This is a genomic window from Vreelandella andesensis (genome assembly GCF_003989795.1).
In the GTDB taxonomy this organism is placed as follows: domain Bacteria; phylum Pseudomonadota; class Gammaproteobacteria; order Pseudomonadales; family Halomonadaceae; genus Vreelandella; species Vreelandella andesensis.
Genome location: NZ_RZHG01000033.1, coordinates 1 through 42,463 on the forward strand (window position 1 = coordinate 1; position 42,463 = coordinate 42,463).

General features: G+C 52.2%; 39 protein-coding genes. 8 read left to right on the forward strand and 31 right to left on the reverse strand.

Features of this window, described 5'->3' with window-relative positions; genetic code table 11:
* Window positions 1-241: 241 nt before the first annotated feature.
* Together pssA and ilvC are read right to left on the reverse strand one after the other, a co-directional pair.
* Window positions 242-1,198, reverse strand: a complete 957-nt coding sequence (pssA, locus tag ELY33_RS17530) for a CDP-diacylglycerol--serine O-phosphatidyltransferase (RefSeq protein WP_126949195.1) — start codon at window positions 1,196-1,198, stop codon at window positions 242-244.
* A 152-nt stretch (window positions 1,199-1,350) separates the two neighbouring features.
* The gene (ilvC, locus tag ELY33_RS17535; protein ID WP_126949196.1) at window positions 1,351-2,367 is read right to left on the reverse strand and encodes a ketol-acid reductoisomerase; all 1,017 of its coding nucleotides are present in this window, start codon (window positions 2,365-2,367) and stop codon (window positions 1,351-1,353) included.
* Window positions 2,368-2,605: 238 nt separating this feature from the next.
* Between ilvC and ilvY the strand changes: the two genes are divergently transcribed.
* On the forward strand, window positions 2,606-3,493 hold the full coding sequence (ilvY, locus tag ELY33_RS17540; protein WP_126949197.1) for an HTH-type transcriptional activator IlvY: 888 nt from the start codon (window positions 2,606-2,608) through the stop codon (window positions 3,491-3,493).
* A 142-nt stretch (window positions 3,494-3,635) separates the two neighbouring features.
* Here ilvY and ilvN read toward each other — a convergent pair whose 3' ends face one another.
* From ilvN to rluD, 5 genes are all read right to left on the reverse strand, one after another.
* Entirely contained in the window at window positions 3,636-4,127 is a 492-nt protein-coding gene (gene ilvN, locus ELY33_RS17545; RefSeq protein ID WP_126949198.1) for an acetolactate synthase small subunit, read from the reverse strand.
* Entirely contained in the window at window positions 4,127-5,851 is a 1,725-nt protein-coding gene (locus ELY33_RS17550) for an acetolactate synthase 3 large subunit (RefSeq protein ID WP_126949229.1), read from the reverse strand. The genes ilvN and ELY33_RS17550 overlap by 1 nt, the downstream gene beginning before the upstream one ends.
* Before the next feature lie 499 nt (window positions 5,852-6,350).
* A complete protein-coding gene (gene clpB, locus ELY33_RS17555; RefSeq protein WP_126949199.1) occupies window positions 6,351-8,945 on the reverse strand; it encodes an ATP-dependent chaperone ClpB in 2,595 nt (864 codons plus the stop codon).
* A gap of 155 nt (window positions 8,946-9,100) precedes the next feature.
* Window positions 9,101-9,856: a peptidoglycan editing factor PgeF gene (gene pgeF, locus ELY33_RS17560; protein WP_126949200.1), complete on the reverse strand. Its 756-nt coding sequence runs from the start codon at window positions 9,854-9,856 to the stop codon at window positions 9,101-9,103.
* A complete protein-coding gene (gene rluD, locus ELY33_RS17565; RefSeq protein ID WP_126949201.1) occupies window positions 9,853-10,812 on the reverse strand; it encodes a 23S rRNA pseudouridine(1911/1915/1917) synthase RluD in 960 nt (319 codons plus the stop codon). Before rluD ends, pgeF begins: the two co-directional genes overlap by 4 nt.
* A gap of 198 nt (window positions 10,813-11,010) precedes the next feature.
* Between rluD and ELY33_RS17570 the strand changes: the two genes are divergently transcribed.
* Together ELY33_RS17570 and ELY33_RS17575 are read left to right on the forward strand one after the other, a co-directional pair.
* Window positions 11,011-11,826, forward strand: a complete 816-nt coding sequence (locus ELY33_RS17570) for an outer membrane protein assembly factor BamD (protein WP_126949202.1) — start codon at window positions 11,011-11,013, stop codon at window positions 11,824-11,826.
* A 217-nt stretch (window positions 11,827-12,043) separates the two neighbouring features.
* Window positions 12,044-13,753 carry a methyl-accepting chemotaxis protein gene (locus tag ELY33_RS17575; protein ID WP_126949203.1) on the forward strand — a complete coding sequence of 570 codons (1,710 nt, stop codon included), beginning with the start codon at window positions 12,044-12,046 and terminating at the stop codon, window positions 13,751-13,753.
* A 20-nt stretch (window positions 13,754-13,773) separates the two neighbouring features.
* Here the strand turns inward: ELY33_RS17575 and ELY33_RS17580 are convergent, their stop codons facing one another.
* Window positions 13,774-15,408: an NAD+ synthase gene (locus tag ELY33_RS17580; protein ID WP_126949204.1), complete on the reverse strand. Its 1,635-nt coding sequence runs from the start codon at window positions 15,406-15,408 to the stop codon at window positions 13,774-13,776.
* A 145-nt stretch (window positions 15,409-15,553) separates the two neighbouring features.
* On the opposite strand from ELY33_RS17580, the gene ELY33_RS17585 reads away from it, so the two are divergent.
* Window positions 15,554-15,820 carry a PP0621 family protein gene (locus ELY33_RS17585; protein ID WP_126949205.1) on the forward strand — a complete coding sequence of 89 codons (267 nt, stop codon included), beginning with the start codon at window positions 15,554-15,556 and terminating at the stop codon, window positions 15,818-15,820.
* A gap of 5 nt (window positions 15,821-15,825) precedes the next feature.
* Here ELY33_RS17585 and thiO read toward each other — a convergent pair whose 3' ends face one another.
* Window positions 15,826-16,941, reverse strand: a complete 1,116-nt coding sequence (gene thiO / locus ELY33_RS17590) for a glycine oxidase ThiO (protein ID WP_126949206.1) — start codon at window positions 16,939-16,941, stop codon at window positions 15,826-15,828.
* Window positions 16,942-17,020: 79 nt separating this feature from the next.
* On the opposite strand from thiO, the gene ELY33_RS17595 reads away from it, so the two are divergent.
* On the forward strand, window positions 17,021-17,545 hold the full coding sequence (locus tag ELY33_RS17595; protein WP_126949207.1) for a GspH/FimT family pseudopilin: 525 nt from the start codon (window positions 17,021-17,023) through the stop codon (window positions 17,543-17,545).
* Between the two features lie 28 nt (window positions 17,546-17,573).
* Here ELY33_RS17595 and trxB read toward each other — a convergent pair whose 3' ends face one another.
* On the reverse strand, window positions 17,574-18,524 hold the full coding sequence (trxB, locus tag ELY33_RS17600; RefSeq protein WP_126949208.1) for a thioredoxin-disulfide reductase: 951 nt from the start codon (window positions 18,522-18,524) through the stop codon (window positions 17,574-17,576).
* 273 nt (window positions 18,525-18,797) lie between these two features.
* On the opposite strand from trxB, the gene acnA reads away from it, so the two are divergent.
* Window positions 18,798-21,530: an aconitate hydratase AcnA gene (gene acnA / locus ELY33_RS17605; protein ID WP_126949209.1), complete on the forward strand. Its 2,733-nt coding sequence runs from the start codon at window positions 18,798-18,800 to the stop codon at window positions 21,528-21,530.
* A 152-nt stretch (window positions 21,531-21,682) separates the two neighbouring features.
* Here acnA and ELY33_RS17610 read toward each other — a convergent pair whose 3' ends face one another.
* The 17 genes from ELY33_RS17610 to ELY33_RS17695 form a co-directional block, all read right to left on the reverse strand.
* Window positions 21,683-23,362 (reverse strand): NAD-dependent malic enzyme, encoded by a 1,680-nt coding sequence (locus ELY33_RS17610; RefSeq protein WP_126949210.1) that lies wholly within the window; start codon window positions 23,360-23,362, stop codon window positions 21,683-21,685.
* A 179-nt stretch (window positions 23,363-23,541) separates the two neighbouring features.
* Complete coding sequence (locus ELY33_RS17615) at window positions 23,542-24,753, reverse strand: YeeE/YedE family protein (RefSeq protein WP_126949211.1); 1,212 nt, start codon at window positions 24,751-24,753, stop codon at window positions 23,542-23,544.
* Window positions 24,754-24,889: 136 nt separating this feature from the next.
* A complete protein-coding gene (locus ELY33_RS17620) occupies window positions 24,890-25,912 on the reverse strand; it encodes a tryptophan--tRNA ligase (protein ID WP_126949212.1) in 1,023 nt (340 codons plus the stop codon).
* Window positions 25,913-25,961: 49 nt separating this feature from the next.
* Entirely contained in the window at window positions 25,962-26,456 is a 495-nt protein-coding gene (locus ELY33_RS17625) for a pilus assembly PilX family protein (protein WP_244208640.1), read from the reverse strand.
* A gap of 42 nt (window positions 26,457-26,498) precedes the next feature.
* Window positions 26,499-26,960 (reverse strand): PilW family protein, encoded by a 462-nt coding sequence (locus ELY33_RS17630; RefSeq protein WP_126949214.1) that lies wholly within the window; start codon window positions 26,958-26,960, stop codon window positions 26,499-26,501.
* 13 nt (window positions 26,961-26,973) lie between these two features.
* On the reverse strand, window positions 26,974-27,381 hold the full coding sequence (locus ELY33_RS17635; protein ID WP_126949215.1) for a type IV pilus modification PilV family protein: 408 nt from the start codon (window positions 27,379-27,381) through the stop codon (window positions 26,974-26,976).
* On the reverse strand, window positions 27,382-27,783 hold the full coding sequence (locus tag ELY33_RS17640; RefSeq protein WP_126949216.1) for a type IV pilin protein: 402 nt from the start codon (window positions 27,781-27,783) through the stop codon (window positions 27,382-27,384).
* A gap of 63 nt (window positions 27,784-27,846) precedes the next feature.
* Entirely contained in the window at window positions 27,847-28,842 is a 996-nt protein-coding gene (gene ispH / locus ELY33_RS17645) for a 4-hydroxy-3-methylbut-2-enyl diphosphate reductase (RefSeq protein WP_422822300.1), read from the reverse strand.
* 55 nt (window positions 28,843-28,897) lie between these two features.
* Window positions 28,898-29,341 carry an FKBP-type peptidyl-prolyl cis-trans isomerase gene (gene fkpB / locus ELY33_RS17650; RefSeq protein WP_126949217.1) on the reverse strand — a complete coding sequence of 148 codons (444 nt, stop codon included), beginning with the start codon at window positions 29,339-29,341 and terminating at the stop codon, window positions 28,898-28,900.
* 77 nt (window positions 29,342-29,418) lie between these two features.
* Window positions 29,419-29,967 (reverse strand): signal peptidase II, encoded by a 549-nt coding sequence (lspA, locus tag ELY33_RS17655; RefSeq protein ID WP_126949218.1) that lies wholly within the window; start codon window positions 29,965-29,967, stop codon window positions 29,419-29,421.
* Window positions 29,960-32,791, reverse strand: coding sequence for an isoleucine--tRNA ligase (gene ileS / locus ELY33_RS17660; protein WP_208644269.1), 2,832 nt, complete (start codon window positions 32,789-32,791; stop codon window positions 29,960-29,962). The genes lspA and ileS overlap by 8 nt, the downstream gene beginning before the upstream one ends.
* 7 nt (window positions 32,792-32,798) lie before the next feature.
* Window positions 32,799-33,836 (reverse strand): bifunctional riboflavin kinase/FAD synthetase, encoded by a 1,038-nt coding sequence (gene ribF, locus ELY33_RS17665; RefSeq protein ID WP_126949220.1) that lies wholly within the window; start codon window positions 33,834-33,836, stop codon window positions 32,799-32,801.
* A 146-nt stretch (window positions 33,837-33,982) separates the two neighbouring features.
* A complete protein-coding gene (murJ, locus tag ELY33_RS17670; RefSeq protein ID WP_126949221.1) occupies window positions 33,983-35,560 on the reverse strand; it encodes a murein biosynthesis integral membrane protein MurJ in 1,578 nt (525 codons plus the stop codon).
* A 116-nt stretch (window positions 35,561-35,676) separates the two neighbouring features.
* Window positions 35,677-35,943: a 30S ribosomal protein S20 gene (rpsT, locus tag ELY33_RS17675; protein WP_009722795.1), complete on the reverse strand. Its 267-nt coding sequence runs from the start codon at window positions 35,941-35,943 to the stop codon at window positions 35,677-35,679.
* Between the two features lie 621 nt (window positions 35,944-36,564).
* Complete coding sequence (locus ELY33_RS17685; protein WP_126949222.1) at window positions 36,565-36,759, reverse strand: hypothetical protein; 195 nt, start codon at window positions 36,757-36,759, stop codon at window positions 36,565-36,567.
* A 96-nt stretch (window positions 36,760-36,855) separates the two neighbouring features.
* Window positions 36,856-37,923, reverse strand: a complete 1,068-nt coding sequence (locus ELY33_RS17690) for a flagellin (RefSeq protein WP_126949223.1) — start codon at window positions 37,921-37,923, stop codon at window positions 36,856-36,858.
* A 219-nt stretch (window positions 37,924-38,142) separates the two neighbouring features.
* Window positions 38,143-38,550, reverse strand: coding sequence for a helix-turn-helix transcriptional regulator (locus tag ELY33_RS17695; protein ID WP_126949224.1), 408 nt, complete (start codon window positions 38,548-38,550; stop codon window positions 38,143-38,145).
* An 82-nt stretch (window positions 38,551-38,632) separates the two neighbouring features.
* On the opposite strand from ELY33_RS17695, the gene ELY33_RS17700 reads away from it, so the two are divergent.
* On the forward strand, window positions 38,633-39,850 hold the full coding sequence (locus ELY33_RS17700) for a tyrosine-type recombinase/integrase (RefSeq protein WP_167470117.1): 1,218 nt from the start codon (window positions 38,633-38,635) through the stop codon (window positions 39,848-39,850).
* On the opposite strand, the gene ELY33_RS17705 is transcribed toward ELY33_RS17700, so the two are convergent.
* Complete coding sequence (locus ELY33_RS17705) at window positions 39,847-40,416, reverse strand: rolling circle replication-associated protein (protein ID WP_126949226.1); 570 nt, start codon at window positions 40,414-40,416, stop codon at window positions 39,847-39,849. The genes ELY33_RS17700 and ELY33_RS17705 overlap by 4 nt on opposite strands.
* Window positions 40,417-40,687: 271 nt before the next feature.
* On the opposite strand from ELY33_RS17705, the gene ELY33_RS17710 reads away from it, so the two are divergent.
* Window positions 40,688-41,263: a hypothetical protein gene (locus tag ELY33_RS17710; RefSeq protein ID WP_126949227.1), complete on the forward strand. Its 576-nt coding sequence runs from the start codon at window positions 40,688-40,690 to the stop codon at window positions 41,261-41,263.
* A gap of 434 nt (window positions 41,264-41,697) precedes the next feature.
* On the opposite strand, the gene ELY33_RS17945 is transcribed toward ELY33_RS17710, so the two are convergent.
* From ELY33_RS17945 to ELY33_RS17720, 3 genes are all read right to left on the reverse strand, one after another.
* Window positions 41,698-41,859, reverse strand: a complete 162-nt coding sequence (locus ELY33_RS17945) for a hypothetical protein (protein ID WP_167470118.1) — start codon at window positions 41,857-41,859, stop codon at window positions 41,698-41,700.
* On the reverse strand, window positions 41,856-42,203 hold the full coding sequence (locus ELY33_RS17715; RefSeq protein ID WP_244208641.1) for a hypothetical protein: 348 nt from the start codon (window positions 42,201-42,203) through the stop codon (window positions 41,856-41,858). Before ELY33_RS17715 ends, ELY33_RS17945 begins: the two co-directional genes overlap by 4 nt.
* A gap of 104 nt (window positions 42,204-42,307) precedes the next feature.
* Window positions 42,308-42,463 (reverse strand): flagellin (locus tag ELY33_RS17720; protein WP_279629889.1); only part of this gene is annotated, 156 nt, incomplete at its 5' end.

A 42,463-nucleotide genomic window follows, 5' to 3' on the forward strand; every position in this document is an offset into this window, starting at 1 on the left:
TACGCATTTCCTGGTGTTTGTCAATCACTGTTTTAGTGAAGGGAGCGAGAAAATTAACGAAGCGAGCGAAGCTTGTAGCCCACAACCGTATTTCTAACCCTCTGACAAACCAAAGGTTTCCACCTTTGAACTGACAAATAAACGCCGCTGGTAACGCTGTGCGTCCCCGGCAGCGGATGCGTACTCTACGGATTCGCTGCCGCGTTGGCAAGTGGTTTTAGAAGAAAGTCGTGAATATATCTTAACTTTTAGGTTTGGCTTTACGCATAACGGCTAATACAGGACCTGAACACACATAAGCACCAAAAAGCAGTAGCAACATCACAGAAGGTTCAACAGAGATCATTACGAAGCCTAGCACTACCGCCAGAAGTACAACAAAGGGCACAGGCTTTTTGAAATCGAGATCTTTAAAGCTGTAATAACGAATGTTGCTAACCATGAGCACACCCGCAGCACCCACCACAAACAGCATAAGCAGCTTAAAACCTAACGCATCTGCATCAAAGCTATGGAAGGTCCATACACTCGCAGCCACTAAAGCAGCAGCGGATGGGCTTGGCAAGCCGATAAACCATTTCTTATCCGTACTGCCAATCTGCACATTGAAGCGCGCAAGGCGCAGTGCAGCACAAGCGACATAAAGAAATGCAACGACCCAGCCTGTTTTGCCAATGTCTTGCAAAATCCAGGTAAAGGCAACCAATGCAGGCGCCATACCGAACGAAATCATGTCAGCAAGGCTATCGTACTCTGCACCAAACTCGCTTTGCGTATTGGTCATACGGGCAACGCGACCATCAAGCCCGTCGAGCACCATAGCGATAAAAATTGCCACTGCTGCTGAGGTAAATTCGCCGTTGATACCCGCCACCACCGCGAAGAACCCCGAAAACAATGCAGACGTAGTAAACAAATTGGGCAGTAGATAAATGCCTTTGCGACGAACTTTCTTACCGTCCTCCACTGCTTCTTCAACTACTTCTGTTTCGCGCAAGAAAACGGTAGCAAGATCTTCATTACTTACATTGCCATTACTCACACTGCCACTACTTGCGTTGTCATAGTTTGCATTTTCGTGACTGGTGTCACCTTGGCCACCTTGCTCTCCTGCACCACTATCTTCCGGCTTCAGGCCGTCTTGAGACCCTGCCTGAGGGGCCTGTTTACGCTCTTGATCGCGAGCATCCTGAGTCATAAATATCTTCCGTTTAAAGTAAAGTCACAAGAACAGTGATCTCGTTCCATTCTACACGGTGAGGCTAACTCAGCCAGCAAACAACGCAAACGCCTCGGGGCGCGACAATGCGCGCCCCGAGGCTCTAACTAATGCACCAGCATGTTAACCGCTTAGTTTTTTGATTTATCAACCAACTGGTTTGCGGCAATCCACGGCATCATGCCACGTAGTTTAGCGCCTACTAGCTCGATTTCGTGCTCAGCATTCAGGCGACGGCGTGCTGTCATAGACGGGTAGTTAGTGTTGCCTTCCTGGATGAACATTTTGGCATACTCACCCGTTTGAATGCGCTTGAGTGCGTTGCGCATTGCTGCACGAGACTCATCGTTAATCACCTCGGGGCCAGTAACGTACTCGCCATACTCCGCATTATTGGAGATGGAGTAATTCATGTTGGCAATGCCGCCTTCATACATCAGGTCAACAATCAATTTAAGCTCATGCAGACACTCAAAATAAGCCATCTCTGGGGCATAGCCTGCTTCCGTCAGCGTTTCAAAGCCAGCTTTGACCAACTCAACCGCGCCACCACACAGAACCGCTTGCTCGCCAAACAGATCTGTTTCGGTCTCATCTTTGAAAGTAGTTTCGATGATGCCGCTGCGGCCACCGCCAACACCTGCCGCGTAGGAAAGCGCTAGTTCTTTAGCATTACCAGACGCATCCTGATGGATAGCGATCAAGTCTGGAATACCGCCGCCTTTAACAAACTCTGAGCGCACCGTGTGACCCGGCGCTTTCGGAGCGATCATGATGACATCAAGATCTTTGCGCGGCTCGATTTGGTTGTAGTGGATATTGAAGCCGTGAGCGAAGGCTAAGGTCGCGCCTTCTTTCAAGTTCGGCTCTATTTCCTGCTCATAAATCGCTTTTTGGTTCTCATCCGGCGCCAGAATCATGACAACGTCAGCGGTTTTGCATGCTTCCGGAACGCTTGCCACTTTCAGGCCTGCGGCTTCTGCTTTGGCGGCAGAAGAGGAACCTTTGCGCAGCGCAACGGTGACGTCGACGCCAGATTCTTTCAAGTTATTCGCATGGGCATGGCCTTGCGAACCATAGCCAACGATAGTGACTTTTTTGGCTTGAATAAGGGACAGATCGCAATCTTTATCGTAGTAAACGTGCATAGTGAAACTCCAAAATCGAATTTGATCAAAAAATGATCGTTATATAGAAATAATTTATATAGCTATCAGCGTTGATGGCCACCCGTGCCGTCTTTTGCAGCACTGGGCTATGGCATTGATGCCACTGTACGCCACTGCCACCATTGCGTAAAACGCTATATTTGCAACACACTATTTCTGATTGTGAAACAATAGCCTTAACACTGGGTTTACTGTTGGTCTTGATACTGGGATTACTATGGATTTTCGCTTGTTAAAACATGTGGTGACACTGGCTGAGACACTGCACTTTGGTCGCGCAAGCGAGCTTTGTCATATTAGTCCGTCCACATTAAGTCGATCAATTCAACAAGTTGAGGCCGAGCTAGGCACGCGGTTATTTGAGCGCGACAATCGCCATGTCACGTTAACCCTCCAAGGATTAGCGTTTCAGCACTATGCAAAGGAGACTTTAGAGCAGTGGGAAATGCAGAAGCGAACACTAGCCGCCACGGTGGCGCAGCTACGCGGTGAAATAAGCATTTACTGCTCAGTCACCGCGAGCTATAGCTTTCTCTATGAACTATTAAGCGATGTGCGTACCCGACACCCAGGTATCGAACTAAAGCTACATACCGGTGACCCCGCCGATGCCATGTCGCGGGTACTGGAAGGCGCAGACGATATGGCCATTACCCCACGCCCGCGGATTCCACCCAACGCACTCGCATTTAAATCGCTTACCCGCTCGCCGCTACTGTTTATTGCCCCTAGAGAAGCCCACGATTGGCTACCCAATCAGCCGGAAAGTTCTACCGCCGAGCAATGGCGTCATGTCCCGATGATTCTTTCAGAGGCAGGGCTTTCAAGGGAGTATGCCAACACTTGGTTTAAAGCGATGGGCATCACGCCACGCATTTATGCCCAAGTGGCTGGACACGAAGCGATTGTGAGCATGGTAGGGCTGGGATTTGGCGTGGGTGTCGTCCCAAAAATCGTGTTAGATAACAGCCCACTGGCCGAGCGCGTGCAAGTGCTCAACGTAAAACCCGAGCTACCCCACTACGATGTCGGGCTTTGCGTACTTAATCGACGACTTAAAAACCCGATGATTGATGCGTTTTGGGCAACCGTGACGCCGCGTTAACGCGCATTAAAAAACGCCATAAAAAAAGCCGCCTAATGTAAAGGCGGCTTTCTTAACGGCTTTTTTAAGCACCTTCTTAAGTACTCTCTTAAGTACTTTCTTAAGCACTTTCTTAAGCTCTTACTCGTCTAGCAGGCTGCGTTTACAGCGACAGTACTTTATCGCCGCGAGCGATGCCGGATACTCCGGTACGCGCCACTTCGAGAATGCCTACCGGCGCCATGGCCTGTAGAAATGCATCTAGCTTAGTGGCGTCACCGGTAATCTGAACGGTATAAAGACTAGGTGTCACGTCGACGATCTGCGCGCGGAAGATATCTACCGTGCGCTTCACTTCATCACGGGCGGCGCCTAGCGCTTTTACTTTCACCAGCATCAGTTCACGCTCAATGTGGTTACCTTCCGTCAAGTCAACCAGTTTGACCACATCAATCAGCTTATTGAGATGCTTGGTGATTTGCTCAATCACCCGGTCATCACCCACGGTGGTCACGGTTAGACGTGAAAGCGACGGATCTTCAGTCGGTGCAACGTTAAGCGTTTCAATGTTGAAGTTACGCTGGGAGAACAGCCCGACCACACGTGACAGCGCACCCGGTTCGTTTTCCATCAGAATCGAGATGATATGACGCATCAGGTACGCTCCGTTTTAGACAGCAGCATGTCACGCATGGCACCCAGCGGCACCTGCATCGGATAGACGTGCTCGAAAGGATCGACCTTCACATCCAGGAACACCAGCTCATGTTTATTGGCAAAGGCACGCTCTAGCGCCGGCTCCAACTCATCAAGGGTATTCACGGTGATCGCAGTAAATCCGTAAGCCTCAATAAGCATGTGGAAGTCCGGCAGTGACTCCATGTAAGACTGCGCGTGGCGGGATTTATAGTTCAAATCCTGCCACTGCCTCACCATGCCAAGCGACGCGTTGTTGAGGTTTACAATCTTGACGCCCACGCCGTACTGCTTACAGGTGGAAAGTTCCTGCATCATCATCTGAAAGCTACCTTCCCCCGTCACGCACACGACATCTTCATCCGGGAAGTTCTGCTTGATACCCATCGCGGCCGGGAAGCCAAAGCCCATGGTGCCCAACCCACCCGACGTGATCAGACGGTTAGGCTTTTCAAACTTGTAGTACTGAGCAGCAAACATCTGGTGCTGACCAACATCTGTCGTCACATAGGCTTCACCGCGCGTAACACGGCACAGCGCTTCGACAACTTCCTGAGGCTTCAACACTTCGCCTGGTTTAGAGGGCTCGTATAGCTTGCCTTCACGCTCAGCACGCCAGCCATCAATCTTTTGCCACCACTCGGCCAGCGCTTCAGGCTGCGAAATTGACTGACCTTGAACCAGGCTGATCATTTCATTAACGACACTAGATGCTGGGCCTACGATAGGCACATCTGCACGGACAGTTTTAGATATCGAGCTTGGGTCCACATCCACGTGAATGATTTTTGCCGTGGGGCAGAATTTCGACGTGTTGTTGGTCACTCGGTCATCAAAACGCGCGCCAATGGCAATAATCAAGTCCGCATGGTGCATGGCCATATTGGATTCATACGAGCCGTGCATTCCCAACCAGCCCAGACACTGCCGGTCACTCTGCGGGTAAGAGCCAATGCCCATCAGCGTTGTGGTAATGGGGAAGCCTAACTGCTTGACCAAATCGGTCAACCCTTCGCTTGCCTTGCCAGTTACCACGCCACCGCCGGTATAGAACACCGGACGCTTGGCTTTCAGCATCAGCTCAACGGCTTTTTTAATTTGACCGGCATGACCCCGGGTAACCGGGTTATAGGAGCGCATCTTAATCTTTTTCGGATAGATGTACTCGTAGCGTTCGGTCGGTGCGGTCATATCTTTCGGGATATCGACCACTACCGGACCTGGACGGCCAGTCGCCGCAAGATAGAAGGCTTTTTTCAGCACCTCTGGAATTTCAGACGGATGCCGAATTGAGAAGCTGTGCTTCACGATAGGGCGAGTCACACCCACAATATCGGTTTCCTGGAAGGCATCATCACCAATCAGGTGGCTCATTACCTGACCGCATAGCACAACCATAGGAATCGAATCCATATAGGCCGTCGCAATGCCGGTGACCGCATTGGTAGCACCAGGACCGGAGGTAACGAGCACCACGCCTGGCTTGCCCGCTGCACGGGCATAGCCATCTGCTGCGTGAGTTGCTGCCTGTTCGTGACGCACAAGAATGTGCTTCACTTTATCCTGACGGAATAGCGCATCATAAATATGCAGCGCCGCGCCGCCGGGATAACCATAAATGTATTCAACGCCCTCATCCTGCAAGAAGCGGGCGATCATATCTGCGCCGGAAAGCAGTTCCACTGTGTTTCTCCCCTGGAGGTCTCGAGTGCGATCCGCAGGACATCCTGCGGTGTCGAGTGCGGCGGTATGCCGCTGCCGGCCCATGCCGGCACCTGATGCCAAACCCTGGCATATGGCCCGGTTAGGGCCTGCACTCTCATCGGAAGCACTGACATATTATGAAATACACCAGCGTTTTCCTTACACGACGGTTTGCCGTGTCGGGGCGTTGGCCAGGTCGGGCGGTTAGCCCAAGCCCGGAAGTCCTTCGGCGGGTAAAGGCGTTTGCCTACCCTTCGCGCGGGGATTAGGGGTTGCCCGTTGGTTCCGCGCCCGCAAATCAGGAACCCACAAGATTCCATTAGCGCCCGCAGCCTGTCAACCTCCGATCAAAACAAACGCAACAAACGTTGCAGTAAGCCATTAAAAAAGCCCCGCTAGCATAGCTAACGAGGCTTTTGCCCTATTTCATTGCGCAGGTTTATTGACGATACAGGCCTGTTGATTGCCCACGTATGGATTACCCAAACACCAACTTGCCTTCACTCGCGCTGATATGAATGGTGTCACCCGGGGCATACTTGCCCGCCAGCAGGTCTTGAGACAATGGATTCTCGATGCGGCTCTGGATCGCCCGCTTCAACGGCCTTGCACCGTACACCGGATCGAAACCGACAACCGCCAACTGCGCCATCGCGTCATCGCTTATCTCCAGGCTCAAATCATGTTCAGCTAAGCGAACTTTCAAACGCTCCAACTGAATGCCGGCAATCGCCTGAATTTGTTCTTGGCCAAGGGCGTGGAATACCACCACCTCATCAATACGGTTAATAAGCTCAGGCCGGAAGTGATTACCCACCACCTCCATCACCGCATTTTTCATCGATTCGTAATCACTGTCTTGATCACCGCTCGCGTCTGCACCCATACGCTGGATGATGTCAGAGCCCATGTTAGAGGTCATCACGATCACCGTATTACGGAAATCCACCGTACGTCCCTGGCCGTCGGTCAAGCGGCCATCTTCCAACACTTGCAGCAGGATATTGAACACATCCGGATGCGCCTTTTCCACTTCGTCCAGCAACAGCACTGAGTAGGGCTTACGACGCACCGCTTCGGTCAAGTAGCCACCCTCTTCATAACCCACATAACCCGGGGGTGCACCAATCAAGCGAGCCACGGAGTGCTTCTCCATGAACTCCGACATATCGATACGCACCATCGCTTCTTCGGTATCGAACAAGAAGTTAGCCAGCGACTTACATAGCTCTGTTTTACCCACCCCGGTTGGGCCGAGGAACAGGAATGAGCCGTTGGGTCGATTGGGGTCAGAAAGCCCTGCCCGCGAGCGGCGCACGGCGTTCGCCACTGCTTCTACGGCTTCATGCTGACCAATCACCCGCTCATGCAACGCCTCTTCCATGCGCAGCAGCTTGTCCCGCTCGCCTTCCAACATTTTGGAGACTGGAATGCCGGTCCAGCGGGAAACCACCTCGGCAATCTCTTCTTCGGTGACGTTAGAGCGCAGCAACTGATGGCTGGCTGTATCCGCCTCGCCTTCGCCCGCTTCGCTAATTTTCTTCTCCAGCGCCGGAATTTTACCGTACTGGATTTCCGACATACGCCCTAAATCGCCCTGGCGACGCGCCTGCTCTAAATCTAGGCGGGCCTGCTCCAAATCAGCCTTAAATTGTGCGGCGCCCTGAATACTGGCTTTCTCAGCCTTCCAGATTTCGTCCAAGTCAGCGTATTCACGCTCTAGCTCGTGAATCTGATTATTCAGCGCTTCAAGACGCTTCTTAGTAGCCTCGTCAGTCTCTTTCTTAAGCGCTTCGCGCTCCATCTTTAGCTGGATTAAACGACGATCCAGCCGATCCATCTCTTCGGGCTTGGAGTCTAATTCCATCCGAATACGTGACGCTGCCTCGTCAATCAAATCGATGGCTTTATCGGGCAACTGTCGATCAGAGATGTAGCGGGTAGAAAGCTTCGCTGCCGCAATGATCGCTGAGTCGGTAATATCCACACCATGGTGAACTTCATAACGCTCTTTTAAGCCGCGTAGAATGGCTACCGTATCCTCTTCGGAGGGCTCATCAACAAGCACTTTCTGGAAACGACGCTCCAATGCGGCGTCTTTTTCAATGTATTTGCGATACTCATCCAACGTGGTTGCGCCCACACAGTGCAACTCGCCACGCGCTAGCGCAGGTTTAAGCATATTACCTGCATCCATCGCGCCTTCAGCTTTACCCGCGCCCACCATGGTGTGCAGCTCATCGATAAACAAGATGACCCGCCCCTCTTCTTCGGAAAGCTCTTTAAGCACGGCTTTTAAGCGCTCTTCAAATTCGCCACGAAATTTAGCGCCCGCCAGCAGAGAGCCCATATCCAGCGAGAGCACGCGCTTCTCTTTCAAACCTTCGGGCACTTCGCCATTAACAATACGCTGCGCCAAGCCTTCGACAATGGCGGTTTTACCCACCCCTGGCTCACCAATCAACACCGGGTTATTTTTGGTCCGGCGTTGCAGCACCTGGATCGTACGACGAATTTCATCATCGCGGCCAATCACAGGATCCAGCTTGCCATCTAACGCACGCTGGGTAAGGTCCATGGTGTATTTATTAAGCGCTTCACGCTGATCTTCTGCATTGGGATCATCGACCTTAGCACCACCGCGTACGCTGTTGATTGTGGCTTCCAGACCTTTTCGGCTTAGCCCGGCCTCTTTCATCAACTTGGTGATCGCGCTGTTCATTTCCAATGCCGCCAAGAGCACCAATTCACTTGCAATGAACTGGTCGCCGCGCTTCTGTGCTTCCCGGTCAGTTAAGTTAAATAGCTTGATGAGATCGCGAGATGGCTGAACATCACCGTCGAACTGGCTTACTTTAGGTAAGTCATCTAGCTGCTTCAGTAAACCGTCGCGTAGGCGCGAACTACTGCCTTCGGCTTTTTCGACCAGGGCTTTGATGCCGGTATCTTTAGTATCAAGCAGCGCGAGTAGTAAGTGGGCTGGATCAAGCTGATTATGGCCGTGCCCAACCGCAAGGGATTGTGCCTCAGAAATAGCGGCTTGCAACTTGGCAGTAAATTTATCGAATCGCATGGAATTCCTCCTGGGGGTGCCGTGCGTTTGGACCCACGGTGTTTCCCAATAACGTGTCTTTAACGTGCTAAAAATGTTTAGCTTGACAAGTTAAATGGCGTCAGTTCCATGCATTTCAAGAGGCGTCTGTAACAAGCTTACAAGAATAATGCTACTTAATTGATCCAGATCACACTTGCCATGCGTCCGGTGTTGCCATTGTCTCGGCGGTGAGAGTAAAAGCGCGATTCGCAGGCAGTGCAGAAGTGGCCGCCGCTAATATGGTGGACCCCAAGCGCCTCTAAACGAAAGCGCGCCAAGCGGTAAAGATCCGCCATATAGTGGCCAAGACGGTAGGGGCTGTGATCGAACGCATCGACGGCTTCAGGGTGCACCGCCACAAATGCACCGTACACTTCTGGCCCGACCTCAAACTGAGCATTTGAAATAGCCGGCCCTAGCCATACCAAAAGTTCGTCTGGATCGCAGTTCATAGCGGCAACGGTAGCTTCTAACACGCCGCCCGCTAGCCCACGCCAACCCGCGTGGGCAACCGCTACCTGGGTGCCTTGGCGATGACAGAACAGGACTGGCAAACAGTCTGCGGTTAACACCACGCAGGCATAATCGTTATTGTTAGCAACCGAGGCGTCAGCTTCCGGCATATCATCTTGATACGCCTGCTGGACGCGTGCGCCATGGGTTTGGTTTAGCCACAGCAGTGGGCGATCATCGCCAATTTCTTTATGCAGCAAACGCCGACACAACGCCACATGATCAGCGTTATCGCCTACATGGGTCGCTGGATTGAAAGCTGCAAAATCATCTTGGCTAGGCCCTGTTTCCCGAGTGGTCACGAACGCCCGCACATTCGCGGGAGCGGGCCAGTCAGGTAACAGCAGTGTGGGCTTTAGATCAATCGCGTCGCTCATCTCATGGTCTCACTATCTTCGCGCAAGTAGTCCAACAACATCAGTAAATCATCGGGCAAGTCGGCATGAAAAGTCAGTGCTTCTTCACTCACAGGATGGATAAAACTGAGCTTTCGAGCATGCAGTGCCTGGCGCGGAAATTCACGCAAAATCTCTTTTAAGGGCGCGGCAGCTCCCGGCGGCAATTTGGCACGACCACTATAGAGCGGATCGCCAATCAGCGGGTAGCGGGCATGGGCCATATGAACACGAATTTGATGGGTGCGCCCGGTTTCCAGCTGGCAACGCACATGGGTGTGGGCGCGAAAACGCTCAACTACCCGAAAGTGAGTCACTGCCGGCTTTCCAGAGGCCGTGACCGCTTGTCGCTTGCGGTCTTTAGGGTGCCGACCGATGGGTGCATCGATGGTGCTACCCGATACGGGCTTACCAATCACCACCGCATCATACTGACGAGAAACACTGCGTGCCTGTAGTTGCTCAACCAACGTGGTTTGTGCGGGCAATGTTTTTGCCACCATCATCAACCCAGTGGTGTCTTTATCCAGGCGATGCACTATTCCTGCCCGCGGCACTTCTGCCAGCGCGGGATGATGATGCAGTAGCGCATTCAACAATGTGCCGTCAGGGTTGCCCGCGGCGGGATGAACAACCATGCCAGCGGCTTTATTGATAACCATCACCGCGTCGTCTTCATAAACGATTTCGAGCGGAATATCTTGGGGCTCAAAACGCGTATCGTCTTCGATAGTCGCTTTTAGCGCTAATAGTTCATGGCCGTGCAGCTTGGCCTTCGGCTTTACGGTAGCGCCGTCGACAGTGAGTTCACCAGCGTTGATCCACGCTTTCAGACGTTCGCGGGAATAATCGCTGAACAACTCAGCGGCGGCTTGGTCTAAACGCGCGCCAGCTAATGTCGCGGGTACCCGCTGCGTGGCTTCAACAATACGAGACATGAACAACCTCTTTAAGACGCAAACGGTGCTGTCACTATTTTATGCTGCTTAACGTTTCAAGCGGCAATGGAGTGTCGCTAAGCCTGCGTTTTGCGTCTAGGTGATTTATAGTGGGCGAACTGCTATCTATTCTACCATTTCTACTTATGGCCATCGTCGCTTTTCGGTGATTGAGGCTTGTTTGCAACGAGGATGATGATGCGCGCTTTTTCCGCTGCCAACCGCTTTGGCGTTCTAGCCTTGAGTCTTGCCCTTTTGGCAGGCTGTGCCAGTAATAAATCCACACCCGAAGAGGATGATGAATTTGCGGGTGTACAAGAACGTGAACTCTATGAACTTGCGCGCACTGCGCTAGATAGCGACCGTTTTCCGATTGCCATTGAGCGACTAGAAGCACTTGATACCCGTTACCCGTTTGGCCCTCACGCCGAACAAGCTCAGCTTGAGCTGATTTACGCCTATTACGAGAACAACAATTGGGAAGAGGCGCGCGCCGCTGCAAGCCGATTCATTCGCTTGCACCCTGACCACCCACAAGCAGATTATGCCTACTATCTACGTGGCCTTTCTGCCTGGCAAGCAGGTCGATTTAGCCTTGAGCGTCTGCGCTTGATTGATATTTCCAAGCGCGATTTGGGTGCTTCACGGGATGCTTACAACGATTTCCGCGAGTTAATTCAGCGTTTCCCGCAAAGCGAGCATGCACCGGATGCCCAGCAACGCATTGTTTATCTGCGCGAGCTGCTGGCACGCCACGAACTCCATGTTGCCGACTACTACCTGCGTCGTGGCGCCTTTCTGGCCGCCGTTGAACGAGGCCGTTGGGTGATTGAAAACTACCCTGAGTCCAACGCTACGCGTGACGCGCTGGCAACCATGGTAGAAGGCTACCAAGGGCTTGGCATGAATGATCGTGCCAATGAAGTGCTTGTTGTGTTGCGTGAAAATGCCCCAGACCACGAGCAACTGCGCGGCAGTCGTTTTGTGCCGAAGCATGGTAACGCGAAGAATTAATAGCTATCTCTGGTAACAGAGCACCCCATAAATCCGCACAAAACGTTCATAAAAACCACGCCTCGGCGTGGTTTTTTGTGTCCTCTACAAACTATTTTTACTTACACAACGTTAACAAATTTAAAACCAATCAGGCTGAAATAAGTTGTACAAACATTATGCAAACAATTATATTCTGCGCACCTGAATAATAAAACATCTGCTCGGAGCTCACCGGATGTCGACACCCAAATCTCGGTTTTCAGAAACCAATATAAGCACTCGTTTAACGCTCGCTTTTTCTACCTTGCTAGCATTGCTGGTCATTTTGACAGCCGTTGGTATTTATCAAGTCAATAAAATTGATCGCGGGTTAACGTCCATCAATGACGTAAACGGCGCTAAACAGCGCTTTGCTGTTGATATGCGCGGCAGCGTTCATGACCGCGCGATTGCACTACGCGACATCGTTATGACGACTGACGCCAGCCGCCTGACCACGCTGAATGAAGAGATGCGTCAGCTAGATGCTGATTATGAAACAGCGATTGAAAACATGCAGCGGGTCGTGGGTAAAACCGATACAACACCTCAAGAGCAAAGCATTCTCTCGACTATCAATACTCAATCGGCAACCACGCAAGCGCTAACTCAGCAAGTGCTCGATGCAAAAACCGATAATGCTCTTAGTCGCGCTCAAACTCTGACACTAGAGCAAGCTGGACCTGCTTATGCGGAGTGGCTTAACCGCATCAATCAATTCATTAATCTGCAGGAACAGATTAACAACGCTTCTACCGCCGCCGCCCGCAGCACCGCATCAGGATTTCAATTGCAAATGTTGGGGCTAACGCTGTTTGCTGTACTGATTGGGGGAGCCATTGCAATATTTTTGTCCCGTCAATTGCTTCGCGAACTAGGTGCTGAGCCCCGTCAAGTGAAAGCGTTCGCGGAGGCCATTGGTCGCGGCGAACTGGCGAATCAGCCACTTCTCAAGAAAGGCGATACCTATAGCATCATGGCATCGCAAGTTGCAATGGCTGAACAACTTCAAGCCATCGTGTCGCAAGTACGCTCTTCAGCCGAGGCAGTGGCCTCCAATAGCGAGCAAATTGCAGAGGGTAATAGCGACCTCTCTTCACGCACGGAAGAACAGGCCAGCGCTCTGGCGGAAACAGCGTCGGCAATGGAACAGCTCAACAGCACGGTTAAGCTAAACGCAGATAATTCGCTACAGGCAAGCCAAGAAGCCGCCAGCGCTTCAAAAACAGCTACTCAGGGCGGCGAGGCGGTGCACCAGGTCGTTGCTACCATGAACGATCTCAATAAGAGTTCACAAGAAATTGCGGGCATTATTTCAACCATTGATGCCATTGCCTTCCAAACCAATATTCTTGCCCTGAATGCGTCGGTTGAAGCTGCCCGAGCTGGGGAACATGGTCGTGGATTTGCCGTGGTTGCCGAAGAAGTCCGTAAACTCGCACAACGAAGTGCTGATGCCGCTCGAGAAATTAATGACTTGATTTCTAATAACTTGGAGCGGGTCAATCACGGTAATGCGCGCGCTGAAGAAGCCAGCAAATCAACCGAAGACATTGTGGCTGCGATAGAACGAGTGACCAAAATTATGCAGGAAATCAGCCATGCCAGCGCTGAACAGAGCACCGGTGTACAAGAAGTTGGCCAAGCGATTACCGAGATGGATCAAGTGACTCAACAAAACGCTGCGCTCGTTGAAGAGAGCGCAAACGCTGCCAATCATCTACGCCAAAACGCCCATCAATTGCTACATACCATGAGTGTTTTTAAGCTACCCGCCAGCCAACAACTGTCTTATGTGCAATCAGTAACAAACACCGGATCGACACAAGACCGGTCGGCAAATAACGCTTCAAGCTTACCAAGCGTGAAGCGCCAACCCGCCGAGGCCGCGTGGGACAGCTTTTGAAGCCGTTTCTACCGCTTTGATTAATCGCCAGGCTGCCAACCATTAACAATCGGGTAACGCCGGTCACGCCCAAATCCTCGGGGCGTGACTCTTACCCCAACCGGGGCTTGGCGCCGCTTATATTCACAGCGGTCTACAAGCTTCACGACTTTGTAAACATCTTCTTCATCAAACCCGGCGGCGATAATCGCCTCGGCGCTCATGTCGCCTTCAATGTAGCTGACCAGAATGGCGTCCAGCACATCGTAATCAGGTAATGAGTCACTGTCCTGCTGGTCGGGTGCCAGCTCCGCACTTGGCGGGCGCTCAATTACTCGCTCAGGAATGGCGGGTGACTGAGTATTGCGCCAGCGGGCTAAACGATATACCCAGGTTTTATAAACGTCTTTGATGGCGTTGTAGCCACCCACCATGTCGCCATAAAGCGTCGAGTAACCCACTGCCATTTCGCTTTTATTGCCAGTGGTTAGCACCATCAGGCCTTTCTTGTTGGAAATCGCCATCAGCAAAACGCCACGACAACGCGACTGCAGGTTCTCTTCAGTGGTGTCTCGCTCGGTGCCCGCGAAGCTTTCAGCCAGCGTACCCATAAACGCGTCGACCATCGGTTCAATGGGCATCACTTCATAATGCACGCCCAACATCTCAGCCTGTTCAGCAGCATCCTGTTTCGAGATATCCGCCGTATAATGATAGGGCATCATCACTGCCTGCACGCGCTGAGGACCCAGCGCATCGACGGCAATCGCCAACGAGAGTGCGGAATCAATACCACCGGAAAGCCCCAGCACAATGCCCTTAAAACCGCTTTTATTGACATAATCCCGCAGCCCTGTGACCAAGGCACAATAAAGGCTCTCTTCAGGCTCAACCTCTGGCTCAATTTCACCCACCTGGGGTTCCCACGTATCAGCGCTCGTTTGCAGCAGTTGTACGGGCATTAAGCCTGCTTGCCATGAAGGAGCAAGCACCTTAAGTTCGCCTTGGGCATCTACACAGCTAGAACCACCGTCGAACACCAGTTCGTCCTGACCACCGATAGTGTTCACGTATACAATCGGGCGGTTTACGTCTTGAGCGCGCAGCTCTAATAGGCGCAAACGCTCGCTGGGCTTGTCCTGATGATAGGGCGAAGCGTTTAGGCTGATCAGTACTTCTGCGCCCGCTTCACGGGCAGCATTCACCGGGGTGCCTTCCCATAAGTCTTCACAAATTAGCAGCCCCAGCTTGGCGCCTTTATGCTCGTAAACTAGCGGCTGGGTGCCCGGCGTAAAGTAGCGCTGCTCATCAAATACTTGATAATTGGGCAGTGCCTGCTTGGCGTACTCCGCTTCCCACTGGCCGTTGTACAGCACACCTGCCAAGTTGTAGCGTTTTCCTTCACGCACGCCTGGATAGCCAATAATCACCAGCACATCCCGTGCTATTTTTTCTGCCATCTTCGACCGCGCTTCACGTAAGCGAGCTTCCATCGATGGGCGAAGTAGCAAATCTTCCGGCGGGTAACCGGATAAGAAAAGCTCTGGGAAGACAACTATATCCGCCCCATGCTCGATCCTCGCTTCGCGCACTGCTTCAATGGCGCGTGCAGCATTGCCGGGAATATCTCCTACTAAAGGATCGAGTTGGGCCATTACCAGCGTTAAGTCTTGCATGGGCGTTAAAATCTCTTGAGAATCTTTAGAACACGTTGCCGTTTACCTAAATGCATTGTCCCGCAAGGGCTGCCAACAGGCAAAGGTTAGCCGGCACTCATGTTACTCTAGCTATCATTACATCCCACCATGGGAGTCACAGAGGATGAACCTTTTGATCATTCGGCTGATTATTTTTGCCGTGCTGTTTTACGTGGGCCTGAAGCTGTATGGCATATACCGAGAACGCAGACTTAGCCACCAACCGAGCGAACCCAAACGCCATGAAGGCGGGCAAATGGTGCGCTGCCGGTGGTGCGATGTCCATGTACCCGAAGAAGAAGCCCTACGCGATAACGAACAGTGGTTTTGCTCAAGCGCTCATCGCGATCGTTTTTTGCAAGAACAAAAAGATAAGCAGGACCGTGACTAGCACCATTATGCACCGACAATGCTTTCTATTAACCGATCTGCTGTAGGCTGAAAGGGTGTTGGGTCGATAAGTGCCTCACGCCCTAATAGCTGATCAACCAATATATGGGTAGACGCTGGTGCAAGCACCAACCCATTGCGGTAGTGGCCTGCATTCACGTACACACCAGACCATCCAGGCAAGGCGCCAATAAACGGAATACCGTCCGGTGAGCCTGGACGCAACCCTGCCCAATGATAGGCAACGGAGTAATCTGACAACGCCGGCACGATGCTCTCTGCGGTCTTTTTGAGTGACGCCAGTGCTTCAGCGTCGGTCGTTTTATCGAAGCCTGCTTCTTCTAAGGTTGAACCTACCAGCAGCAAGCCATCACTACGCGGGATAATATACCGACCATCTTTCAATACTACACGCTGCACCAATCCTGGCGGCGTTTGATAAGCGATCATTTGGCCTTTCACAGGGCGTACTGGCAAGCGAATCGTTAGGCTTTCTAACAGCGTGGCTGTCCATGCCCCGCCACATACCACCACTTTTTCAGCACGTAACTCCCCTTGCGCGGTCGCAACACCCAGCACTTGCTGCCCATTGGTGATGAAACTGCTCACCTCACGGCCTTCATTAACAACAACGTTCGGCATTGCCAGAAGACGGGCGCGCAGCGCCTGCCCCAGACGTGGGTTGCGTACGCTGCCGAGTGTCGGCATCCACAACGCACTCTCCTGCGCTGCAGCCACCATGGGCTCCTTCTGATGAACAAACTCAGCGCTAACACGCTCCAGCGGTTTGGCTAACTCTCTCGCCCAGCAAAGCGCTACTTCCGCATCATCAACGTTGAGATAGAGGAGCCCTTTTTGTCGATACTCAGGATCAATGCCGGTCTCTTCCAACAAACGTAGCGACAAAGTGGGATACGCGCCCTCTGACCAGCGCGAAAGTTGTGAGATCGGCGGCGCATACCGCCATGGATATAGCGGCGAGACAATGCCGCCACCTGCCCAGGAAGACTCCTGCCCGCAAATGCCGCGCTCTACTACCGTGACATGCTGGCCAGCATCTGCCAACTGCAGCGCCGTCATCATACCGATCACGCCACCGCCAATAATTAAGAAATTGCTCACAACAGTTGTCCGCTTTGGCTTACATAAAAAACGAGTACCGCGGGGTAGGCTTTAGAAAACGCACACGCCTGGAGTCATTATGCCACCTAACAATAACGGCTTACCCCTCACGCGTATCCAAGGCTTTACCCTGATCGAACTTGTTATTGCTTTGCTGCTTATTTCAGCATTAGCTGCTTGGGGAATGCCAAATTTTCAAGCACTTGGCCGAAGCACAGCCATCACCGCCGATATTAACAGATTGCAATCTGCCTTTTCGTTGGCACGTAACACGGCCATCACGCAACGCAAAACAGCCACGGTTTGCCCAACAAATAGGCAACGAAACGCCTGCACCAATGACTGGAGTAACGCGTTACTGGTCTTCAAGGGGGAAGCGATAAATCAAATAACCAGCAACGATGTCATACGTGTTTTCCCTGCGGAAAAGACAACCACCGTGACCTATAATCGTAGCTGGCGGCGCGTGAGCTACAGCTCGCTTGGCCACACAGACGGCTTCAATGGTCACTTTTACGTCTGTGCGGCAGACGCACCAGGCAAAGTGCTCGTACTCAGTAGGCTGGGACGTCTGCGTATTGATGAAACGCCTGCCGATTGTTGAACTCGACAGGCGTTAAAGCATTACTAACTCAAGCGATGCCATCCAAATAGCGCTCTGCATCTAGCGCTGCCATACAGCCACTACCGGCAGAGGTAATGGCTTGGCGATAAATATGATCCATTACGTCACCACAAGCAAAGACGCCCGGCACGCTGGTAGCGGTAGCGTTGCCTTCAAGGCCTGATTTCACCTTGATGTAGCCACCGTTCATTTCCAGCTGGCCTTCAAAAATTCCCGTGTTGGGGCTGTGGCCAATAGCGATGAACAGCCCAGGCGCGTGAATTTCTTTGCTAGAACCGTCTTTAGTGGACTTAACGCGTACGCCCGTCACACCGGTGTTATCGCCGAGCACCTCGTCTACTTCGTAGAACCACTCAAGGGCAATTTTGCCTGCTTCAACTTTTTCAAACAGCTTGTCCTGCAGGATTTTTTCGGCACGCAACGTATCGCGACGGTGCACCAGCGTCACCTTAGAGGCGATGTTCGAAAGGTACAGGGCTTCTTCAACAGCGGTATTACCGCCGCCCACCACAATCACTTCTTGATTACGATAAAAGAAACCATCGCAGGTAGCGCAAGCAGACACCCCTTGCCCCATAAACTGCTGCTCGGTTGGCAAGCCTAGGTAACGTGCGCTGGCACCGGTAGCAATAATCAGCGCGTCACAGGTGTAAATTCCGCTATCCCCTTTCAAGGTGTACGGTTTTTCACCTAAGCTGACCTCATTGATATGGTCGAACAACACTTCCGTATTGAAGCGCTCAGCATGCTGCTTCATGCGCTCCATCAACTCAGGCCCTTGGACACCTTGAGCATCACCAGGCCAGTTATCGACATCGGTTGTGGTGGTCAATTGGCCACCGGCCTGCAAACCGGTAATTAGCAGCGGCTTCAAGTTTGCGCGTGCTGCATACACCGCTGCGGTATAGCCCGCAGGGCCGGAACCAAGAATAATTAAACGTTCATGACGCGTTTCCATCACACCACCTTTGTCACAATTGAGCAGATATCGTTTGCAAGAGAGTCTGCCTGAAATGGTGTCAAGTACAAGCAATTACAAGGATTAGCCTTCGCTATTAGGCGAAGACGCCTTGAAAGCCAAAGGTGAAACACCCATGTGCTATTAAGAAGATAAGCCATACTGGGGATAAGACACATTTAAGAAAAGCAGTGACCGTCGCGCCTAGTGAATTGCAATTAGCGAGCTGCAATCAGCGATTCACTTAAGGCCCAGCAATCAGAGGAGAAAATAATGGGCAAGATACCCGATACGCTCACCACGTTAGCGGTGGGCAACCAGAAGTATCACTATTACAGCCTGCCAAAAGCCGCCGATGCGCTTGGAAATATTGACCGGCTACCCAAGACGCTCAAAATTCTGCTCGAAAACCAGCTGCGCTTTGGCGACGACGAAAGTGTCGACCAAGACGATATTCAGGCGTTAGTGGACTGGCAAAAAGAGGGCAAATCGAGCCGCGAAATCGGTTATCGCCCTGCCCGTGTCCTCATGCAGGATTTTACCGGGGTGCCAGGGGTTGTTGATCTTGCCTCCATGCGCGCGGCAGTTGAAAAGTTAGGCGAAGATCCCGCACGTATTAATCCGCTTTCTCCTGTTGATCTCGTTATTGACCACTCGGTGATGGTTGATAAGTTTGGCAACGCCGCCGCGTTTCAAGAAAACGTCGATATCGAAATGCAGCGCAATGGCGAGCGCTACGAATTTCTACGCTGGGGCCAGCAAGCGTTCGACAACTTTAGCGTTGTGCCGCCCGGCACCGGCATCTGCCACCAGGTCAACCTAGAGTACCTGGGTCGCACTGTATGGACGAAAGAGCAGGATGGCCAGACCTTTGCCTACCCAGACACCTTAGTCGGCACCGATTCCCACACCACGATGATCAACGGCCTGGGCGTACTTGGCTGGGGCGTAGGTGGCATCGAAGCCGAAGCGGCCATGCTTGGCCAGCCAGTCTCGATGCTGATTCCAGAAGTCATTGGTTTCAAACTTAATGGCAAGCTGCGTGAAGGTATTACCGCCACCGATCTCGTGCTTACCGTGACCGAAATGCTGCGTAAAAAAGGCGTGGTGGGTAAGTTTGTTGAATTCTACGGTGACGGCCTTAACGACTTGCCGTTGGCCGACCGCGCCACGATTGCCAATATGGCACCGGAATATGGCGCTACCTGTGGCTTTTTCCCCGTAGACGACGAAACGCTCAACTATATGCGCCTTACCGGCCGTGAAGATGACCAGATTGCGTTGGTAGAGGCGTATAGCAAAGCGCAGGGCTTATGGCGCGAACCTGGCGACGAGCCGATCTTTACGGACTCTCTCAGCCTCGATATGAATGAAGTAGAAGCAAGCTTGGCCGGCCCAAAACGCCCCCAAGACCGCGTGGCGCTCAAAGACATGGCAGCCGCCTTCGACAAGTTCATGCAAGAGGACGCCAGCGCAGACTCCGCCGCAAAAGGTAAACTCTCGTCGGAAGGCGGCCAAACCGCTGTGGGGGTGGAGCGTAGCTTTAAACATGACACCAGCCAAGACGTTAAGCTTAACGATCAGGATGTCAGCCTCGACCCAGGCGCCGTGGTGATCGCGGCCATCACCTCGTGTACCAACACCTCCAACCCTAGCGTCATGATGGCAGCCGGGCTGCTGGCACGTAACGCACGCCAAAAGGGACTCACCACAAAGCCATGGGTTAAGACTTCCCTTGCCCCGGGCTCAAAAGTGGTGACCGATTACTTGGCAGCCGCGAACTTAAGCGATGACTTGAATGCGCTAGGTTTTAACTTGGTGGGTTACGGTTGCACGACGTGTATCGGCAATTCTGGCCCCCTGCCTGATGAAATTGAAACAGCGATCAACAATGGCGACCTCGCCGTGGCCTCGGTGCTGTCAGGCAACCGCAACTTTGAAGGTCGTGTGCACCCGTTGGTAAAAACCAACTGGCTCGCTTCACCGCCCTTAGTGGTGGCCTATGCGCTAGCCGGTAACGTGCAGTGCAACTTAACGACTGATCCACTCGGTCATGACAACGACGGTAACCCTGTTTATCTCAAAGACGTCTGGCCTTCACAGGCAGATATCGCCAGTGCGGTTGAACAGGTCAACACCGAAATGTTCCGCAAAGAGTATGGCGCAGTTTTCGAAGGCGACGACACATGGAAAGCCATCAACGTCCCTGAGAGCAAGGTATATCAGTGGCCTGAATCTACCTACATTCAGCACCCACCCTTTTTCGAAGGCATGGAACGTGAACCAGACGCCATTGAAGATGTTAAAAACGCGCGTGTGTTAGCCCTGCTAGGCGATTCGGTGACGACCGACCATATCTCCCCAGCTGGCTCTATCAAGCCTGACAGCCCTGCTGGCCGCTATCTGCAGGAGCACGGCGTAAAACCCGTCGACTTCAACTCCTACGGCTCACGTCGTGGCAACCACGAAGTGATGATGCGCGGCACCTTTGCTAACGTGCGCATTAAAAACGAAATGCTAGACGGTGTAGTGGGTGGAGAAACTCGCCACGTCCCCAGCGGCGAGCAAATGCCAATTTACGATGCCGCCATGAAATATAAAGAGGAAGGCACACCGTTGGTGGTGATTGCCGGCAAAGAGTACGGCACCGGCTCTTCGCGGGATTGGGCAGCCAAAGGTACTCGCTTGTTGGGGGTGCGCGCAGTCATTGCCGAATCCTACGAACGCATCCACCGCTCTAACCTGATTGGGATGGGCGTCGTGCCGCTGCAGTTCCCTGAGGGTGAAAGCCGTGAAACCCTTGGCCTAACGGGTGACGAGGAAGTATCAATTGCTGGTTTAAGCGATTTGAGCCCAGGTGGCACCGTGAAAATCGTCATTAAAAATGGCGATGGGGAACGTACCGTTGATGCCAAGTGCCGAATTGATACCGTCAATGAACTGGCTTACTACCGCCACGGTGGTATCCTCCATTATGTGTTGCGCAAAATGATCGGCGCAGCGTAAAGGTAAAACCTACCAATGCTTGCATCGCCCCCACCTTGGTGGGGGTTTTTTTTGCTCTTCAGCTTATGCCGTTAAGTGTTTATTTATTCCACTTTTCCTTTACAAAATTCCCTTTACTAAACCTTGTTTTACTAAGCCTTACTTTACTAAGTTTAGAAGGCCCCGCGACGGTAAACGCGATATTCAGGCGACCAGCACGCTTTCTCAATTCTCTCACGCAGTTCGGTGCCGCCCGTTTTAAGCGCCACACCGTTTTGCTGCGCTTGAGCAGCCACCTCAAAAGCAATCGATTTACTAATATCACGAATCCGCGATAGCGGTGGCAACAGCGCGCCCTTGCCTTCTTTGACCAGCGGCGCTTCGCGAGCTAATGCCCGAGAGGCGCTCATTAGCATTTCGTCTGTAACGCGATTAGCGTTTGCCGCAATAACACCCAAACCGATACCAGGGAAAATATAGGCGTTGTTGCACTGGGCAATCGGATAGGTGCGGCCGTTATGTACGACTGGCGCAAAGGGGCTACCGGTAGCAACCAATGCCTGCCCGTCGGTCCAGCGAATCACATCTTCAGGGACTGCTTCTGCCTGAGAAGTAGGGTTGGACAACGGCATAATCACCGGATGTTCACAGCCCGCGTGCATTGTACGTACCACTTGTTCAGTGAAAATACCCCGCTTGCCACACACACCAATCAATATCGTTGGTTTAATTTGGGCAATCGTTTCTTCAAGCCCTTGCCCATTCCAGCTTGCCACCAATTCCGGCTCGTGGGCCAAACGGCGCTGGAAGTCCCGCTGCCAAGTTTGATCAGTGGTCATCAACCCGTCTCGGTCGACAACGTATATCCGTGCTCTTGCCTCGCTTTCAGTTAACCCTTCGGCCTGCATGGTCACTACCACTTGCTCGGCAATACCACAGCCTGCCGAGCCGCCGCCGACAAACATCACCCGCTGCTGAGCAATCGACTCCTGGCGGGCCTGACACGCCGCCATCAAGGTACCTACCACCACCGATGCCGTGCCTTGCACATCATCGTTAAAACAGCACAGCTCATTGCGATAGCGCTCCAAGAGCGGCACCGCATTCGCTTGGGCAAAGTCTTCGAATTGAAGCAGGACATTCGGCCAACGACGTTTTACAGCCGTAATAAATTCTGCCATAAACGCATCATACTCTTCCTGGCTAACCCGCTCATGACGCCAGCCCATGTACATGGGGTCATCTAACAACGACTGATTGTTGGTGCCCACATCGATCATAATCGGCAGTGTATAGGCGGGGCTAATACCACCACAGGCGGTATACAGCGCCAACTTACCAATAGGTATGCCCATCCCACCGATACCTTGGTCGCCCAAACCTAGAATTCGCTCACCGTCGGTGACAACAATCACCTTAACGTTATCTTTGGTGGCGCTACGCAAAATATCGTCCATGTGCTCGCGATCTGGATAGCTAATAAACAGCCCCCGGTGATTGCGATAAATATTAGAGAACTCCTGGCACGCCTCTCCAACGGTAGGGGTATAAATAATCGGCAGCATCTCTTCTAAGTGCTGAGAGACCAAGCGGAAGTAAAGCGTTTCATTGTCATCTTGGATAGCACGCAGATGAATATGTTTTTCTAGGCTGCTATGACACTGCTGATACTGGCGATAAGCCCTCGACAACTGCTCGTCAATGGTCTCAACTTTTTGCGGCAGCAGGCCTATCAAATTAAACGCTAGCCGCTCCTCTTGAGTAAACGCGCTGCCTTTGTTCAATAGCGGCATTTCAAGTAAAGAAGGACCGGCGTAAGGAATATACAGGGGACGTTTACTCTTCGTAGACATAGGCACTCTCTTTTTATGTCGATTGCTATTGCAATGCAGCAACGCTGGGCGTTGGCGGCGTTTATACGTAATGTAACACGCTAATACGACAAAGATGGGAGGGACATAAATAATGGCAATAAAAAAACGCCCTGGTAGCTACCAAGGCGCTCATAAAACACATGAAAACCGATCAATCACTAGCAGCTTTTGGCTGCAAATTGACGACCTTCAACTCCATCAAAAAAGAACGGCCGCAGTTTTACACCCACCATATTGCCGGCGAACGCCGCGACCAACCACACCCAGCCATGCAAGCTACCGGAGGCAATACCACTGAAGTAAGCGCCAATGTTGCAACCAAACGCCAACCGCGCGCCATAACCCAACATGATGCCACCGATGACGGCTGCCACTAGGGATTTGACCGGAATGCGGAAGTTGGGGGCAAAGCGCCCTGCTAAGCTCGCTGCGGCAAGCGCACCCAGCATAATACCGACGTTCATTACCGTCGTAATATCACCCCACACACTGGCCTCTAACGCGGCCGCATTACCCCGCGCTTGCCAATAGCCCCACTGGCTAACATCACCACCAACCAGTTCAAATCCTTTCGCACCCCATAACGCAAACGCAGAAGTAATGCCCCAGGGGCGACCAGCAAGTGCTAACGTCGCGAAATTCAGTAACGCTAGCGCCACTGCGCCAACAATCAATGGCCATGGCCCGGTTAACCAGCGCTGACTACCCGGCTTATCGACCAACGGCGCTTGCTCTAAATGGCCATGGCGACGCTTTTCCATGATCACGGTAAGCAAAGCAATCGCCGCAAACAGCACCAAACTGATTGCAATACCGCCGCCAGCGCCTGCCACATTCACCAGCGACACAGGTTGAAACGCCGGCAAGCTCTGCCACCAGGTAAAATGCGCTGTGCCAATTACCGACCCGACAATAAAAAACAGTAGCGTAATCAACATGCGTGCATTACCACCGCCCGCGGTGAATAGCGTGCCTGAAGCACACCCGCCACCCAGCTGCATACCCACACCGAAGATGAACGCCCCCACCACGACCGAAATACCAATCGGTGCAACAAAGCCACTCACGCTGGTACCAAACAGTGAACCAGCACCTAACGCGGGGAAAAACAGCACCACCGCAATCGCTAACATTACCATTTGGGCGCGCAATCCACGGCCTCGCCGCTCGGTAATAAATACCCGCCAAGCAGCAGTAAAGCCAAACGCCGCGTGGTACAGCACCAACCCAAGCAGACCACCTACAATCATCAATAAGCCGGTATTAGCGCCAAATACGATACCAATGATCACGGCGCCCAGCACGATGGCAGCTGTTGAAAATAACGGCACGCGAGAATCATTCGGTGCCACTGCAAAACCCGTGGACATAGCTCACCTTCTAGCAACGCCGAAGCGCCTGTTAAAAACAGGCGCTTGGCTGAGTTGGACAATAGTGATAAGCCTAACGCTGGCGGTAGAGCGCAGGAAATTCTTTATTCAGCAGTACATAGACGTTTAAAGAATATTAAACAAAGCGCCCCAAACCTACCGCGGAACGTAACCGGTCCATGGTGATGGCGGCTTCTTCCCTAGCGCGTTCGGCCCCTTTTTGCAGCACCGCTTCAATATGCGCAGGGTCTTCCATCAACGCGTTGTAGCGCTCTCGGGGTGCGCTCAAATGCGCATTCAAGTAATCAAACACTTCGTTCTTAGCGTCGCCCCAACCAATACCTGCCACGTACTGCTCGCGTAGCGCAGCAGCTTCTTCATTGCTGGCAAACGCTGAAAAGATCTGGAACAACGTGCAGGTGTCTGGATCTTTGGGCTCGCCGGGCTCCAGCGAGTTGGTTTTGATTTTGCGCACCAGCTTCTGCAGCTTTTTCTCGCTTGAGAAAAGCGGGATGGTGTTGTTGTAGCTTTTGGACATTTTGCGACCGTCCAAACCCTTCAACACTTCCCCTTTTTCATCCACTACGGCTTCAGGCTGAACAAAATACTGGCCTTTAAACAGGTGATTGAAACGTCCGGCAATGTCGCGGGCCATTTCAATATGCTGAATCTGGTCGCGCCCTACCGGCACTTTGTTGGCGTTGAACATTAAGATGTCGGCCGCCATTAACACCGGGTAGCCGAACAAGCCCATAGTGATGCCCTTATCAGGATCCTGGTCACCGGCTTCTTCATTTTCAGCAACCGCTGCTTTGTAAGCGTGGGCGCGGTTCATTAACCCCTTGGCGCAGACGCAAGAAAGCATCCACATTAGCTCAGGAATTTCAGCGATATCCGATTGACGATAAAAAATGGCGTTATCAGTATCTAGCCCTAACGCAAGCCATGTGGCGGCAATTTCCAAACGCGACTCCTGCACGCGCTTCGGATCTTGGCATTTAATTAGCGCGTGGTAGTCAGCAAGAAAGTAAAACGACTGTACATTAGGGTCTTGGCTTGCCTCAATGGCAGGCTTAATAGCACCCACATAGTTACCAAGATGTGGCGTTCCGGTCGTGGTAATCCCGGTCAGCACGCGGGTTTTGGCTGTCTGACTCATAGTGTGGATCCAGCTGGATAAAGGTCAAAAAAGGTGGGTCATTGTACACTCAATGCCAAACCACCGTCGCCTTTGTCTGATGGCTTTCCTCGCCCTCCTCCACCTTGATAAAGACCGGTAGGCTCTGTGCTAACAGCGTGTCGCTAGCGGCATTGTCACCAGCAATAACCGCACCTAGCGCCATTACCCAAGGCTGGCCATCACGTTCAACGGGAGTAAACAAGCAACTGTTGTGTTCGCAGTCACCGCCAAGCACCGTGGTTAACGGGTGCGCCACGACATCTTCCCACCTGAAAGTTTGATCGCTATTAATAGACAGTACGCTGTCATCCCACTCCAGCTTACTGAAGGCAGCCACTGCCTGCGACGCGGCTATTTCAGCGCGCATTTGCGCCAACGTCGATGCACGGTAATTACTCGCTAAGCGCTCATCCACAAACGCAGATTGCATGCAGCTAACGCCGATGATCAACGCACTAGCTAACAGCGCCATAACCACCACTAGCGCAGCGCCTTGCTCCTGGGGCCGCTGACTATACTGCATATCGCCTCCTTGCTCACACTCCATACAGCTTCACGGGCTAACCTAAAACGCAGGCTGCAACACCGCCTCGCGATGAGTAACGTGGAAATTGATAGTAGCCCCTTGCCGCCCTAAGGGGAGCGACACCACGCTGACACCGTTGATGGAAGGCGCTCCCAGCGGTTCGTTTCGCTCACAGCCAGCGCCTGTTTCATAGTCAAAGGTGACTAATGGCTGAGCTTCCTGCATATCCTGAACCGTGCAGCGACAATCATTCTCGACCACCTCACACTGCAAGCGAAAAAAAGGCGCTCCGCTTGAGTCGGTAGCGCCTTGCCTGCGTAGGGTGTCAGTAATAGTGGTGGCTGCATAAAGAAGCGCTTCTTGATGATGCCCCAGCTGCTCCACCTGTTTGAAGGTATGAAAGGTGCTTAAGAAAAGTTGACCAGCGCCTAAAATAACCACCATGCCAATGACCATGGCGACCAATAGCTCTGTTAACGTAAAACCGCGCTGCACATCCATGGCAGGCCCACCTTTACGGCTGGTTGGGAAGTTGGAACACGTAGGTAACGATATCGTGGGGCGCATTAGGCTCAGAACGCAAACGCACTACCACATCAAATTGGCAGCCTCGTCGGTCGATACGACTTGCCTGCCCCTGAACATGGCCAAGCGCTGCGGAGGGGTCTGCAAACCACTGATTCTGCCATGCGGACTCAATTGCGGCTAACGGTATAGCGTCGCAGTCCTGGGTCGGAGAAAGCGCTGCCCATATCCGCTCTTGAGCATCTACCGCAGCAACATTAGCAAGCGACTGCGTGTAGCCAGCGCTGGCGCTTTGCAGTGCTTTCACCTGCATCGCGGCGACCCCCATCAGCCCAAACGCTAAAATCACTAGCGCGATAAGTGCTTCAATCAGCGAAAGGCCATTTTGCCTGAGCATCTACCAACACGCCTCGGGTAAGCGTTCGCCGCGGGCGTTAAATTGAATATCGCTGCTACAACCGTCGGTTTGCGCCGTTGTCGCCGTCAGTAAAAAGCCACCATCCTGTTCATTGCCGTCGGCCACCGTAATGGCGTAGTTACCATCAGGAGAGGCGGTTGTAACAGAACAGTCGGTATACGCATATTGGCGGGAGTAACAACGCTCAAGCTCAGAGGCAGCCTGCAATAGGCCCGCATGAGCATCAGTGCGTAGCGAGCGCTCGACATAGCGGGTGTAGCTGGGGTAGGCAATGCCCGCCACTATTCCAATAATAGCGACGGTAATCAGCATCTCAATAAGCGTAAAGCCGTGCTGGCGAGCTTCCTGGCGGCCCGCACGGTTGGCAGTGGGTGAAGGCACTGAGCGTGCTCCTGTATCAGTTGGCCCATACGCGGAGTATGTCGCAAACCAATACGTTTTGCATCAGTCGCTTACAATCACTTGTTCACGCAGTTCTTTCGGCATAGAGAAGGTAATATTTTCTTCGCGTCCCTGAAGTTCAATCGGTACCTCTGCACCAAGCGTTTGAAGCTTATCAATCACACCTTTTACCAACACTTCTGGCGCACTCGCCCCGGCAGTGACACCAATACGGCTAACGCCCTCAAGCCACGCTGGCGCAATTTGGTCGGCATTGTCGATTAAATAGGCAGGCGTGCCCATCCGCTCGGAAAGTTCGCGCAGGCGATTGGAGTTGGAGCTATTGGGGCTACCGACAACCAAGACCAAATCGCTATCCGCCGCCAGTTCACGCACCGCATCCTGGCGGTTTTGCGTGGCATAGCAGATATCATCTTTACGCGGCCCCTGAATCGCTGGGAATTTCTCCCGCAGCGCATCAATCACCTTGGCTGTGTCATCCATCGAAAGCGTGGTTTGAGTCACAAACGCCAGTGCTGATGGGTCGTTGACCCCCAGTTTTGCCACGTCCTGTTCATCCTCGACCAAGTAAATCTGGCCACCGTTAGACGTGTCGTAACGCCCCATCGTACCTTCGACTTCCGGATGACCTTCATGACCAATCAAAATGCACTCTTGGCCACGCTTGGCATAACGCAGCACTTCCAGATGCACTTTGGTGACCAATGGGCAGGTCGCATCGAAGACCTTGAGCCCACGCAGCTCAGCTTCTTGCTGCACAGCATGGGAAACACCGTGAGCCGAGAAAATCACGATCACGTCGTCAGGCACTTCATGCAGTTCTTCAACAAATACCGCACCGCGCTCGCGCAGCGTCTCGACCACAAAGCGGTTATGTACCACCTCATGGCGCACGTAAATTGGCGGGCCAAAGACATCGATCGCGCGATTAACGATGTCGATAGCGCGATCCACGCCAGCACAAAAACCACGTGGATTCGCCAGCTTGATCTGTATTGGCTGAGATGACTTTGATGACTGCATGTTTGATGACTGCATAAAAGCGCCTTGATGCAACGTGCATCGCCAGTTAAGTGAAAGCTCGTTCTTACTATCAGTGTTTGGTGGCGGGCGTTACGTTCAGCACATCCACTTCAAACGTCAACGTACGCCCTGCGAGTGGATGATTAAAATCCACTTCCACACGGTCGCCGTCAATGGTTTTGACCACGCCAGGCAGTTCCGTTCCCGCTTTATCGGCAAATGACATTACCATGCCAATTTCGGGTTCTTCATCACCGAAGTCGGTGCGCTTCAGCGTTTGGATATTTTGCGGATTATGCTGCCCAAACGAGTGCTCAGGCGTGATCTGAAACGACCCACTCTGGCCAACAGCCATGCCTTTAATCGGGTGTTCAAAGCCCGGTGGCAAGTTGCCATCACCATACTGAAACGTCGCCGGGGCTTTCTCTTTGGTGGAGTCTACTACCGTGCCATCTTCCAGCTTCAGCGTGAAGTGCAGGGTAATTTCCATACCGTCGTCAATTTTGTAGTCCATGATTCCTCACTTGCCACTCTGTGGCTCATTCAAGCTATCCCTCATTCAAACTACCACTCATTCAAACGATGGCTCATTCAATCACGCTGCTGCAATGCGGCTTTTTTGCGACGTCGATCGCCCATCACCGACTCCCAAATTAACCCAACAGCCCCCAGCGTAATGCCGATATCCGCGATATTAAAGGCGGGGTAGTACCAACCGGCCGCGTGGAACGATAAAAAATCCACCACATAGCCATGTACCAAGCGGTCATACAGATTACCCAGGGCACCGCCAATAATCAGCGGCAACGCCAACGCCAGCAGTTTTTCATCCGCCTTTAAGCGGGAAAGCCAAACGGTTAAGCCAATGCTGGCACCAATGGCAACAGTGGCAAAAAACCAACGTTGCCAACCAGGGTGGTCCGCCAAAAAGCTAAATGCAGCACCAGTATTGTGCAGCAGGGTTAGATTGAAAAACGGCAGCACTTCAACGGGCTGAGCATAATTCAAAAAATGGCTAGCGGTATATTTAGTCAGCAAATCCAACACAATAATCGCCACCGCTAACCACAGCCAGCGCAGTGGCCGCTGCATCGGCGGCAGCGGGTGTTGCTCATCGGTGGTTGGTGCAGCCTTAGGCATAGTAACGAATCTCACCGCTGCCTTCAGGCAGGTTGCTGATACAGCGACCACACAGATCCGGATGCCCAGCATGCGTGCCGACATCGGCACGGTGATGCCAGCAGCGCTCGCACTTCTGGTGTGCGCTGCCACTAACCGCCACTTTCAGGCCTTCAAGCTCGGTGCTCTCTGCATTGGCGGCATCTGCAAGCGGCGCGAGATGCACGTCACTGGTGAGCATCACAAAACGCAGTTCGTCGCCTAGCTTGGAAAGCATGGCATTCAATTCGTCGCTAACGTAAAGCGTGACTTCCGCCGCCAGACTACCTTTGATGACCTTGGCATTACGCGCGTCTTCCAGGCACTTGTTGACCGAATGTTTCACTTCCAGCACCTGCTCCCAGAAGGCACGGCCCATGTCGGCCCCGTCTTCCAGCGTGCCCAGCCCCGTGTAATACGTTTCCAGCAACACACTGTCACCACGCTCGCCAGGGATATGCTCGTAAATCTCTTCAGCGGTGAAGGACAGAATCGGCGCAATCCAGCGGCTCAACGCTTCAACCACATGATAAAGCGCGGTTTGCGCGCTGCGGCGGGCCAGAGAATCCGTTTGAGTGGTGTACTGGCGATCTTTGATAACATCCAGGTAGAAGCCACCCAATTCCCGTGCGCAGAAGCCATGAACCTGCTGGTAAACATCAAGGAAACGGTACTCTTCATAGGCTTTTTCGATACGCCCTTGCAGCTGTGCCGCGCGGTCGACCACCCACTGATCCAGCGCCAGCATGTCACCAAAGGCGACCTGATCTCTAGCCGGATCAAAACCATTCAAGTTAGAAAGCAAAAAGCGCGCAGTGTTACGGATACGACGGTAAACATCGGCGGTGCGCTTAAGGATTTCATCAGACACCGCCATTTCACCGGAGTAGTCGGTCGACGCAACCCACAAGCGCAGAATGTCGGCCCCCAGCTTATCCATCACGCTTTGCGGCGCGACCACGTTACCCAGCGACTTAGACTGTTTGCGGCCCTGGGAATCGACGGTAAACCCATGGGTGAGCAGCTGACGGTAGGGCGCATGGCCGTCAATCGCTGAACCGGTTAACAGCGATGAATGGAACCAGCCACGGTGCTGATCCGAGCCTTCCAGGTACAAGTCCGCACGCGGGCCACTTTCATGCCCATGAGGATGCGAGCCGCGCAGCACATGGCGATGCGTAGTGCCTGAGTCAAACCACACATCCAGCGTATCGGTCACCTTGTCGTACTCAGCCGCTTCCGCGCCCAACAGCTCAGCCGGGTCGAGTTTAAACCACGCCTCGATGCCTTCTTGCTCAACGCGCTTAGCCGCCTCTCCCATCAGCTCAACCGTATTCGGGTGCAGCTCGCCGGTTTGCTTATGCAGGAAGAACGGAATCGGCACGCCCCAGTTACGTTGGCGAGAAATACACCAGTCTGGGCGATTAGCGATCATGCTGTGCAAGCGCGCCTTGCCCCAAGCGGGCGTGAATTCAGTCGCTTCGATGCCTTCCAACGCGCGCTCGCGCAGGGTTTTACCGTCTTTACCCTGGATATCCATACCCACAAACCACTGGGCGGTAGCGCGGTAAATCACCGGCGTTTTATGGCGCCAGCAATGCATGTAACTGTGGGTGATCGGCGTGTGCGCCATTAACGCGTTCACTTCGCGCAGCTTCTCGACGATATGCGGGCTGGCTTTCCAGATCATCTGGCCGCCGAAGAACGGCAGGTCATCCGCGTAAACACCGTTTCCCTGCACCGGGTTGAGCATGTCGTCAAAGCTCATGTCATGCTCGCGGCAGGTAATAAAGTCATCCATACCGTAAGAAGGCGCGGAGTGAACAATGCCCGTGCTACCCACTTCAGACTCAACGTAATCCGCTAGATAAACCGGCGAGAGGCGGTCGTAGAATGGGTGACGGAAATTAATCAGATCTAGCGCTGCCCCTTGCGCCGTGGCAATCACGCTGCCCGTCAGCCCAAAACGCTCTAAACAGCTTTCCACCAGCTCTTCTGCGAGCAGCAGCAGGCGCTCGCCGGTATCTACCAGCGCGTAGGTAAATTCAGGATGAACGTTCAGCGCTTGGTTAGCGGGAATGGTCCAAGGCGTGGTGGTCCAGATCACGATCGCCGCAGGCTTCGGCAGTTCGCTCAATCCAAAGGCGGCGGCCAGCTTGTCGGCATCTTCCATCGGAAAAGCCACGTCGATGGCGTCGGATTTTTTATCGGCGTATTCAACTTCCGCTTCAGCCAAAGCCGAGCCACAATCAAAACACCAGTTAACCGGCTTTAAGCCTTTGAACACATAGCCCGCATCGACCATTTGCGCCAGCGCACGCATTTCACCCGCTTCATTGGCGTAATCCATCGTGCGGTACGGGTGATCCCAGTCACCGATGATACCCAGGCGCACAAAATCAGCTAGCTGCGTTTCAATCTGCGCGCCAGCGTATTCACGGCAAAGCTCGCGGGCTTTATCTGCGGCCAAGTGCTTACCGTGAGTGGTTTCTACCTTGTGCTCAATGGGCAAGCCGTGGCAATCCCAGCCTGGCACGTAGGGCGCATCAAAGCCCGCCAGATTCTTCGACTTAACAATAATATCTTTAAGAATTTTATTCAGGGCGTGACCGATATGGATGCTGCCGTTGGCGTAAGGAGGGCCATCGTGCAGAACAAACAGCGGCGCACCCGCGCGGGTGTCGCGCAGGCGCTGGTAAAGGTTCATATCTTGCCATTTTGAAACGCGCCCTGGTTCCTGCTTCGGCAGCATGCCGCGCATAGGAAAGTCGGTTTCTGGCAAGTTCAGCGTGTGCTTATAATCCATAGTCCGGTCAGCCGTCGTTAGCATCGGCGGCGTTATCCGCCGAAGAGAAATCAGAAGAAGCGGTCTCACGCCCAAGCGGGGCCGAGGCCAGCGGAAGAGAATTCATGCAACCAGTACCCGCTGCTGCAAAGTAACGGCGCGCCCTGGCTTGATCGTGTTCAATTTGCGTTTTTAACGCATTAAAGTCGTCAAACTTCACTTCCCCACGCAGCCGCGCGCAGGGGTAAACCGTTAGCCGCTGGCCATATAGGTCGCCTGAAAATTCCAATAGATGAACTTCCAGCGTGGGCCGATCCGAACCCACCGTGGGCCGAAACCCAACATTGGCCACCGCAGGATAGCGCTGCCCATTGGCCAGTTCAGCCACAACGGCAAACACACCGCGCAGCGTTAACGGCTGAGGCAACAGCGGCAGGTTAGCGGTGGGCACGCCGATCGTACGCCCTAACTGCTGGTCACGAACCACACGGCCATGCAGTGAATACGGCCTACCCAGCAGGCGCGCTGCGACCTCAAAGTTACCGCTGGCCAGCAAGGTGCGCACGCGCGTGCTGGATACCCGCTCGTCATCAACCTTAAAGGTGCGTGTGTGCTCGACACCAAACCCTTCCACCTGCCCGACAACTTCTAGCAAGTTGAAATCGCCTCGGCGGTCGCAGCCAAAGCGGAAATCATCGCCCACCACAAGATGCTTCACCCCCAGGCCTTCAATTAGCACCTGATCGATAAACTCACGCCCGGTCAGGCTGCGCAGCGCATCATTGAAAGGCAAGCACAGCACCTGTTCGGCACCATGATCGCGCAGCAGGCGCACTTTCTCGCGCAGGCGGGTAAGCCGCGGCGGCGCTTGATCACCGGCAAAAAACTCCCGCGGCTGAGGTTCAAACACCACCACAGTCAACGGCACATTCAGGCGCGCCGAATGCTCACGGCACTGCTGCAGGATCGCCTGATGGCCGCGATGCACGCCATCAAAATTACCGATGGTAGCAACGCAGCCACGATGAGCCGCTGTCAGATTGTGCAGACCTCGAATGACGTGCATGGCACCTCTTTGTGAAAAGCTTTTTTGAAAAGCGTTTACTGTTTAAAAGCGTTTGATTATAACGAACGCGCCGATCCGGTGCAGGAGAAGATTACCTTTGCCCTGGCATTAGCTTCCCTTTCACCTTAACCATGCCTTTTGGCGCATCAGCTATTCATCTTAAAATGACGCAGCCGCAGGCCAAGCGCGGCCAGCCAGGCAAAATAAAGCCCGCCCCCCAGCACCACTAACCCCGCTACCCAGCGAATACGCTGCCACAGCTCGAAATCAAGCCATGCTTGCCAATCGGGGGCAGCCAGATAAAGGGCAACGCTCATCAACGCGCTGCCACCCACCAGCTGAACAGCGTAGCGCCCCCACCCTGGCTGAAAGATCAGCACTTTTTGCCGATACAGCAGATAGCCTAACAGCCCGGCATTCAAAAAAGCGGATAACGCGGTGGCAAGTGCCAGCCCCGCGTGGGCCAGCGGCCAAATCAGCATCAGGTTGAACACCATGTTAGCGACCATGGCGATAATGCCCACTTTCACCGGTGTTTTGGTATCTTGCCGAGCGAAGAAGCCTGGCGCCAATACCTTGATCAGCATAAACGCCACCAATCCAAAGGCGTAAGCGCGCAAGCTCATGGCGGCCATTTGAATATCGGTATCGGTCATCGCCCCGTAGTGAAACAGGGTAATCAAAAACGGTTCTGCCAGCACGGCCAGCGCCAGCGCAGCGGGAACGCCCAGCAGCAGCACAACGCGGATTGCCCAATCCAACATCGCAGAAAAGTGCTCAGTGGATTGCTCTGTATGGCGTTTGGAAAGCGCAGGCAAAATAATCGTGCCAATCGCCACGCCGAACACCCCAAGCGGCAGTTCAACCAACCTATCCGAATAGTACAGCCAAGACACGCTACCCGACGTTAACAACGAGGCCAATACCGTATCGAGCAGCAAGTTAATTTGCGATACCGACACCCCAAACAGCGCGGGAACCATCAGCGTTAGAATGCGCGTCACCCCCTCATGGGCGAAATTAGGCCATGGGGTCGGCAGCAGCCCCAGGCGCAGCAAAAAAGGCACCTGAAACGCCAGCTGGGCAGCACCGGCAATCAATACCCCCCAGGCCAGCGCCATCGCGGGCTCTTCCATTAACGGCATTAGCAGCAGCGCCGCGCCAATCAACGAAATATTCAGCAGCACAGGGGTGAACGCGGGCACCGCAAAACGGTTCCAGGTGTTCAGCACGCTTCCCGAAAAGGCGGTTAACGAGATCAGCAACAAATAAGGGAACGTTAGGCGCAGCATATCGGCGGTCATGGCCAGCTTTTCGGGGTCGCGCCCGAAGCCCGGGGCAAACACCCACACCAGCCACGGGGCACTCAGCATCGCCAGTGCCGTAATTAGCGCCAAAATGGCCGTCAGGCTGCCCGCGACCGCATTTAGCAGCTCACGAATTTCCTGTTTACTGCGCTGGGTAGAATACTCAGAAAGTACTGGCACAAAGGCTTGGTTAAACGCCCCTTCGGCAAACAATCGGCGTAAAAAGTTAGGAATTTTAAACGCAACGAAGAACGCATCCGAGCCGTTGCCCGCCCCCAAAAAGGTAGCAACCACCACATCGCGCACCAAGCCCATGACACGCGACAGCATGGTCATGGCACTGACCACTAACCCAGAGCGCATCAGCCCACGGCGCGGGGAAGGCATGTTTGCTTGCGGTGGCGTGTTGGCGGTCATCACTCAATCCATAGCGACTAAAACAAGAGACCCAATGTCGCCACGGGCGACACGACGTACAGGGAACAGGCACAAAAAAACCGGCCGCAGCCGGTTTTTTTATGGCGCCTGCCGGCTTACGCCGCCAGTGCCTTAATGCGCTTGTTCAAGCGGCTTTTCAGACGTGCAGCTTTCTTCTTAGAAAGAACGTCTTTATCAGCGATGCGGTCGACAACCGGCTGCATTGCCCGGAACTCTTCCATTGCCTTGCCATGGTCGCCGGTGCTGATCGCTTTGATCACACGCTTGATGTAGGTGCGGACCATGCTGCGCTGGCTGGCTTTCAGGACGCGACGAGTCTCGGCCTGGCGGGCGCGCTTGCGTGCTTGCTTGCTGTTCGCCACAGGTATCTCCTTGGAGAATAAGGGCTGCCTAAAAACGGCAACGAATTTACTATGTGTTTGTCGGTTGGCATTTGCCAGATCACGACATTTCCGTCATATCTTTCCACAACAACCAATTGATTTGAAAGCGATTAAAACGCTGCCAAAATAGTGTGACGAGCAGTTCAAAATCTGCCCGCTCACGGGTCGTGTCTGAGAGGATGGCGTAGTCTATCACGCGTTAAGCGGGCTTGCCAGCGCTTGTCAATGCTTTTACTGCGCGCTTCACTCCTTTTCCCGCCGAACCTCACCCCTTACCCGTTAAGGCAATGCCTGCCCCATTGGCGGCAGAATTTTGCGCAGAAAACGCCGCGTACGCTCATCTTGCGGGTTGGTGAACAGCGCCACGTTCATAAACGCCACAGTGCTACTGACAATCCTGACATTAGCATCCGGCGAGTGCACAACCGAGTAGAATCCGGTGGACAGCTATGCCGAAAGATCAGGTTCGCCAGCGTTACCATCGCTCACACGACCTATTAATAAATGCCTTCAAGCTTGCTCGGCATCACTTAAAACTAATCTGGTAAGTGATCGTTAGAAATCCCGCCATCAAAAGCCACCCTTGACCTATAGCGCTAGCTACTCCGACAGCATGGCTAACGTATGCTCACGCTGCTGTTTAATCGCGCCGTCTAGAATTCCTAGCAACCTTTCATAATCCGCTGGCATTTCTTCATCCATGCCCTTCTCTTCAAACTGGGTAAGGGTTTGCTGAGTGTCGTTGATCAGTGTTTGCAGTTCCTCGATCACCTGCTGGTGTTCATTTTCAGTCATGCGTACTTCCCCATAAAAAAACCGACCCCCATTAGGGGCCGGTTCATAGTGCTACTTAGCGATAAAGCACTTGCTCTATCAAGACTAAGCTTCAGATTAACCCAGCAGAGAAAGCACGTTCTGCGGAATCTGGTTGGCCTGTGCCAATACGGAAGTACCGGCCTGCTGCAGAATCTGTGACTTGGTCATGTTGGCCACTTCTACCGCGTAGTCAGCGTCTTCGATGCGTGAACGAGCAGCAGAAAGGTTAGTTTCGTTAGTATTCAAGTTAGTAATAGCAGACTCGAAACGGTTCTGAACAGCACCCAGGTCAGAACGCAAGACATCTACCTTGCTTAAAGCATCATCAAGTTGCTTAAGTGGATCGGCGGTGCTGCCATTTTGAAGGCTGGCAGCACTCAACTTAGAGCCATCGACAGTAAATGTTGCTGTTGCGGTTGTGGTATCAGCATCTTGTGGATCTAAAGCCACATAGAACGTTTTAGCAGCGCCATCAGCAGCAACGTCCAAACCTTTATTGGCTAAGCTTTCAGAAGCGGCTTGGCCTGCAGCATCATTTGTAAGCGTTATGCTCACCTCAGCGTACCAGTTGCCATTACTATCAACTTGGGCGTTGCCACTAGTATCGCCAATAGTAACACTACCATTTCCGCTTAAGCCTAAGGATGTCTGCAGGTCAGCAGAGAAATTATTAATGGCAGTATCGTTAATCGAAGTAGTATCACCATATGCTGCTTGCATGGCTGCCAATGTGCCACCAGTTTGCGCAGTGAAACCGCCAGCAACATCAGGTCCAGATACGCTGAAAGTGCTCAGACCTAAGGTAGTTGAAGTAATTTCTTCAAGGTTAACGGCGATCTGCTCACCATCATTTGCACCCACTTGAATGTTGAGGGCTTGATCACTCGCCAGCACTTTAACACCGTTAAAATCGGTTTGTTGAGAGATACGATTAATCTCTCCGAGCCGCTGACCAATTTCAGCCTGGATTGAGTTTAAATCTTCCTGTGAATTGGTTCCGTTTTGTGCTTGAACAGTCAGCTCACGAACCCGCTGCAGGTTGTCGTTAACTTGGTTCAAAGCACCTTCAGCGGTTTGTGCTACAGAGATACCATCGTTAGAGTTACGCTGCGCCTGAGACAAACCAGTAATTTGGCTGCTCATGCGGTTAGCGATGGCCTGACCGGCGGCATCATCCTTGGCGCAGAGAGCCTTACAAACGCGCAAGCGGGCGTTTTAAATAGCATCATTATTGATAATAATAGTATCTAAAACCTGCTTTCTATCGCCTTTCTATAGCGTTGCATTTTTGTCTGCCCACCAGAAACAGCCAACCTATTGATATTAATGACTTCAAGAACGCCATTGCTAACCAGCTATTTTCTATTTCTTGGACGGTGGCTTTTTCTGCTGAAGCTCTTTGATTCGCTTTAAGGTATCTGGTGATATGCTTTTTCGATTCACCCCCAACCCGCCTTGAACGCGGTCTGAACGTCGTTTGCCTTGATCTGATAACTTTGCCGTCAACGCCTCTAATGCCTTTGGCTCAAACTCAACCGTCACATTGTCGCTGTAAAGGGTATCGACCTTCACCCCCAAGTTTTTCAGCTTTTGCAGCATGTTGGAATAGTCGTTCAACCGCATGGCAGTTTCTAACGTTTCCACTCTAGCAACGGTTGGCTTGGAGACACCAATTAGCTCGGCAAATTCCGCTTGATTAAGACCCAACGCCCCTCGCACAGCGCGCATAGCCACCGCTATTTTTACATGGGCTTGGATGTCATTACTCAAACATGCACCTCATACTGGACAGCCGCTAGATATACAGGTTTTTCAATTTCGGATACTATTAGCATCAGAAAAGGAGATAACCATGCCGACAATGCAATTAACACAAGTTTTCATTGATGCTGCTACTTGCCCCACAGGCAAGCAAAAGGTTGATTATTTTGACACAGAACTGGCTGGGCTGCTGCTAAAGGTCATGCCTACGGGCAAGCGTACCTATTACCTCAGATATAAAGACTCACATGGTAAAACCAAAGAAAAGCAGCTGTTTAATGCCTCTGTTGTTGACCTAAAAACGGCGCGCCAGCAAGCTAAGGAGAAGCTGGCTCAGTTGGCATTAGGTCAAGACCCGTTTGCTGACCAGAAACTGAAGCGTACCGTGCCTACTTTTGCTGCCTTCGTTCGTGATAGCTACCTGCCCTATATTGAGACCAATAAGAAAAGCTGGAAGTTAGATGAAGCGATGCTGCGTCTTCATGTGCTGCCCTATCTAGGGAAGCACTACCTGGATAACATCACCAAACGTCATGTTGTGGATGTCATTTCTTGCCATGCAAAGCACTCTAAGCCTTCCAGCACCAACCGCTTGATGACGGTTATTCAGTGCCTGTTCAATTGCGCCTTGGCGTGGGATGTACCTGGCTTAACGACAAACCCCGCTAATAAACTGGCAAAGCGCAAAGACCCTTATCAACGTGACCGCTACTTGACCCATGAGGAGCTAAGGGCGTTATGGAAAGCCATTGATTGCTCACAGGCAGAAATGCTGCCTTACATCGTGCGGATGCTCATTTTCACAGGCGCAAGAAAAAACGAAGTAGCTCATGCTCAGTGGACGGATATTGACTGGTACACAAAGCAGTGGCGTATCCCCAAGAACAAATCTGGAAAAGTGCGCTTTGTTCCATTATCAGATGCTGCCATCAACCTACTGTGTGAATTAAAACCTAAAAGCAAAAGTGCGTATATATTTGCAAACCCAAAAACACAGAAGCCGTATGTTAATTTTTACCACTCTTGGAACACAGCACGAAAAGAAGCTGGTATTACTAATATTCGCATCCATGACTTACGCCATACATACGCCAGCTACTTAGTGAATATAGGAATACCTATCTATGAGGTTAAGGAGATACTCGGTCATGCTAATATTGCGACGACACAGCGCTATGCTCATTTAAGCCATGCCACTCTGTTAGAAGCAACCAATCAACTAGCAGGGCATGTAAACAACTCGTTAAGAGGAACTTTAGAAAGTGGCACGATCATCACTGATAACATGATAGAAATACGTGCTGCTTAGTGTGGTGGCTTACGCCCATCAAGGCTGGCATATTCCCAAAGAAGAGTGGATGAATAAGAAGCCCCTGGCTGATACTGCTTAACCATGTATCTTGCGACTTCACGTATGTCGTCCATCTTCTTTATCCAGTCATCACCTGTCGCAGAGAGAGCTGGATGCCCCGCTGACGGGCTTGCCTGCAACCATGAGGTAATCACTGCATCACGTAGGCTAAAGGCATTACGCCGTGCTTCAGACGTGATAAAAGGCTTAGGATTTTGAATCATCATGTGAATATGCAGGCTGTCATCAGCTCCTTTTTCAATGACAGGAAACGCCATTACTCGCTTTTTTGAACGTGCCCCATAACTGCTGGCGCTTAGACAATTAATAAAATTACTCACTGCTGACATCGCTTTATTTTCATCGTAAACGGCATATTGAAATGTTAAGGTAAGAAAATAATCAAAGTCATATTGCACTAGCCAATGAGCGACTTGCTTGCTATATTCGTATGACTTCTTTTCTTGCCGAGTTAGTTTAACACCATCTAATTCAGCTTGATTTATTCGTCTTTTATGATTCATGGAAATCCTCTTATTATTATTCAGCCTTAATGAAGGGGTAGTGAGTATTATTCATTAATTCATTAATTCATTAATTTAATGGTTATTCACTAATTAATTCATTTTTTAGTCAATTAATTAAATTCAGATAACAGAATAACCAAGGCACCCTTCAATGGCACCAGCTTCCTACTCTATTATCAGGACACTCACGGATTGCAAATCGCCTTGTGCGTTAGGTGCTGTGGTTGTCAGGTTATATTTACGCACCTAAGCCAAGAGGCACCACCATATGTCTCAGAACAAACGTCGAATCAGACAGAAACAGACTAAGAGAACCAATGAAGAGCGCTACCAGCTGGTTGCCAAAGTTGATAGATACTTGAGTTACTACCCGCATACCTCACTGAATGCCCTCTGTGTCAGCTGTGGGTTCTCCACAAGCAATTATCGACGCTGGAAGGCAGCTTTGGATGAACACCCTGAATACCACGAACAGGGCATCATTCCGACAGAAAGCACACGCCCCAAGCACCTTGCGAGGCAAACTAGCGAAGCGACTCGGCAATGTGTCATAGAGGAAGCAAGCAAGCCACACCATACATCCGCCCATAGCATTACCGACCAGCTAAAGAGCGAAGGTATTGCTATTGGCAATGGGACAGTGATTGAGATACTGGAAGCTGCAGGTCTTTATGGCACCATAAAGAGGACAAATGCCAAAGGCGAATGCATCAAAAAGAAAGGTCTCTTTAGACTATGCGAGAAACGCCAGCAAGAAGAAACAAGGGCTGAAGACGCCAACAGCATAGCCAACACCAGCGCCACTCAGAAAGGCTCACAGGACGACACAGAGGCATCACCATGACCATACAAACGCCAGAACTCATCCATTACCAAGGTGAAAAATAGCATCTGGAACGCTACCCTTCTTTACCAAAGAAAGATGCTCGAATTCAGTATATAGAGAACTCCAAGTCAGATATGTTCGACCTCTTTGATACCACCATGTGCTGGCGACGATATATTGGCACTTGGAGCATTGAGGATGAGAAGCTCTACCTTTGCCATCTGCAGGGTTAATATCAAATGGTTGGCTCAGCGCCAATACTCGCTGACTGGTTCTCTGGCACCCTGAAAATGGTCAGGTATAGAAGGAGGGAACCGTCACTCAGCTTTGCAGTAAACATAGAGAACGGCATGGTGGTGAAGCGTTAAAAGCACCAGCAAAGGCCGCTGAAGGGCGTTCGCTCACCATCTATGGGATTGAAGAAAGTCGCTCAGAGCGCCTAATAAAAAAACTCACCCCAACAACCCCTCGGTATGCTTGCGCTGCTGTTTAATCGCACCATCCAAAATCGATAGCAGCCTATCGTAATCCTCTGGCATTTCTTCATCCATGCCCGTTTCTTCAATCAACATTTGCAGCTCGTTAATCACGCATTGTTGGTCATCAGGCGTCATGTTGCCCCTTTGTTTTGGAATGCCTGCACTCGTTGATACAGCTGTTTCGCATTTTCAATGGCGGTAGCTTCGTAAGCGTCTAACGTTAGCAACACATCTTGGCGCGAGTCATTTACCACGGCTTCTAGCTCTTGGCTGTAACGTTTTAGCAAATGTTCCAAGTTCATACGAATCATGGTGAGTTCCAGCTGAAACTCCATCTTTAATTTTGTATAGCGTTCAATCTGCGCAGGTAGCTGGCTGGTTTCAATAATTTCTTTTAGCGTGCCCTCAACCCGCTTTTCCACCGTATTAAGTTTGGGGATGACATCGTTGATAACGTTATAGGCGGAAATAGTTTGCACGTTATTGCTCACATAAATTTATAAAAAAACCGACCCCCAAAGGGAGCCGGTTCATTGTGCTACTTAGTGATAGAGAAATTTCCCTATCGAAGCTAAGCCTCAGATTAACCCAGCAGAGAAAGCACGTTCTGCGGAATCTGGTTCGCCTGTGCCAGTACCGAAGTACCCGCCTGCTGCAGAATCTGGTTCTTGGTCATGTTCGCCACTTCCGTTGCGTAATCGGCATCTTCAATGCGTGACCGCGCAGCTGAAAGGTTAGT

What these genes read in the sequence shown, in the direction of transcription:
- pssA (WP_126949195.1), bottom strand. Translation starts at nt 1,198, where the DNA reads ATGACTCAGGATGCTCGCGATCAAGAGCGTAAACAGGCCCCTCAGGCA.
- ilvC (WP_126949196.1), bottom strand. Translation starts at nt 2,367, where the DNA reads ATGCACGTTTACTACGATAAAGATTGCGATCTGTCCCTTATTCAAGCC.
- ilvY (WP_126949197.1), top strand. Translation starts at nt 2,606, where the DNA reads ATGGATTTTCGCTTGTTAAAACATGTGGTGACACTGGCTGAGACACTG.
- ilvN (WP_126949198.1), bottom strand. Translation starts at nt 4,127, where the DNA reads ATGCGTCATATCATCTCGATTCTGATGGAAAACGAACCGGGTGCGCTG.
- clpB (WP_126949199.1), bottom strand. Translation starts at nt 8,945, where the DNA reads ATGCGATTCGATAAATTTACTGCCAAGTTGCAAGCCGCTATTTCTGAG.
- pgeF (WP_126949200.1), bottom strand. Translation starts at nt 9,856, where the DNA reads ATGAGCGACGCGATTGATCTAAAGCCCACACTGCTGTTACCTGACTGG.
- rluD (WP_126949201.1), bottom strand. Translation starts at nt 10,812, where the DNA reads ATGTCTCGTATTGTTGAAGCCACGCAGCGGGTACCCGCGACATTAGCT.
- ELY33_RS17570 (WP_126949202.1), top strand. Translation starts at nt 11,011, where the DNA reads ATGCGCGCTTTTTCCGCTGCCAACCGCTTTGGCGTTCTAGCCTTGAGT.
- ELY33_RS17575 (WP_126949203.1), top strand. Translation starts at nt 12,044, where the DNA reads ATGTCGACACCCAAATCTCGGTTTTCAGAAACCAATATAAGCACTCGT.
- ELY33_RS17580 (WP_126949204.1), bottom strand. Translation starts at nt 15,408, where the DNA reads ATGCAAGACTTAACGCTGGTAATGGCCCAACTCGATCCTTTAGTAGGA.
- ELY33_RS17585 (WP_126949205.1), top strand. Translation starts at nt 15,554, where the DNA reads ATGAACCTTTTGATCATTCGGCTGATTATTTTTGCCGTGCTGTTTTAC.
- ELY33_RS17595 (WP_126949207.1), top strand. Translation starts at nt 17,021, where the DNA reads ATGCCACCTAACAATAACGGCTTACCCCTCACGCGTATCCAAGGCTTT.
- trxB (WP_126949208.1), bottom strand. Translation starts at nt 18,524, where the DNA reads ATGGAAACGCGTCATGAACGTTTAATTATTCTTGGTTCCGGCCCTGCG.
- acnA (WP_126949209.1), top strand. Translation starts at nt 18,798, where the DNA reads ATGGGCAAGATACCCGATACGCTCACCACGTTAGCGGTGGGCAACCAG.
- ELY33_RS17610 (WP_126949210.1), bottom strand. Translation starts at nt 23,362, where the DNA reads ATGTCTACGAAGAGTAAACGTCCCCTGTATATTCCTTACGCCGGTCCT.
- ELY33_RS17615 (WP_126949211.1), bottom strand. Translation starts at nt 24,753, where the DNA reads ATGTCCACGGGTTTTGCAGTGGCACCGAATGATTCTCGCGTGCCGTTA.
- ELY33_RS17620 (WP_126949212.1), bottom strand. Translation starts at nt 25,912, where the DNA reads ATGAGTCAGACAGCCAAAACCCGCGTGCTGACCGGGATTACCACGACC.
- ELY33_RS17625 (WP_244208640.1), bottom strand. Translation starts at nt 26,456, where the DNA reads ATGCAGTATAGTCAGCGGCCCCAGGAGCAAGGCGCTGCGCTAGTGGTG.
- ELY33_RS17630 (WP_126949214.1), bottom strand. Translation starts at nt 26,960, where the DNA reads ATGGATGTGCAGCGCGGTTTTACGTTAACAGAGCTATTGGTCGCCATG.
- ELY33_RS17635 (WP_126949215.1), bottom strand. Translation starts at nt 27,381, where the DNA reads ATGCTCAGGCAAAATGGCCTTTCGCTGATTGAAGCACTTATCGCGCTA.
- ispH (WP_422822300.1), bottom strand. Translation starts at nt 28,842, where the DNA reads ATGCAGTCATCAAACATGCAGTCATCAAAGTCATCTCAGCCAATACAG.
- fkpB (WP_126949217.1), bottom strand. Translation starts at nt 29,341, where the DNA reads ATGGACTACAAAATTGACGACGGTATGGAAATTACCCTGCACTTCACG.
- lspA (WP_126949218.1), bottom strand. Translation starts at nt 29,967, where the DNA reads ATGCCTAAGGCTGCACCAACCACCGATGAGCAACACCCGCTGCCGCCG.
- ileS (WP_208644269.1), bottom strand. Translation starts at nt 32,791, where the DNA reads ATGGATTATAAGCACACGCTGAACTTGCCAGAAACCGACTTTCCTATG.
- ribF (WP_126949220.1), bottom strand. Translation starts at nt 33,836, where the DNA reads ATGCACGTCATTCGAGGTCTGCACAATCTGACAGCGGCTCATCGTGGC.
- murJ (WP_126949221.1), bottom strand. Translation starts at nt 35,560, where the DNA reads ATGACCGCCAACACGCCACCGCAAGCAAACATGCCTTCCCCGCGCCGT.
- ELY33_RS17685 (WP_126949222.1), bottom strand. Translation starts at nt 36,759, where the DNA reads ATGACTGAAAATGAACACCAGCAGGTGATCGAGGAACTGCAAACACTG.
- ELY33_RS17690 (WP_126949223.1), bottom strand. Translation starts at nt 37,923, where the DNA reads ATGAGCAGCCAAATTACTGGTTTGTCTCAGGCGCAGCGTAACTCTAAC.
- ELY33_RS17700 (WP_167470117.1), top strand. Translation starts at nt 38,633, where the DNA reads ATGCCGACAATGCAATTAACACAAGTTTTCATTGATGCTGCTACTTGC.
- ELY33_RS17705 (WP_126949226.1), bottom strand. Translation starts at nt 40,416, where the DNA reads ATGAATCATAAAAGACGAATAAATCAAGCTGAATTAGATGGTGTTAAA.
- ELY33_RS17710 (WP_126949227.1), top strand. Translation starts at nt 40,688, where the DNA reads ATGTCTCAGAACAAACGTCGAATCAGACAGAAACAGACTAAGAGAACC.
- ELY33_RS17945 (WP_167470118.1), bottom strand. Translation starts at nt 41,859, where the DNA reads ATGACGCCTGATGACCAACAATGCGTGATTAACGAGCTGCAAATGTTG.